We start from the raw sequence: 57671 nt of genomic DNA on the forward strand, positions 1-57671 counted from the left end.
TTGCCTCCGGCTCGGGGTTAGCACCACCTCTTCCCCCAGGGGACTTCCACCCCCAAGCAATCGCCCATGCTGGGCGCACAACTCGAAGGGCCCGGTCCGTAGACCGGGCCCTTCGTTCCCCCCAGGACTTCTCAAGCTCCCCCCTCAGAAGTCCCGATGCCACGTATGACTCGCGTTCCCCGCAAAGGGTTGCACGGGAATCCGCTTCTTTTTCCGGCAGCCCGACACGTCAGTCCAACGCGTGCCGCACGTAGCGTTCGGCGGTCTCCGCGAGGACCTCCGCGCCGTCGCGGGCCCACAGGTCCTCGTTGAAGATCTCCACCTCGACGGGCCCCTCGTGCCCCGCCGCGTCGGCGAGTTCGCGGAACCCGCGCAGGTCCACGCAGCCGTCCCCGAGCTGGCCCCGTCCGAGCAGCACGCCCTCGGGCAGCGGGGTGATCCAGTCGGCGAGCTGGAAGGCCGCGATGCGGCCCCCCGCACCGGCCCGCGCGATCTGCTCGGGCGCCCGGTCGTCCCACCACAGGTGGTAGGTGTCCACGACGACGCCCACCTCGTCGGCGGGGAAGCGCTCCGCGAGGTCGAGGGCCTGGGCCAGGGTCGAGACGACGCAGCGGTCCGAGGCGAACATCGGGTGCAGCGGTTCGACGGCCAGCCGTACGCCCCGTTCCCGCGCGTACGGGCCCAGTTCGGCAAGCGCCTCCGCGACCCGCTCCCGCGCGCCCGCCAGGTCCCGGCTCCCCTCCGGCAGCCCTCCGGAGACGAGCACCAGCGTCCCGGTCCCCAGCGTGGCCGCCTCGTCCAGCGCGGCGCGGTTGTCGTCCAGGGCGCGGCGGCGCCCGTCCGGGTCGCTCTCGGTGAAGAAACCGCCCCGGCACAGCGAGGTCACTTCCAGCCCGGCGTCCCGCACGAGGCGCGCGGCCTTCTCGACGCCGTACTCCTGGACGGGTTCGCGCCACAGACCGACGCCCGTGATGCCCAGCCTGCCGCACTCCTCGGCGAGTTCGGGCAGGGAGAGCTGTTTGACGGTCCGCTGGTTGATGGAGAAGCGCGCGAGCGCTCCCTCGGGGAACCGGGCAGCGCCGACGGCTCCGGGGTCGCTGGTCACTGGGTCACTCCGTGGACGGCGAGAAGGTGCTGGACGCGGGTGCGCGCGAGGTCGGGGTCGGGGAAGAGGCCGAGCCCGTCGGCCAGTTCGTACGCGCGCGCCAGGTGCGGCAGCGAACGCGCCGACTGGAGGCCGCCGACCATCACGAAGTGGTCCTGGTGCCCCGCGAGCCAGGCGAGGAGGACGACGCCCGTCTTGTAGTAGCGGGTGGGCTCCCCGAAGAGGTGCCGGGAGAGCGGAACCGTCGGCTCCAGCAGCTCGGCGAACCCCTTCGCGTCCCCCGTGTCCAGCGTCCGCACCGCCTCGGCCGCCAGCGGCCCGAGCGGGTCGAAGATACCCAGCAGGGCGTGGCTGAAGCCGCGTTCGTCGCCCGCGATCAGCTCGGGATAGTGGAAGTCGTCGCCGGTGTAGCAGCGCACCCCGTCGGGCAGCCGCCTGCGCAGTTCCACTTCGCGGCGCGCGTCGAGCAGGGAGACCTTCACGCCGTCCACCTTGTCGGGGTGCTCGGCGATGATCCGCAGGAAGGTGCCGGTGGCCTCGTCCAGGTCCGCGCTGCCCCAGTAGCCCGTCAGCGCCGGGTCGAACATGGGGCCCAGCCAGTGCAGGACGACGGGCTCGGCGGCCTGGCGCAGCAGGTGCCCGTACGTCTCCAGGTAGTCCTCCGGGCCCTTGGCGGCGGCTGCCAGGGCACGGGAGGCCATCAGGATCGCCTGGGCGCCGCTCTCCTCGACGAGCGCCAACTGCTCCTCGTAGGCGGCCCGTACGTCCGCGAGCCCGGCGTCCTGGCGCGTGAGCTGGTCCGTGCCGATGCCGCAGGCCACGCGTCCGCCCGTGGCGCTGGCCTCGGCCGCCGAGCGCCGGATCAGCTCGGCCGCGCCCGCCCAGTCCAGGCCCATGCCGCGCTGCGCCGTGTCCATGGCCTCGGCCACGCCGAGGCCGTGCGACCACAGGTGCCTGCGGAAGGCGAGGGTCGCGTCCCAGTCGACGGCGGCCGGGCCGCCCGGATGGGTGTCGGCGAAGGGGTCGGCGACGACGTGCGCCGCCGAGAAGACGGTGCGCGAGACGAGGGGCACGGCACCCCCCGGACCCGCGCCGGGGGCGCGCACGGCGGGCGCGGGCTCGGCGCGGGGCACGTAGTCGCGCAGTTCGCCGGAGGGGCCGGGGAGGCGGAGGGGCGCCGGGCTCACAGGGACAGCTCCGGGACGTCGAAGCGGCGGCCCTCAGTAGAGGAGCGCAGGCCCAGCTCGGCCAGCTGCACGCCGCGCGCGCCCGCCAGCAGGTCCCAGTCGTAGGGCGCCCCGGTGGCGACGTGCCGCAGGAACAGCTCCCACTGGGACTTGAAGCCGTTGTCGAACTCCTCGTTGTCGGGCACCTCCTGCCACTGGTCGCGGAAGGTCTCCGTGGCGGGCAGGTCCGGGTTCCACACGGGCTTCGGGGTGGCCGAGCGGTGCTGTACGCGGCAGCGGCGCAGCCCCGCGACGGCGGAGCCCTCGGTGCCGTCCACCTGGAACTCGACGAGTTCGTCGCGGTTGACGCGCACCGCCCACGAGGAGTTGATCTGGGCGACGATGCCGCCCTCCAGCTCGAAGATGCCGTACGCGGAGTCGTCGGCGGTGGCGTCGTAGGGCTTGCGCCGCTCGTCCCAGCGCTGCGGGATGTGGGTGGCGGCGTGCGCCTGCACGGTGCGTACGCGGCCGAACAGCCCGTGCAGCACGTACTCCCAGTGCGGGAACATGTCCACGACGATGCCGCCGCCGTCCTCGGCGCGGTAGTTCCAGGAAGGGCGCTGCGCCTCCTGCCAGTCGCCCTCGAAGACCCAGTAGCCGAACTCGCCGCGCACGGACAGGATGCGGCCGAAGAAGCCGCCGTCGATGAGCCGCTTGAGCTTCAGCAGGCCCGGCAGGAACAGCTTGTCCTGGACGACGCCGTGCTTGACGCCCGCCGCCTGCGCCGACCTGGCCAGCTCCAGCGCGCCGTCCAGCCCGGTGGCCGTGGGCTTCTCGGTGTAGAGGTGCTTGCCCGCCGCGATGGCCTTCTTGAGGGCCTCTTCGCGCGCGGAGGTCACCTGGGAGTCGAAGTAGACGTCGATGCTCTCGTCGGCGAGCACGGCGTCGAGGTCGGTGGTCCAGGAGTCGAGGCCGTGCCGCTCGGCGATGGCCTTGAGCGCCTGCTCACGGCGGCCGACGAGGACGGGCTCCGGCCACAGCACGCTCCCGTCGCCGAGGTCGATCCCGCCCTCCTCACGGATGGCGAGTATCGAGCGGACCAGGTGCTGGCGGTATCCCATGCGTCCGGTCACACCGTTCATGGCGATGCGCACTGTCTTGCGTGTCACGTGGGCTCTTCTCCTTCGGTCCGCTCGCCCGCCTGGCGACTCTGCCGTAGGGCCGTAGAAAGCGCTTTCTACCTGTTCACGCTAGCCCGCTCGCGTGGGCTTCCACAAGAGGGCCGCTCAGCGCGCCCTGCCGGTGTACGCGAGGCGCACGCCCGGTGGGGCCGCGGCGGGCCCGGTCATCGGCGTGCCGCCCCGTGCCGCGTGCCGTCGACACGCAGCTCGACCGCCGTCAGCGCGACGGCCAGGGGGCCGGGCACCAGGAAGAGGAGCGGCGGCATCGCCCAGGCGCAGACCACGGCCGTGGCCAGGGCGAGCAGGACCAGGGCGCTGCCCGGCAGGTCGCCAGCGGCCCGTACGGCGCCCGTACGCAGCGCGCTCCGCCAGCCGTGCGCCGACGTGGGCGCCGCGCACGCGCGCAGCCCCGCCACCGCGGCGACGGCGCCCACGACGGCCAGGAACAGCCCGAACAGCCCCGCGCCCGGCAGCCCGGCGGCGGCCAGCACCGCGTCGGCCACGAAGAGCGCGGCCAGCGCGAGCAGCACCCCTCCGGCCGCCAGATCGCCGCGCCATGCGCGTGCCCGCAGCGCGGCGGCGTAGCGGCCCGCGGTGCACGGCTCCTCGTGGAGACGGCGGCGCCGCAGCAGCGCGCACGCCGTGGACAGCGCGGCCGGGACGGTCACCAGGGGGAGGCAGGCGACGGCCGTGGCGAGGCCGAGGCTCAGCACGTCGGCGAACAGCTCGAAGCGCGGCCCGAACAGCTCCCCGCGCTCCCGTCGCGCGGCGGGAGCGGGCGCGTTCACGGCCTCCCCGGTGTTCATCGCTTTCATGGCTTTCATGACGGCGGCCTCCCTCAGCCCTTGACGCCGGAGTTCGCCATGCCCTCGACCAGGAGCCGCTGGAAGGCGAGGAAGAAGAGCACGATGGGCAGCAGCGCGAAGACCGACATCGCGAACATCGGCCCGTAGGCGGACTGGCTGGAGGTGTCCACGAAGGTGCGCAGGGCCAGGGTGAGCGTGTACTTGTCCGGCTCGAAGAGGTAGATGAGCTGGGTGAAGAAGTCGTTCCAGGTCCAGATGAAGGTGAAGATCGCCGTGGTGATCAGCGCGGGCCTGGTGAGCGGCAGGATGACGCTGGCGAACGTACGGAAAGGACCGCAGCCGTCGATCTTCGCGGCCTCCTCCAGCTCGCGCGGCAGCCCGCGCATGAACTGCACGATGAGGAAGACGAAGAAGGCGTCCGTCGCGAGGAACTTCGGCAGCACCATCGGCCAGAAGCTGTTCACCATGCCGAGCTGGTTGAAGACGATGTACTGCGGGATGAGCACCGCGTGGTGCGGCAGCATGATCGTCGCGATCATGAACGCGAACAGCGGCCCCCGCAGCCTGAACCGCAGCCGCGCGAAGGCGTAGGCGGCGAGCGAGCAGCTGAGGACGTTTCCGAGCACGGCGCCGACAGAGATGGTCAGCGAGTTGCCGAAGAGCTGGAGCAGGCTGACGCCCTCGATGCCCTCGGCGGCCGTCCCGTAGTTCTCCGTCGCCAGCCGCGAGGGCAGCAGCGCCAGGCTGGCCAGCACCTCGTCCGCGGGCTTGAAGGACGTCGCGACGAGCCAGGCCAGCGGGTACAGCATCACCACGAGGACGGCGAGGCAGCCCGCGTGCAGCGCGAACCGCGCCCAGTTGAAGGGCTTGCGGCGCGCCTGTGCGGGCGGCCCGGCAGGAGGCGCGGCGGGTGGCCCGGCGGGGGCGTGCGCGGTGGCCGGGGAGCCGGTGGCGGACATCAGCGGTCCTCCTCGTTCGCGTAGAAGACCCAGGAGCGGGAGGTGCGGAAGAGCACCGCGGTCACGACGGCGATGGCGAGCAGCAGCACCCAGGCCATGGCGGAGGCGTAGCCCATGTGGGAGGCGGTGAAGCCGCGGTCGTAGAGGTAGAGCGTGTAGAACAGCGTGGAGTCCGCCGGGCCGCCACGGCCGCCGCTGACCGCGTAGGCGGGGGTGAAGACCTGGAACGCCTGGATGGTCTGGAGCACCAGGTTGAAGAACAGGACCGGCGAGAGCATCGGCAGCGTGATGGAGGCGAACTGCCGCCACCTGCTCGCCCCGTCCACGGCCGCCGCCTCGTACAGCTCCCCCGGTATCTGCTGGAGCCCGGCGAGGAAGATGACCATGGGCGCGCCGAACTGCCAGACCGTCAGCAGCGCGACGCTCAGCAGCGCCCAGCCCGGCTGGTTGACCCAGCCGCCGGTGTGGATGCCCACGGCGCCCAGCAGGTTGTCGACGGTGCCGCCGTCGTTGAAGAGCGCCCGCCAGACCAGCGCGATGCTCATGGAGGCACCGAGCAGCGAGGGTGCGTAGAAAGCGGAACGGTAGAAGCCCTTGCCCCGCTTCATCGATTTCAGCGCCACCGCCACGGCCAGCGCCAGGGCGAGCTGGAGCGGCACGGCCACCAGGACGTACAGCAGCGTGTTGCCGACGGACCGCAGCAGCCTCGGGTCCTCGGTGAACATCTGCGTGTAGTTGCGCAGGCCGATCCAGGAGGGCGGGTCGAAAAGGTTGTAGTCCGTGAAGGAGAGATAGAGCGAGACCGCCATGGGCAGCAGCGTCAGCACGCCCGCGCCCAGCACCCACGGCGAGAGGAACACCCAGGCGGCGCCCTCGCGTTCGCGCTTCGGACGGCGTGCCCTTCCCCGTGCGTCCCCGCCGCCCGGCCGGCGCGTGGCCGGGCCGCCACGCTCCCCCGTCCCCCGGGTCGCGGTCCCCTTGCCGACGCCCGTGCCTGTACCCGTACTCGAACCCGTACCCGTACCCGTACCCGTACCCGTACCCGTACTCGCGCCCGACGCTGTCGTCATCACGGCCTCAGCTCCGCTCGTGCCTCGGTCAGGTAGTCCTCGGCGACCTCGCGCGGGCTCGCCTTCTCGAAGGCGACGTGGTCGTAGTCGCGCTGGAAGGTCGACTGGAGCCCGTTGTCGCCGCGCGGCGGCGCTGCGGGCGGGTCCTGGAGCCTGCCCTCCAGGGACTCCTGGAGCCCGGCGACCTGCTTCTGGAACCCGGTGACCTCGGGCAGCACACGCTTGCGCTGGACGCTGTTGACGGGGGTGCCGCGGTCGACGCCGAGGATGTCGGCCGCCTCGTCGGAATTCAGCAGGAAGTCGAGGAAGCGGGCCGCCTCGCGCGGGTGCGCGCTGTTCGCGGCGATGCCCAGCAGCATGGACGGCTTGTAGTACTGACCCGGCGTGCCGTCCTCTCCGGAGGGCATCGGGGCCAGCGCGAGCCGGTCCCCGTACATGGCCTCGTAACCGGCCGACGGCGCGTCCCAGTTGAACTCGGCCACCGCCTTGTCCCGGCCCATCGGGGAGTCCTCGACCGAGCCCGCCATCTGCGTGGTGTCCCTCGCCGCGCTGACGAGGCCCTCCTTGCGGAGCTTCGAGGTGAACTCCCAGAAGCGGACCAGGTCGGACGCGGTGAACGCGGTCTGCCCGTCCTCCCCGTAGAGCCGCTTTCCCTGGCCGCGCAGCCAGACCTCGAACCAGTCCTCCATGGAGCCCGGGTCCGTCATGGGCCGCTCGTGACCGGCCGCCTTCAGCTTGCGCAGCGACGCCGCCCAGTCGTCCCACGTCCAGCCCGCCTTCGGCGGCTTCAGCCCGGCCTTCCGCCACGCCTCCTTGTCGTACGCCATGGCCTGGGTACCTATGCCCATGGGGAGCGCGTACTGGCGCCCGTCGACCTGTCCGGTCTTCAGCAGCCCCTTGTCCATGTCCCCCGTGGGCAGTTCGGCGCGCTGCCCGGCGAGGTCGAGCATCACGTCCGAGCCCGCGTACTGGCTGATCTGGCGGTAGTCGAGCTGGATGAGGTCGGGCACGTCGCTGCCCGCCGCCTGGGTGGCGAGCTTCTGCTTGTACGACTCGTACGTGGAGTACGACGTCTGGATGTCGATGCCGGGGTGGGCGCGTTCGAAGGCGGCGACGGCCTTGTTGGTGCGTTCGGCCCGGTCCGCGTTGCCCCACCAGGTGAAGCGGAGCGTGACCTTTCCGTCCGCCGCAGCCGAGTCCGCCGCGGAACCGCCACTGCATCCGGCGAGCGTGGCACACAGCGCGAGCGCCACGGCCGCCGCGCAGGACGCCCTTGTCCTGGGTCGGGGCATGAGGGGGCCTTTCGGGGATCGGAGCCTTCGGGAATCGGGGGTCTACGGGGGGCGAGGGGCTACGGGTCCGGGGTGGGGAGGGGGCGCCCGGTACCGAGGTTCGGCCCGCTACGGAGAGGGCCGGGCGCCCTGGCGCTGTGCGGCTACTCGCCGTAGTACGGAAGCGTCGTGCCCGGCAGTTCGTACTCGTCGCGCCTGCCGCACATGCCGTACCCGCCACGCCGCGTGGGCCCGGCCGCGCGCACCGTTCCGGCGGCGAGGTGGGCGGCGTCGCCCCGCGCGAGAGCGGTCAACTGCTCCCCCGTGCGTTCGGCCGCCGCCAGGGCGCCCGCACGCCAGCGCTCGCGCCACTCCTCGGCCTTGGGCGCCACGAGGCGCGCCGCGGCCCTGTGGAAGGCGCGCAGCGGCCCGTCGTCGCCGTCCGCGAGCGCCTCGCGCAGCCGCAGATAGCCCTCGACGGCCAGATCGCGCCGCTTGCGCGCGGCGGCCTCCGCCTCCGGGCCCTCCTTGGCGGGCAGCGCGGCGGCCCGCGCGTAGGCGTCCGGGTCCGCCAGCACGTCGGGCGGGAAGGTGAAGACCGCGTCACCGGCCTCCGGCAGCCCGCCGTTCTGCATCAGGACCGTCACCCGCAGATCAGAGCCTTCGACCATCCGGTGCACGGTCCCCGGCGTGAACCAGGCCAGCGCGCCCGGCTCCAGCGGGGTCTCGGTGAACCCCTCCTCCACCGTGAGCGTCTGCACGGCGCCCCGGCCGCCGGTGACGACGTACGCCTCCGTACAGGCCAGATGCAGATGCGGGCTTCCCCCGCACACCCCGTCGGCCGCCTCCCACGGGTAGGCGCTGATGTGCGACAGGCCGATCCCGCCCGGCAGCGGTGCTTCCATCACGAGCGGACCCCCTCACCAGGCGAGCGACGCGAGGTGCCGCTCGATCCGGGCGCTGTCCCAGGCTCCGTCGGCGACCACCACCCGATAGCGGTACGCGAACGTCTCCCCCGGCTCCAGCGGGAACTCCTCGAAGAAGGCCCACGAGAAGGCGACGGACGGGATCGGCTCGGAGCGTACGAACCAGTGCGAGGCGTGGTGCGCCCCGGCGTTCTCCGGCGCGTGCGCGAAGGCGAGCGTGGAGTGCGCGTCCACGTCGTCGTGCTCGCCGACGACCGCGATCCACGGGTAGGCGGAGGCGGGCTTGCCCATGGTCTCCTGGTCGGTGCTGGGGCCCTCGGGCGTCAGCACCCGGGCCCCGGTGAAGTCGCGCGGGCCGCGCCACTGGAGCCCGGTGTAGCCCGCCATCTCCCGCCCCGCGGTGGTGGGCGAGCCGAAGTGGAGCGTCTCGTCCCGGATGTTGGTGAGACGGATCGACCAGTCGATCGCGTACGCGCCCGCCTCCGCGTCCGCCGAGTGCACCGCGACCGTACGGCTCTCGCGCGCCCACTCCTGGCCACCGTGCTCGACCCAGGTGAGCGACTCGGTGAAGTCCAGCCGGTCCCTCGTCGCCTCGAAGGACGTGAAGCCGTCGTGGCGCATGGAACCGACCCGCTCATGGATCGGCAGATACCCCTGGCCATGGATGTAGGAGTTGCCGCCCCAGAAGTTCTGCTCCGACACATGGCTCGCGGTCATCTGGAGGCCCTTGTGCCAACGGTGGTCGTTGGGCCGGTAGCCGCTGACCGTACGGCCCGCGAGCGTACGCAGCGGGTGCACGTACGGCTTGCGCGCCTCGAAGGCCACGGGGTCGGGGGCGTAGACGTAGGCGAACACCTCGGTACCGTCCACGGCGACGACGACGCGCTCGCCGTGTGTGTGGGTGACGGTGAGCGGCGCGGCGGGTTCCGAGGGGGTGGAGGCGGCTGAGGCCGCTGAGGGTGCGGAGGGTGCGGAGGTCTCGGTGATGCTCTCGGTCATGCTGTGGTCACTGCTCCTTCGGTGCGGTGGGGGCCCAGTCGGGGTGACCGCCGTGCATGGCGTCGTAGTAGGGATCGCCGGGACCGATCTCGCCCGCGAGGACGGGGCGGCCCGTGAACGCCGACTTGTAGAGCGCGGCGAGGAATTCAAGGGTCCGGTACGCCTCGCCGCCGCTGCCCGGAGGCCGTTCGCCCTTCTCCATGGCGTCGAGGAACCCGGCGAGCTGTGCGGCGTGCGAGCTGGGCAGATCGGCGGTCGGGGCCAGCCAGTGCGCGGTACGCGCCTCGTCCTCCAGGAGGTGGGGCGCGGGGGTGTAGGACCAGTCGTCGTTGGCGTGCCCGTAGAGGTGCGTCAGCTCGACGGTCGCGTCCGCGCAGTCGATCCGGATGCGGCTGACCTCGTCGGGGCTGAGCACGCTGTTGACGACCGTCGCCATGGCGCCGTCGGCGAAGCGCACGAGGGCGGTCGAGACGTCCTCGCTCTCGATGTCGTGGACGAGCCTGCCCGCCATGGCCCGGATCTCGGTCCAGTCGCCCAGCAGGTGCAGCAGCAGGTCCATCTGGTGGATGCCGTGCCCCATCGTCGGACCGCCGCCCTCGGTGTCCCAACGGCCGCGCCAGGGCACGGAGTAGTACGCGGTGTCGCGGTACCAAGTCGTCTGGCAGTGCGCGACCAGTGGCTTCCCCAGCGCCCTGGTACGCAGCAGCTCGCGGGCGTGTACGGCGCCGGAACCGTAGCGGTGCTGGAAGACGACGGAGGCGTACGGTCCGCCTCCGCCCGTCGCCCCTTCTGACGCCTTCTCCGCCGACGCGATGCGTGCGTACTCGGCGAGGGAGAGGCACAGCGGCTTCTCGCACAGGACCCAGGCCCCGGCGCGGAGCGCGGCCTCGGCCTGCTCGGCGTGCAGGGAGGGCGGGGTGCCGATCAGGACCAGGTCGGGACGTTCGGCCGCGAGCATCTCCGCCAGCCCGCCGTAGCCGGTGACGCCCTCGTCCGCCGCCAGCTCGCGGAACGCGGCGAGTCTCGTCGGGTCGACGTCGACGGCGGCCACGAGCCTTACGCGGTCGGCGTGTTCACGCAGGGCGGGCAGATGACTTCCGGTGACAATCCCGCCGGTGCCGACGACAGCGGCACGGAAGGGGGTCTTCTCCACGGGCATACAGCGAAAGCTCCTCGCCATAGAAAGCGCTTGCCGTCGGGGGGACACTAAGCCTGCCCCTCATGACAGGACAAGACCCCTGCACCACCCGGAACCGATCGGCACGGGGGCGGTTCGGGGGCGGTTCGGGGCGGTGGAGCGGGGGCACGGGGGCGGTGCGCGCAAGGTGTGTACGGGCAGCGCACGCGGGGTGAGAACATGACCTCGCCGACCCCGCACGCGGTTGCCGGAACCCGGGCCACCGGCCCGGACGCCCGGCAACGGGACGTACGGACGCGCGTACGTCCCCTCGTCCGCCCCGCACCCAGGGGCGCGCATCCCGGCCCCTGGGCCCGGCTCCGGGACCCGCGTCCGGGCGGACCGGCACGGGCCCGAGGGGGCAGGCGGCAGGATGACGTGACTTACGGAGGACTCATGGCAGTGACCCTGGCCGACGTCGCGGCCCGCGCGGGGGTCTCGGCGGCCACCGTCTCGCGCGTGCTCAGCGGCAACTATCCCGTCGCGGGCGCGACCCGCAGCCGGGTGCTGCGCGCGGTCGAGGACCTCCAGTACGTCGTCAACGGGCCTGCGAGCGCCCTCGCCGCAGCCACCTCCGACCTCGTGGGCGTCCTGGTCAACGACATCGCCGACCCGTTCTTCGGCATCATCGCCAGCGCGGTGCAGAGCGAGATGGGCGACGGCGGTACGGGCGGGGGCGTGGGCGGCCAGAAGCTCGCCGTCGTCTGCAACACAGGCGGCTCCCCCGAACGCGAACTCACCTACCTCACCCTCCTCCAGCGCCAGCGCGCCGCCGCCGTCGTGCTGAGCGGCGGCGCCGTCGAGGACGAGGAGCACGGCGAAGCGCTCGCCACCCGGCTGCGACGGCTCGCCGCGAGCGGCACCCGCGTCGTCCTGTGCGGCAGGCCGCCGCTGTCGGAGAGCCCGGGGGCGGGGACCCCGGACGCGGAGGCCGACGCCGAGACCGAGGGTCAGGGCGAGGTGAACGGGACCGGCGGGACGGCCGGCCGGGGCGCGTACGAAGCGCGCCCGAACGGCAACGGCGCCGCCGAGGGGCACGGCATCGTCACCCTCGCCTTCGACAACCGGGGTGGCGCCCGCCGCCTCACCGAGCACCTGCTCGCTCTCGGGCACCGCCGCATCGGCTACGTCGCGGGCCCCGCCGAGCGCACCACCACCCGCCACCGCCTGGGGGGACACCGGCTCGCGCTCCAGGAGCGGTTCCCCGAACTGCTGGACGAGGCGGAGCTGCTGACCGTCCACGGCGGCGAGTACAACCGCGCCTCCGGCTACGACGGCGCCCTCGAACTCCTGCGCCGCGCCCCCGGCATGACAGCCGTACTGGCCGCCAACGACACCGTCGCCCTCGGCATCTGCGCGGCCCTGCGCGACCAGGGGCTGCGCATCCCCGAGGACATCTCCGTCGCGGGCTTCGACGACCTCCCCTTCAGCGCGGACGCGGCCCCGGCACTGACCACGGTCCGCCTTCCCCTCCACGAAGCGGGCGCACGCGCCGGACGACTCGCCCTGGGCCGCGAGACCCCGCCCCCGGGCGGCATGGCGACGGTCCGCGCCGAACTGATGGTCCGCGCCTCCACGGCACCCCCACGCCAGGGGGCGGCTGACAGATGACGGCTATCAGACATCAGATCTTGTCAGCCACCCGCGCCCCGCCACCCCTCCCCCACCCTCCCCGTTGCGCCGGATGTGCGACAACAGTGCCGTCACACGGCACGGTTGCGGCACGGACCTTGTCGTACGGGTCCGCTGTCTGATCCTCTGAGCCCATGCGACTCGCTTTCTCCACGCTCGGTGTCCCCGGCCTCCCCATCCGCGAGGTGGCCCGGCTCGCCGCAGACAACGGGTTCCACGGTGTCGAGCTGCGCGCGCACCCGGAGGAACCCGTGCACCCCGGTCTGGGGCTGGCCGAACGGGTCGACGTGGTGGAGGAGTTCAAGGCGGCCGGGGTGGAGATCCTGGCGGTGGCGGGGTACGCGCGCGTCGCGGCACCCGGCGAGGACGACCCCGTACTGGCCGAAGTGCGCTCCCTCCTGGAGCTGGCCCGCGACCTCGGTGCCCCCTTCGTCCGCGTCTTCCCCGGTGGCGGGGACTCCGGCGCGGAGGAGGCCGACGCCACGGCAGCGCGCCGGCTCGCCAAGGCCGCGCCGCTCGCCGCGGACCTGGGGGTGCGCGTACTGCTGGAGACGCACGACTCGCACGGTACGGGCGCTGACGCGGCGCGCGTGGTCGGCGCCGTGGGCCACGCCTCGGCCGGAGTGCTCTGGGACGTCATGCACACCTGGCGGGGCGGCGAGGCCCCGCAGGACACCCACCGGGTACTGGCGCCGTACCTCGGCTACGTACAGGTGAAGGACATCCCCTCGGCCGAGGACACCACTCCCCTGCCGCCCGGACAAGGCGTGCTCCCGCTGGGCGAGGTCGTCGAGCTGCTGACCCGCGCCGCCGACGAGGAGGCGGACAGCCCTCGCGAGACGGACGCCGGAGCACCGGCCGCCGACGCCGGAACCGGAACCGACCCCGTCGCGGGACTCGGCGAAGCCCAGAACCAGGGCCAGGAGCAGGAGCGCGGGCCGCGCGGCGCGGACGCGGGCGGGGGCTGGCTGTGCTGGGAGTACGAGAAGCGCTGGTACCCGCAGGTCCCGGAGCTGCCGGAACTGCTGCCCGGCGTGCGCGACCACCTGATGCGCCTGCTCTCCGCCTCGGCCTGACGCTCCGGCCGTTCCCCGCCCGACGGACCCGACGGGAACCCCCGCGCGGTGCCGTCCGTCTCATCGGAGTACCGCCGGGGCATCCCCGCGGTGCGGTGTCGGCACGCTGCTGGCTGCGTCGCTGACCGCCTCTCCAGCCGCCCGCGCCCGGCGGTGCACCGTCACCGGTGCACCCCCTTCAACGCGCCGGTGACGGCTCCCCTCGCAAAGCCGGAGGGCCGTGCCCGCCGCCGCTCAGCCAGACGCGGTGGCGGGCACAGCCCGGATTCACGAATGCGGCGCTGAGCCCTACGGGCGCAGCATCCGGTCCTGCTTCGCGGGCCGGTCCAGCTCGGAGTCGTAGCGCGTGAGCCGCTTCGGCGTGGCCCCCGGCTCGACGTCCACGCCCGCCCACTTCATCAGCGCGCGGGTGGCGGCGGCCCGGTCGTCCTCGCCGAGCTTGGCGATGTTCGCGCCGTGGTTCTGGCCCGGCGCGACGTAGACGTGCGCGTCCTTGGTCCCCTTGCCGACGCGGAAGGGCTCGGCGCTCCACGGGTCGTTCTCACCGTTGACGAAGAGCATCTGCGAGGAACGGGTGCGCACCCACTTGTCGATGTCCTTCATCGCCTTGTGGTCGAAGCGCATCGGGATGTCCCTGGGGACGTAGGTGCGGGGCACGTTGATGCCCGGGTACTTGCGCAGGTCGTCGAGGAGGGGCTCCTCGTAGTCGGGGGAGCCGAGCTGGGTGCCCGCCTGGTAGTAGTACGGCGTGTACGGCAGCATGCCCTGGTCGGTTCCGGCCGACCAGCCGCCGATCTCGTCGGCCCAGTCGTACAGCTCGTCCGTGGGCGCGTCGGGGGAGGGCACGGTCTCGCACTCGGCGCCGTCGAGGTGATACTGCCAGTAGCCCCACACGAGGTCCTGCGCGACCAGCTCGAACGCGCGGTCCGCGTCGCCCGCCAGCTCGAAGGTGTAGCCCTCGTCCTTGGCCCACTTGGCGATGCGGGAGACGAACTCGTCGCGCCGCTCGAAGATCTCGCGCTGCACCGCGTTGAGCCGGTCGCGGCAGGCGTCGGAGCCGACGTTCTCGAAGAAGTCGTAGTAGGCGGAGTCCTCGTCGTTCTCGACGTCGTTGGGCGCGACGTAGGCGACGGTGCCGTCCATGTCCTTCGGGTAGAAGCGGCGGTAGTACGTCGCCGTCATGCCGCCCTTGCTGCCGCCGGTCGAGATCCAGTTCTCGCCGTAGATGCGGTTCAGGGCCTTGAAGATGCGGTGCTGGTCGCTGGCCGCCTGCCAGATGTCGAGCTTCGACCAGTCGGCAGGGTCGGGCCTGGACGGGGTGAAGAAGCGGTACTCCATCGACACCTGGTTGCCGTCCGTCATCTGCGTGGGTTCGCTGCGACGGGGTTCGGTGTTGAGGCCGTAGCCGCTGGTGAAGAAGACGGTGGGACGGTCCTCGCCCTTGTGCAGGAGGGATATCCGCTGGTTGAACGTCCCCTTGGAGGGGTGCCGGTGGTCGACCGGCTGCTTGTAGTTGAGGATGAAGAAGCGGTAGCCGTCGACCGGCTTCTCCTCTATGAGGCTCATCCCGGGTATCGCGAGGATCCGGTCCTTGATGTCGGTCCTGGCCGCGGTGGCGGCCCCCGCCGACGTGGCGCCGACACCGACGGTGCCTATGAGCACCACGAGCGACAACAACCATCTGAGCGTTTTGCGCATGCGCCCTCCCCTGTGGACAGCAAAGGTCGCGGTGAACCTATCGGTGCGGCTGCCGTCCCGCCAGACCCGACCGCTGCCCCGGCCTCCCCTTTCGCGCCTTCTCACGCGCGTGCACGGGGGTTCGCGGCCTCGCGGCACGGGCCTACGCTGGCTTCCCATGACCGACCTACCGTCACCGCCCCTGGTCACCGGCCCCCGCGACATGGCGCTGCTCGCCTTCGAGCGCCTGCCCGAGTCGCACCGCTTCGACGGGGACGACGCGCCCCTGGGCTACGTCCTGATCGTGCTCCGTCACGAAGGGCACACCCTCATGACGTACCAGCGCAAGCGCGCCTGCTGGGAGCTGCCAGGCGGCGGCATCGAACCCGGCGAAAGGGCCCGGGCCGCCGCCGTACGCGAACTGCGGGAGGAGACGGGGCAGACGGTGCCCGAGGACGCCCTGCGCTTCGTCGGCTACGCGAAGACGGCGCTGGGGCCCACGCGGCACGTGCTGCGCGGCGCGGTCTACGCCGCCCAGGCCCGCTCCCGCGCCCCGTTCACGGCCAACGACGAGGTCTCCGCGATCCACTGGCGCGCGGACGGCAGTCCGCTGCCCGAGGGGCTCGTGCAGACGGTGGACGAGTACGTGGTCGGGCTCTGCGAGGAGGGGTAACAGATGACGGCTGACGGCTGACGGCTGACGGATATCAACTAACAGATTTCAGATAACGACATCTGTCACCTCGCCCCGCCCCCTCAGCTCACTCCCTCACCGTCACCTCCGCGATGCCCGCGGGCTTCTTCGCGTCCTTCGAGGTGACCGAGACCCTGACGTACCGGAAGGGCTGCTCGCCCTTGTCCTCGCCCTCCGGGCGCCAGTGGTCGCCGTCGGCCGAGACCTCGACCGTGTGGCTCTCCGGTGCCGTCCTGGACCACCGTGTCTTGACGCCCCCGTCGCCGTCCACGTCCACGGGCCTGCCCAGGTCGACCGTGAGCGCCCCCTTCTTGCCGTCGGGGGTCCAGGCGGTGGCATGGCTGCCGTCGACCGCGGCACCCGCGTACATGCCGGGCTGTTCCGAGGACGCCTCGGCCTTGTGGCAGCGGGCCAGGTTCTCCGTCGGCTTCAGGTCGGGGCGCCGGGTCTTGAGCGTCAGCGGCGCGCCCTGGCTGACGACCTGGTCGCCCTGCGGGGTGTCCACCGTGAAGGGCTCGCCTTCGGTCAGCCGCACCGAGGTCTGGTGGGCGCCGAGCGCGACGTCGTACGTGCGGCCCTGCCAGCGCAGCCCCCGCAGTGTGACGCCCTCCTTGAGCTGGGGCGGCAGCATCGGGTCGAGGCGCAGCTTGTCCTCGCGCATCCGCTGCCCCGTCAGGCCGTTGGTGAACACCTGGAGGAAGCCGCCCTTCCCGGTGAGGAAGTCCTGCGCGGGCGACCCGGAGAGCGGGTCCTCCGCGCCCGCCTTGTCGCCGCGCGCCTCAGAGAAGACGGAGAACGGGCCGCGCATGAACGGCCGTACGGACCGCTCCAGATAGGTGTAGGCGGAGCAGCCGGGCTCGTCCGTGTCGGCGGCGTCGATGGCGTGTACGGAGTCCGTCATGGCGGGCCCGTCCGGGTCGGTGCGCTCGGCGTAGTAGTCGAGCGTCCTGGCGGCGGTGGCCTTGGACATGGGCCACTCCAGGGGGTAGCGCAGCAGCACGGTGTCGGCCTGCTTGATGAGGGTCCCCTTGTAGCCGTCGTACTGCTGGAAGACGCCCTTCTCCTTGTCGTAGGGGATGCGCAGCTTGTCGGCGACGGCCGCCCACTTGCCGGGGACGGGCTCGCCCAGCAGCCGCGCCGCGCGGATGGTGTGGCGCAGGGTGGTGGCGGCGCCCGCGTTGGTGAAGACGGCGTCGTCGACGCCGTTGCTGTACTCGTCGGGGCCCGCGACGTTCTTGACGGAGTAGCTGCCGTCGCCGTTCCTGGTGGCGCGGTCCGCCCAGAACTCGGCGATGCCCTTGAGGACGGGCCAGCCGCGTTCGCGCAGCCATGTGGTGTCGCGGGTGGCGAGGTAGTACTGCCAGGTGGCCAGGGCGATGTCGCTCTGGAGGTGGTTCTGGGTGCGGCAGTGCGGCGGGTCCCAGCTGTGGCATTCCTTCCACAGGTCGCCGTGGCTGCCGGTGTTCCAGCCGTAGAAGAGGCCGGAGTGGCCGAGCCTGCGCGCGTTGGCGCGGGCGCCCTCGCGGGTGCGGTAGCGGTAGTCGACGACCGACTTGGCCAGTTCGGGGCGGGTGGCCAGCAGCCCCGGGTACATCCACGTCTCGGCGTCCCAGAAGACGAGGCCCGCGTAGTTGTCGCTGCTCAGCCCCGTGGGGGCGATGCTGTCGTCGGCGCCCTCGCGGGTGCTGGCGAGGAGCCCGTACTGCGTGGAGCGGAGCCACTTCTGCATCTCGGGGCGGCCGTTGACCTCGACGTCGCTGCGCCACAGCTCGCGCCAGGAGGCCGCGTGCGCCGCGTACATGCGGTCCCAGCCCCGGTCCGCGGCCTCGCGCGAGGCGGTGAGGGCGCTCTTCTCGGGCGAGCCGGAGGTGAGTGCGGTGTCGACGCCGACGTACTTGGTGAACTCGTAGGTGTGGCCCCGTCGCGCGGTGAAGGAGACGTGCTGCTTCGCGGTCAGCTTCTTCGCGTCGTCCGCCCTTTGTTCACTCCTTGTACGCACCTCAGGTCCGGGCCGCAGGGTGGAGGCGACCGCTCCGTCGGTCTTCGTGCCGTCGGTGCGGAAGGTGACGTCCATCGTGCCGCCGTCGTCCGCCGCATGGGCGCCGCCCGCCGTACGCGCGCCGTCAGCCGTGCGGTCGCCGCCGCCCGTCTGGGAGACGCGGCGCGCGCCGCGCCCGTCGAGGACGTCGGTCACGCGGGCCTCGCCGCTCCAGTGCGGGGTCATCCGCAGCCTGACGGCGCCCGCGTGCGCGTGGTCGCGGTCGGCGAGGACGTCGTAGGTGAGGTCGGTGGCGCGGCCGTCGGACGCGGTCCAGGTCAGCGAGGTGCGGACGACGCCCTCACGCATCCTGAGCGACTGGGTGTAGCGGGTGATACGCCCCTTCGGGGTGCCGGAGGAGAACGTCTCGCCCGCTTCGCCGCCGGTGGCGACGTTCAGCCCGGTCCAGGTGGGGAGCGCCGCGAGGGCCTGCCGGTTCTCGGCGGTCTCCTTGTTGTGCGCGTAGAGCCCGGCGACGAAGGAGCCGTCGTAGCGCGGGGTGAACAGGGGCCAGCCGGTCTTCTCGCCGGTGGCGGCGTAGCCGGAGCCGTGGGGGGCGACGCGCTGGCCGAGATAGCCGTTGCCCACGTAGGCGTGGTAGCTGTCCTCGGCGTCGATCCGGTGCGAGGAGAGCGTCCAGCCGCCGGGGGACGAAGCCGGGAACGCGGCGGGGGTGCGGACTTCTTGTGGGGGGTGGCTCGGCTGGGCCGCCGACGACGCCTGGGGCACGGCGGCCACGAGGGCGCAGGCGAGCGTCGGGGCCACGAGACGTGCGGGTCGAGGCATGGGAGGAACCTAAAGTTGTGAACATGACGAGTCAATAGATCTCGCCATGCGTACAACCCTTGAAAGATCAACGGTTCGGGTGAGGGTGGCCCCCTCACCCGAACCCGCCGTCACGCCCTCACGCCATCACGCCATCACGCCGCCGCCGGCTGCGTCTCCCCCGTGAACGTCCGCCACAGCCGCGCGTAGTGCCCGTCGCGCGCCACCAGTTCGTCGTGGGTGCCGTCCTCCACGACCCGGCCGTGGTCCAGGACGACGACGCGGTCGGCCCGTGCCGCCGTCGTCAGCCGGTGGGCGACGACCAGGGTGGTGCGGGTGCCGGAGAGCCGGTCGGTGGCCTGGTTGACCAGGGATTCGGTGGCCAGGTCCAGCGCCGCCGTGGCCTCGTCCAGCAGCAGCACGTCCGGGTCGACCAGCTCGGCGCGGGCGAGCGCGATGAGCTGCCGCTGCCCGGCCGAGAGGTTCCGGCCGCGCTCGGCGACGGGGTGCAGATAGCCGTCCGAGAGTGAGGCGATCATGTCGTGCGCCCCCACGGCGCGCGCCGCCGCCTCGACCCGTGCGTCGGTGGCGTCGGGCAGCCCGTAGGCGATGGCGTCGCGCACCGTCCCGGGGAAGAGGTACGGCTCCTGCGGCACGACGCCCAGCCGCTGGCGGTAGCCCGTCAGGTCCAGGGTGCGCAGGTCCTCGCCGTCGGCCAGTACCGCGCCCTCGGTGGGGTCGTAGAAGCGGGCCACGAGCTTGACGAGGGTGGACTTGCCCGCGCCGGTCTCGCCGACGAAGGCGACGGTCTGGCCCGCCGGGACGGTCAGGTCGATGCCCGAGAGCGCCTCCTCCTCGTGGGCGCCGCCCTCGGCCGTCGTGTAGCGGAAGTGCACGTCCCTGAAGGCGATCTCGCCGCGCAGCGTGCCCACCTCGCGCGGGTGCTCGGGCGCCGGGGTGCTGGTCCGCTCGCACAGCAGCTCCTGGATGCGGCCGAGCGAGACCGACGCCTGCTGGTAGCCGTCGAAGACCTGGGAGAGCTGCTGCACCGGGGCGAAGAACAGCTCGATGTAGAGGAGGTAGGCGACCAGCGCGCCCGCCGTCAGCGTGCCGTTCTCGATCCGGCCCGAGCCGACGATGAGCACGGCGGCTGTGGCGAGGGAGGCCAGCAACTGGACGAACGGGAAGTAGACGGATATCAGCCACTGGCCGCGCACCCGGGCCTGCCGGTACCCGTCGCTGCGCCGCGTGAAGCGGTCGGCGCCCCGGTCCTCGCCGCGGAACGCCTGGACCATGCGCAGCCCGGCGACCGACTCCTGGAGGTCCGCGTTGACGACGCTGACCCGCTCCCGCGCCAGCTCGTACGCCTTCACGCTCTTGCGCCGGAAGAAGACGGTGCCGACGACCAGCAGCGGCAGGGTCGCGAAGACGACCAGGGCGAGCTGGACATCGATGACCAGGAGCGCGACGAGTATGCCGAGGAAGGTGAACACGGAGACGACGGCGGTGACGAGACCGGTCTGGAGGAAGGTGGACAGCGCGTCCACATCGGTCGTCATACGGGTCATGACGGCGCCGGTCAGGTGCCGCTCGTAGTAGTCGAGGCCGAGGCGCTGGAGCTGCGCGAAGATCTTCACCCGGAGCGCGTAGAGCACCCGCTCGCCCGTGCGTCCCGTCAGCCGCATGGAGCCGTACTGCGCGCCCCACTGGGCCAGGACCACGGCGAGCGCGAGCCCGGCCGCCGTCCACACGGCGCCCAGCGCTGCCTTCTGCACGCCGTCGTCGATGCCGTGCCGGATCAGCACGGGCAGCAGCAGCCCGAACCCGGCGTCGAGCGCGGCGAAGACCAGGGCGACCGCCAGGGCCGCGCTGAAGCCGCGCAGCAGGCGCCTGAGCCCGTAGGACTCCTCCTCCCGCTCGGCCTGGTCCTCGTCGATGCCGGGGGTGTCGTTCGCGGGCGGCAGTGCCGCGACCTTGGCGAGGAGTTCCGGGCTGCCCGGCATGTCGGCCATCTGCGAGGCGAAGCCGCCCGGGCGGCCCGCGGTCGCCGCGGACGAGGCGGCTCCGGTGGGGGTTCCGGTTCCCTTCTCGCCGTCCTTCCCACCCGTCTCGTCGGGGCGTACCCACAGTTCGGGCGTGACGCCGCCGACCGCCTCGTGCGCGTCGTGGCCCGCGGCGCCCGCGGGGTCGCGGTCGGTCTCGCCCAGTTCGTCGGGGTCGGTCAGCAGCCGCCGGTAGAGGGCGCAGCGCGCGGTCAGCTCCTCGTGGGTGCCCGTGTCCACCAGGCGCCCGCCGTCCAGGACGGCGATGCGGTCGGCCAGCGCGAGCGTCGACTGCCGGTGCGCGATCAGCAGCGTCGTACGGCCCGCCATGACGCCGCGCAGCGCCTCGTGGATCTCGTGCTCGACCCGCGCGTCGACGGCCGAGGTGGCGTCGTCCAGGAGCAGCAGCCGGGGGTCGGTGAGGATGGCGCGGGCGAGCGCGATGCGCTGCCGCTGGCCGCCGGAGAGGGTCAGGCCCTGCTCGCCGACGGTCGTGTCGTAGCCGTAGGGCAGCTCGGATATGAAGCCGTCGGCCTGGGCTGCGCGCGCGGCCGTGCGTATCTGCTCGTCGGTGGCGTCGGGGACGCCGTAGGCGATGTTCTCGCGGATGGACTCGGAGAACAGGAAGCTGTTCTCGGGGACGAGGCCGATGGCGGAGCGCAGCGAGTGCAGCGTCAGATCGCGCACGTCGTGCCCGCCGACGCGGACCGCGCCGCCCGTCACGTCGTAGTAGCGGGGCAGCAGCAGGGACACCGTCGACTTGCCGCTGCCGCTGGTGCCGACGACGGCCACGGTCTCGCCCGGTTCGACGCGCAGGCCGAAGCCGTCGAGCACGGGGCGGTCCTGGTCGTAGCCGAAGGTGACGTTCTCGAACTCGACGGACGCCTCCGCTTCCTCGGGCAGCTCACGCGCGTCCGGCGCCTCCGCCATCTGCGGCTCGGTGTCGATGAGGTCGTAGACGCGCTCGACGCCCGCCCTGGCCTGCTGCCCGACGGTGAGCATCATCGCGAGCATGCGCACGGGGCCGACCAACTGGGCGAGGTAGGTGGAGAAGGCGACGAAGGTGCCCAGGGTGATCTGTCCGCGCGTGGCCATCCAGCCGCCCAGCGCCAGCATCGCGACCTGCCCGAGGGAGGGGATGGACTGGAGCGCGGGCGTGTAGCGGGAGTTGAGCTTGACGGTGCGCAGCCGGGCGGCGAAGAGCGTGCGGCCGATGTCGCGCAGCTTCCGCTTCTCCTGCGCCTCCTGGCCGAACCCCTTGACCACGCGCACCCCGGTGACCGACCCGTCGACTACGGAGGCGACGGCTCCGGCCTGCTGCTGCGCGTACCAGGTGGCCGGGAAGAGGCGGGCGCGGCTGAGGTTCGCGATCCACCACAGGAGGGGGAAGACGGCGAGCGAGACGAGGGTGAGCAGCGGGGAGAGGCTGACCATGACGACGAGCGCGATGGCGAAGAGCAGCACGTTGCCGAGCATCATCGGCACCATGAAGAGCAGGCTCTGGACGAGCTGGAGGTCGCTGGTGCCGCGCCCCACGACCTGCCCCGTGGACAGCTCGTCCTGGCTGCGGCCGTCGAGCCGGATGATCGAGCGGTACATGTCGGTACGCAGGTCGTGCTGGACGTCCAGGGCGAGGCGGCCTCCGTAGAAGCGCCGCGCGTAGGTCAGCACGTAGACGACGACGGCCGCGGCGACCAGCAGGCCGATCCACAGCCACATGCCGCCCTGGCCGCCGACCACGACGTCGTCGATGATCACCTTGGTGAGCAGCGGTACGAGCGCCATGATGCCCATGCCCGCGAGCGAGGTGCCGAAGGCGAGCAGCACGTTGCGCTTGTACTGCCAGCAGTACGCGGCCAGCCGACGGGCCCATCCGGTGCCCTTGCCGACTCCGGTTCCGATTCCGGTTCCGGCTCCCGTGCCGGTTCCTGTTCCGGTTCCGTTCTTGGTGATGCCGCCCGCCTTGGTGGTCCCGCTCTTCGTGTCCGTCCCCGTCACACCGCGTCCTCTCCGTCGCCTCAGTCGCCGCACTGCCGGATGCTGCAACGCCCTGGCGTGCGGATTTCATCCCGCCGCAACACGGCGCAACACTTCTCGGCGCGACAAAAGGGAGGCCCGGCGGCGGGGGTGCGCGCAAGGGGGCAAGGGGAGTGAGGGGAGTGAGGAGGCGCGTTCAGGCGCTCACGGGGCGTGGGGGAGCCGCGGGAGCCGCAGCGTCAGCGCGTAGAGGCGCGTGAGCTGTGTGGCGGACGCGTTGTCGTCGCTGACCAGCAGTACGCGCAACCACCCGCCGTGCGCGTACCCGTGCGCATGTCCGTGCCCGTGCCCCGTGACGGCCAGGCCCTCGATGTTGTCGAGGAGGGGGTTGGACTGCGGCGACGGGTTGGGCGCGCCCAGGTCGGGGCAGTCGCCCAGGTCCGCGAGGAGGGTCTTGCCGACGAGACCGGTCCCGTCCTGGCCCGTCAGCTCGCCGACGCGGGTGACGTCGTCCGCGCCGCGCGGGTCGGCGAGGTAGAGGCGGACGGTGTTGCCCGCACCCTGCTCGTAGCCGCGCTCCAGCACGAGGAGGCGGCCGTCCCCGGTGGCGGCGATCTCGGCCACCCCGAGCTTCTCGTCCACGGGGTAGCCCCACTGGCGCGCGGCCCGGAACCCGCCGTCACGCGCGCGGTCCCAGCTCTGCATCCGTACGAGGGGGCGCCCCGACGCGTCCTTGCCGTCCCCCGCCAGCTGGCCCTCCAGGGCAGCGGTCAGGGTGCGGCCGTGGCGCAGCGCGGTCAGCCCCTCGAAGGTCTGGTTCGCCCGGGCGCGCCCGGCCGGTGCGACCCGGAGCGCCTCGGGTACGGGCAGACGGCCCAGGAGGGTCCCAGCCCTGTCGTACCTGCGTACCGAGGGCTCCGTCTCCGAGGTGACCAGGCGGTCGCCGTCGCGCTCGACGACCAGGCCCTCCGAGTCCAGGGGCTCGCCCCGCTCGTCGGCGAGGGGCACGGCGCGGGTGGTGCGCGCCGTGCGCGTGCCGCCGGTGGTGTGCACGTCGAGGGAGAACAGGACGGAGCGGTCCGACAGCGCGGCGATCCGCCCGTCCACGTCCCGTGCCAGCGCGGAGAGCCCCGCCACGGGGGTGCCCTGGTACTCCGTCTTGTCGAGCGCGTCCGAGTACCCGGCGACGCTCGCACGCGGCGAACACGCCCCGCCGCCGTCGCCACCGTCGCCGTCGCCGTACGTCCGGGGGCTCGCGGCGGCGTGCGCGGCCGGGCCGACGGAGGTGAGGGCGGTGAGAGTGGCGAGCACGGCGGTGGCGAGGGCGAGCACGGTACGCGGACGCACGGTCACGGAGGTCCCCTTACGGATCGGTCGCGGCGGGCGGTCACGCCGACCGCGGGTACCGGCCGGGGACGAGCACGAGCAGCGTCGGACAGGCACGGTAACGGGACTCGGACGGCAGGTCACCGGGTACCGACGGCCGGGCGACATCTCGCGCGCGGCCTTCGCGTCCGGAGCGAGTGGGGCGGCCCCGTCGACGCTCGCCGGACCGGCGGTGGCCCTGGGAAGCGGGCGGCTCCCCAGGACCACCGCGGCCGTGGCGGCGTCGCTGGATGCGTACAGGCGGGCACCCCCCACGAGGCCGGCACTGTCGCCGTCATGCAACGCCCCCATCCCGCGGGACTGCGCTACGAAGTCTGTCGAGAACTTCCACGAGATGCACATCGACCGAACAGAATCAGTAACGTTGCGTGTTAAATAAGACTCGCACAGTAACCAGCGAGGATGGCCGAGTCGCTTCGCGCAACCCCCGCCCACCAGCGCCCTTGTCTCCACGGCAACGGAACGGCGCCGATACGGCGCGCGATCGGACGCGCACAGGCCGTTTCGAACACGGCCGGAAACAACCCGGTCACCCCCCGAACACCTCGCCGGTCACGCCCGTACCGCCCGGCCGGAAGGGCGGCCTCCGGCCTCGCTCAGCCCGCGCCCCCTCCCCGCCCCTCCGCTATCTGACGGCTCATGAGCGTCGTCAGCTCGTACGCCGTGTGCGAGGCGGCGACCGCCGTCATCTCGGCGTGGTCGTAGGGGGGCGCGACCTCGACCAGGTCAGCGGAGACGAGATGGCACCCGGCGAGCCCGCGCAGGATCTCGAGCAGTTCCCTTGACGTGAGGCCGCCCGCCTCCGGGGTGCCGGTTCCCGGGGCGTGGGCCGGGTCCAGGACGTCGATGTCGATGGAGACGTAGAGCGGCCGGTTCCCGATGCGCTGCCGCAGCTGGTCGGCGACCTCGTCCACGCCCCGGCGCATCACGTCGGCCGAGGTGACGATGCCGAAGCCCATCCTGGCGTCCTCGTCCAGGTCCTTCTTGCCGTACAGCGGCCCGCGCGTGCCCACGTGCGAGACGGCCGAGGTGTCGAGCAGCCCCTCCTCGAAGGCGCGCCTGAACGGGGTGCCGTGGGTGTAGGCGGCGCCGAAATAGGTGTCCCAGGTGTCCAGGTGGGCGTCGAAGTGAAGAAGTGCCACGGGACCGTGTTTGCGGGCGACCGAGCGCAGAAGCGGGAGGGCGATCGTGTGGTCGCCGCCGAGGGTCATCAGCCGGGCGCCGCTGTCCAGGATGCCGTCGGCGGCCTCCTGTACGGTCTCGACGGCCTCGTCGATGTTGAAGGGGTTGGCCGCGATGTCGCCCGCGTCCGCCACCTGGGCGAGCGCGAAGGGGGAGGCGTCCTGCGCGGGGTTGTAGGGGCGCAGCAGGCGGGACGCCTCGCGGATCGCGTTGCCGCCGAACCGGGCTCCGGGCCGGTAGGAGACCCCCGTGTCGAAGGGGACGCCGACGACGGCGACATCGGCACGCCCTCCCACCTCGTCCAGGCGGGGCAGCCGCGCGAAGGTGGCGGGGCCCGCGTAGCGCGGGATGCGCGAGGAGTCGACCGGGCCGCGGGGCTCGGGCGACGGCTGATGCTGGGGCTCGGGCGTCGGGGTACTCATGCTGTGAGCGTAAGGGGCTGCTTCTCGCACGCCTTTGGACAGTTCAGAGAGGTGCGGGAGCACTTTTTGCCTCAGTGTCGAGCGGTTGAGCCGTCGCGTCCGCCCGTTCCCGCCCGCCCCGCGCCCGTCGCCGATCACTCCTGACCGCCCCTGATCGCTGGTACGGCCGTCACGTGGCGCGCCCTCGGGTGACAATGACCGCATGCCCATATTCGCCACAGGCGCAGCCCCCACTCGCTCCGAGCTGATCGACCACCTCGTCCGCACCCGTATCGCGGGGGATGTCGCCACGCCTCGTGAGAACAACCTCTCGCACTACAGGAAGCTGGCCAACGGCGACCGGCACTACTGGCTCGGCCTCGAACTCGGCGACCGGTGGGCCGATGAGCAGGATGTGCTCGCGGTGATGGCGGAGCGCTGCGGCGTCGTCGACGACCCCGACTTCCGTACGGGTCAGGACACCATCGACCCCGAGCTGACCGTGGGCGCCCTGGACCGCGCCGCGGCCGAGCTGCGCAAGGCGGCGGAGGGCGGGCAGCGGGTGCTGTTCGCGACGGGGCACCCCGGCGCGCTGCTGGACATGCACGGCGCGCTGGCGTCCGCGCTGCACTCCGCCGGGTGCGACATCGTGCGGGTCCCGCTGGGGACGTACGCGGACGACGGTGTGATCGTCCAGTTCGGCGGCGTCGCGGCGTACGAGCGCGGCGCGTCCCTGTGGCACACCCACTCCCCCAAGCCGATGCGGGAGGTCCTGGACGGGCTGGTGCGCACGGAGCAGCCGCTGCCCGACCTGGTCGTGGCCGACCACGGCTGGGCGGGCTGTGCGGCGCAGCGCGGCATCCCCGCCGTGGGCTTCGCCGACTGCAACGACCCCGCCCTCTTCCTGGGCGAAGCGGAGGACACCCTCTCGGTCGCGGTCCCGCTGGACGACCACGTCGTGGACCCGCGTTTCTACGAGCCGATGACCGCGTACCTCCTGGAGGCGGCGGGACTGTCGGGTTTCAACGGCGACGTCACCGCATAGCACCCCGTTCCGCCTGCCCTGCTCCCCTCACTCCCCGCTCCCGTTCGTGCCCGTGCCGGGCCGTCGCTGTCCCGGCCCCGGGGTGGGGTCGAGGAAGACGCGGCGCACGGCGGGGAAGCGTGCCCGCAGCCGGGCCTCCGCGTCCTCGCAGGCCCACTCGATCTCCGCGGCCGTGGCGTAGTCGGCGAAGTCCACCTTGGCGGCGACGAGCACCTCGCGCGGCCCCTGCACGACGGTGACCAGTTCCAGTACCCGTTCCACGTCGGGCAGCGCGAGCAGTTCCACGCGCACCACGTCCCGCATCCGGGAGGGCAGCGCGCGCCCGATCAGCAGGGAGGCGTTGCTGCGCCCGAGCGAGAAGGCGACGTAGACCAGCAGCAGCCCGATGAGCAGCGAGGCGACGCCGTCCCACACGGACGAGCCGCTGAGCTGTCCCCCGAGCAGTCCGCCCGCGGCCAGGGCGAGCCCGGCGAGCGCCGCGGAGTCCTCCATGACGACGGCCTTCACGGCGGTGTCGGGCGTGTGCCGCAGGTAGGTGAGCGGCGGCATTCCGAGGCGCGCCGCCTCGTCCTTGAGCTGACCCGTGCCCCTCAGCAGCGAATAGCCCTCCAGCAGGAAGGCGACGGCGAGAATGACGTACGAGAGCGTCGGGTCGCCGAGCTTCTCGCCATGGCTGAGGGTGCGGATGCCGTCGTGGACCGCGAAGACGGCGCCGCCCACGAACGTGGCGACGGAGGCGAGCATCGCCCAGATGTAACGCTCGTTGCCGTGGCCGAGCGGGTACTCCTCGTCGGCGGGTTTCTCCGCCCGCTTCAGGGAGGTGAGCAGGAGGAGTTCGGTGACGGTGTCGGCCACGGAGTGGGCGGCCTCGGAGAGCATCGCGCTGGAGCCGCTGAGGATGCCGCCGATCGCCTTGGCGACGGCGATGCCGAGGTTGGCGAGGCCCGCGACGACGACGGTGACCGTGCTCTCGCTCTCCGCCGCCCCCACGTCAGCGTCCGGGCCGCTGCCCGCATCATTGCCCATAGTCGCGCAGTATGCCCGATTTGCGAGCCGCGCCTAGTCGCGCGGCACCCGCACCACGCCCTCCTGGATGACGGACACCGCGAGCCGCCCGTCGCGGGTGAAGATGCGCCCCTTGCCGAGACCCCTGCCGCCCTGGGCCGTCGGGCTCTCCTGGTCGTAGAGCAGCCACTCGTCCGCGCGGAAGGGGCGGTGGAACCACATGGCGTGGTCCAGGCTCGCGCCCACCACGTCGCCGACCGCCCAGCCGCCGCGCCCGTGTGCCAGGAGCACCGAGTCGAGCAGGGTCATGTCCGAGACGTAGGTGGCGAGGCAGATGTGCAGGGTGGGGTCGTCCAGTTCACCGTCGAGCTTGCCGTTGGTGCGGAACCAGACCTGGGAGCGCGGGCGGCGCGGCCGTCCGACGCTGCCGAACGGCGGCTCCTCCACGTAGCGCAGGTCCACGGCGGCCCGCGCCTTCATCAGACGGCGGGGGACGTCCTCGTCGCGGAAGAGGTGCGCGTAGCGGGGCAGCATCTCCTCCGCCGTGGGGAGCGTCTCCGGGTCGGGCGCCTCGGGCATCGGCTCCTGGTGTTCCAGGCCCTCCTCGTGCGCCTGGAGGGAGGCGGAGAGGTGGAAGATGGGCTGCCCGTGCTGGACGGCGACGACGCGGCGCGTGGTGAAGGAGCGCCCGTCGCGGATGCGGTCGACCGTGTAGACGATGGGCGCGCCCGGGTCGCCCGTCCGCAGGAAGTACGCGTGCAGGGAGTGCGGAAGGCGCCCCTCCGGCACGGTGCGGCAGGCGGCGACGAGCGCCTGCGCGGCGACCTGTCCCCCGAAGACGCGGGGGACGACAGCGGCGCGGCTGCCGCCCCGGAAGATGTCCTGCTCGACCCGCTCCAGATCGAGCAGGTCGAGCAGGGACGCGAGTTCGTTGCTCATGCGGCTGATTGTGCCCGCAGGTGGCTACCAGCGGTTACGTCGAAGATCACAGTCCCACCAGGGATCACAGTCCCGCCCGGGATCACAGCCCCATCGACTTGGCGACGATGGAGCGCATGACCTCGCTCGTGCCTCCGTAGATGCGCGAGACGCGGGTGTCGGCGTACATGTTGGCGATCGGGTACTCCAGCATGTAGCCGTAGCCGCCGTGCAACTGGAGGCACTTGTCGATCACCTTGGCGGCGAGTTCGGTGGTGAACAGCTTCGCGGAGGCGGCGTCGGCGGGGGTCAGCTCGTCCGCGTCGAGCGCCTCCAGGGCGCGGTCGACGACGGCCTGCATGGCATCGACGTCGGCCTTGCAGTCCGCCAGGACGAACTTGGTGTTCTGGAAGGAGGCGACCTCCTTGCCGAAGACCGTGCGCTCCTTGACGTAGTCGTGCGCGAAGCGGACGGCGGCGGCGGACTGCGCGTAGGCGCCGATGGCGATGCCGAGGCGCTCCTGCGGGAGGTTCTGGCCGAGGTACGAGAACGCCTTGCCCTCCTCGCCGAGCAGGTCCTCCACGGGCACCTTGACGTCGGTGAAGGAGAGTTCGGCGGTGTCGGAGGCGCGCAGGCCGAGCTTGTCGAGCTTGCGGCCGACCGCGTAGCCCTCGCTCCTGGTGTCCACGACGAGGATGGAGATCCCGCCGCGGCGGTCGTCCGGGCTGGGCGGCGCGGTACGGGCGCAGACCAGCACGCGGTCGGCCTGTACGCCGCCGGTGATGAAGGTCTTGGCGCCGTTCAGCACGTAGTGCGTGCCGTCATCGGAGAGCTTGGCCGTGGTCTTCATGCCGGCGAGGTCGGAACCGGTGCCGGGCTCGGTCATCGCGATGGCGGTCATCATCTCGCCGGAGACGAAGTGCGGCAGCCAGCGCTTCTTCTGCTCCTCGTTGCCGTACTTGAGGATGTACGGGAGGCAGAGCGCGGTGTGCACGCTGGAGCCGCCGAAGCTGACCCCGGCGCGGGCGCACTCCTCGGTGATGACGGCGTTGAACTTGAAGCTCGTCTCGCCTGCGCCGCCGTACTCCTCGGGGACCTCGATGCCGAATATGCCCAGCTCGCCGAGCTTCTTGTAGAGGTCGCGCGGGACGTAGCCCTGCTCCTGCCACTCCTGGTAGTAGGGCACGACCTCGGACTCGATGAAGTCGCGAATGGTCTGCCGGAACGCCTCGTGGTCCTCGTTGAACACCGTGCGACGCATGCACGCCTCCTCTGGTCCCGCTTGCCCCGTGTGCCGCTCGTCCCGCCGCGGTGGGCGCCCATGGGGCCTGCCACGGCAGGACACTCAGACATGGCTAAGCGCTTGCTCAGTACCGTCCGGCATCAAGCTACCCAGCGGTCACGTCGACTGTCCAGAGGCGGCGGCCACACGGGCACCACGGCGGCTCCGCGTGACGCGGTGCGACGCCGGACGCGCGGCGAGCGCTACGGGGTGACGGAACGGCCGGGCGCCGCAGCGGCCAGGGCGCCGCGCGCGAGGCGGTGCAGCAGCGCCGCGGTGGTCGCGCGGTCCGGGAGGGCTGAAGGGCCGCTCAGATGCGGGGTGGAGTTGAGCAGCCCGAAGACCGTGTGGACGGAGACCCGCGCCTCCAGCTCCGTCAGCGCCGGATACACGTTCCGCACGGCCGAGACCCACAGCTCCACGTACTGCCGCTGGAGCTTGCGCACCTGCTTGCGGTCGCTGTCGCGCAGCCGGTCCAGCTCGCGGTCGTGGAGCGTGATGAGGGAGCGGTCGTCCAGTGCGAAGTCGATGTGCCCGTCGATCAGCGCGTCCAGGGTGGCCTCGGGGGCCAGACCGGCGGCGGCCGACTCCTCGACGCGCATCCGGCCGCCCTCGTGCAGCCGCCGGCTGATGCCGACGAGCAGTTCGGCCAGCATGGCGTCCTTGCCCGCGAAGTGGCGATAGAGCCCGGGGCCGCTGATGCCGACCGCGGCCCCTATCTCATCGACCCCGACCCCGTGGAAACCGCGCTCGGCGAAGAGGCGCGCCGCCTCCCGCAGGATCTGCTCGCGGCGGGTCGGCGCTTCGGACCCCGTCTTCGTGCTCATGAATTCATTCTAGACACGGGTGTTAGTGAGCGTTAACCTGATGGAGGAGTTAACGAGCATTAACCGGCCGCCGGGTCCGGGCATGCCCGCGTGCGCCCGGGTCCGGGGCGGGCAGGGCACCGCGGACAGGGCGGCAGCGCGGCGGAGTGGGCACGGGTGCGGGGCGAGGCGCGGAGCAAGGGAGCTCAGTGACATGAACGATCTGACGGGATCGACGACCACGGGAACAGCGGGCCCTGCCCGTGCTCCCGCTCCGACGGCCGCCGCGCCCTCGCCCTCGGCGTCGGCACCGGTGCTGGGCAGCTCCGCCGATCCGTCGTCCGACGCGTTCGCGGCCAACGTGGCGGCGCACCGTGAGCTGGCGGCGCGGCTGCGCGAGAAGCTGGCCACGGCACGGCAGGGCGGCGGGGAGCGGGCGCGGGCACGTCACACCGCGCGCGGCAAGCTCCTGCCCCGGGACAGGGTGGACGCACTGCTCGATCCCGGCTCCCCCTTCCTGGAGCTGTCGCCCCTCGCGGCCGACGGCATGTACGGGGACTCGGCGCCCGCCGCCGGGGTGATCGCGGGCATCGGGCGGGTGTCGGGCCGCGAGGTGGTCGTGGTCGCGAACGACGCCACCGTCAAGGGCGGCACGTATTACCCGATGACGGTGAAGAAGCACCTGCGCGCCCAGGAGATCGCGCTGGAGAACCGGCTGCCGTGCGTCTATCTGGTCGATTCGGGCGGCGCCTTCCTGCCGATGCAGGACGAGGTCTTCCCTGACCGCGAGCACTTCGGCCGGATCTTCTACAACCAGGCGCGGATGTCGGGCGCCGGTGTCCCCCAGATCGCGGCGGTGCTGGGCTCCTGCACGGCGGGCGGCGCCTATGTGCCCGCCATGAGCGACGAGGCGGTGATCGTCCGCGAGCAGGGCACGATCTTCCTGGGCGGGCCGCCGCTGGTGAAGGCCGCGACGGGCGAGGTCGTCACCGCCGAGGAGCTGGGCGGCGGCGAGGTGCACAGCCGCACCTCCGGTGTGACCGACCACCTCGCCGAGGACGACGCGCACGCGCTGCGCATCGTGCGGGACATCGTGCACACCCTCCCGGACCGCGGCCCGCTCCCCTGGCCGGTGCGCCCCGTCGAGGAACCGGCCGTCGATCCGGCGGGGCTGTACGGCGCGGTGCCCGTCGATTCCCGCACTCCGTACGACGTGCGCGAGGTGATCGCGCGCGTGGTGGACGGCTCCCGCTTCCAGGAGTTCAAGGCGGAGTACGGCACGACGCTGGTCACCGGCTTCGCCCGGATCCACGGCCACCCTGTGGGCATCGTGGCGAACAACGGCATCCTGTTCTCCGAGTCGGCCCAGAAGGGCGCGCACTTCGTCGAGCTGTGCGATCAGCGCGGCATCCCGCTGCTCTTCCTCCAGAACATCTCGGGCTTCATGGTCGGCAGGGACTATGAGGCGGGCGGCATCGCCAAGCACGGCGCCAAGATGGTCACCGCCGTGGCCTGCACGCGCGTGCCGAAGCTGACGGTCGTCATCGGCGGTTCCTACGGCGCGGGGAACTATTCGATGTGCGGCCGGGCCTATGACCCCCGCTTCCTGTGGATGTGGCCCAACGCCAAGATCTCCGTGATGGGCGGCGAGCAGGCGGCGGCCGTCCTCGCGACGGTGAAGCGCGATCAGCTGGAGGCGCGCGGCGAGGAGTGGAGCGCGGAGGACGAGGAGGCGTTCCGGGCCCCCGTCCGCGCCCAGTACGAGGAACAGGGCAACGCCTATTACGCGACGGCGCGGCTCTGGGACGACGGCGTGATCGATCCCCTGGAGACCAGAACGGTGCTGGGCCTCGCGCTAACGGCCTGCGCGAACTCCCCCCTGCCGGAGACCGATCCGTCAGGACCCCGCTTCGGCGTCTTCCGGATGTGACCGGATGCGCGGCCGGGTGCGGGACGTGACAGGCAGGGCGAGCGGGACGGATACGACATGACGGCGAACGCGGCAGACACCGCACATGTGACGGACAGGGCGCAGGTGACGGACGTGGCGGACATGAGGACGAGGGCGTGAGGGGGACAGTGGCGATGTTCGACACCGTGCTGGTGGCCAACAGGGGCGAGATCGCGGTGCGCGTGATCCGTACCCTGCGCGCGATGGGCATCCGCTCGGCCGCGGTCTTCAGCGACGCGGACGCCGGGGCACGGCATGTGCGGGAGGCGGACACCGCCGTGCGCATCGGGCCCGCTCCCGCGGCTTCGAGCTATCTCTCGGCCGAGCGGCTGCTGGCGGCGGCCCGCCGCACGGGGGCACAGGCCGTCCACCCCGGTTACGGCTTCCTCGCGGAGAACGCCGCCTTCGCCCGCGCCTGCGAAGACGCCGGGCTGGCCTTCATCGGCCCGCCCGCCGCCGCCATCGAGGTGATGGGCGACAAGATCCGCGCCAAGGAGACCGTCCAGGCTGCGGGGGTCCCGGTGGTGCCGGGCTCCTCGGGGAGCGGACTGTCCGACGGCGAACTGGCCGAGGCGGCACGCGGGATCGGCATGCCCGTGCTGCTGAAGCCCTCGGCGGGCGGCGGCGGCAAGGGCATGCGGCTGGTGCGGGACGCGTCCGCGCTGGAGGAGGAGATCGCGGCGGCCCGGCGCGAGGCACGGGGCGCGTTCGGCGACGACACCCTGCTCGTGGAGCGCTGGATCGACCACCCCCGGCACATCGAGATCCAGGTGCTGGCCGACGGGCAGGGCGGGGTGATCCACCTCGGGGAGCGCGAGTGTTCGCTCCAGCGCCGTCACCAGAAGATCATCGAGGAGGCGCCCAGCCCGCTGCTGGACGAGACCACCCGCGCGTCGATGGGCCGGGCCGCCGTGGAGGCGGCCCGGTCGTGCGGGTATCTCGGCGCGGGCACCGTCGAGTTCATCGTCCCGGCCGACGATCCGGGCTCGTACTTCTTCATGGAGATGAACACCCGCCTCCAGGTCGAGCACCCCGTCACGGAGATGGTCACCGGGCTGGATCTGGTCGAGTGGCAGTTGAGGGTGGCCGCGGGCGAGTCGCTGCCGTTCGGGCAGGAGGGCGTCACCCTCACAGGGCACGCCGTGGAGGCCCGGGTCTGCGCGGAGACGGCACGCGTGACCGGCGAGGGCGGGCATGTGGACTTCCTCCCCTCGGCGGGCACCGTGCTGCTGCTCCGCGAGGCCGGGGGCGAGGGGGTGCGCACGGACTCGGGGCTCGTGGAGGGCGCGGAGGTCGGCACCACGTACGACCCGATGCTCGCCAAGGTCGTCGCCCACGCCCAGGACCGGCCCACGGCGCTGCGCAGGCTGCGGGCAGCGCTCGCAGAGACGGCGGTGCTGGGCGTCGAGACCAACACCGGTTTCCTGCGCCGTCTGCTGGCACACCCCGAGGTGACCGCGGGCACCATGGACACCGGCCTGGTGGACCGTGACGCGCACACCCTGGTGCGTACGGACGTGCCCGCCGCGGCCTATGCGGCGGCGGCCCTGTTGCGCCAGGCCGCGCTGGAGCCCGCCCCGCCCGGGGACGCGGGATGGACCGACCCCTTCTCCGTGCCCACCGGCTGGCGCCTGGGCGGGGAGGCAGCGTGGACGCCCCACGCGCTGCGGGCTCCGGGCCACGATCCGGTGACCGTCCATGTCCGCGGCCGGGCCGACGACGCGTGGGTCGGCATGGACGGTGCCGAGCCCGTGCCCGCGCGGCTGCTGCCGCCCGAGCGGGGCAGGGTGGGCCTGGAGTGGGACGGCGTCACCCACTTCTTCGACCACGCCCCCAGCGGCGCAGGCCGCTGGCTCGGCCGGGACGGCGACGGCTGGCACCTCCAGGACCACGATCCCGTCGCGGCCTCCCTCGGCGGCGCGGCGGGAGCGCACGGCGCCGACGCGCTCACCGCGCCCATGCCCGGCACCGTCACCCTGGTCAAGGCGTCGGTGGGCGAGGAGGTCACCTCGGGGCAGAGCCTCCTGGTGGTCGAGGCGATGAAGATGGAGCACGTCATCACCGCGCCCTACGACGGAACCGTCACCGAGCTGGACGTCACGGCGGGCAGCACCGTCGCCATGGACCAGGTGCTCGCGGTCGTGGAGCCCCGCGACGCCACCGGGCCCGACGGCACACCCTCCGGCGCCGCACCCCCCAGCACCGCACACCCCGGGAGCGCACGTCCCGGCACGCCGTCGCACCGTGAGGAGGCGGGAGCATGATCGAGGGGCTGCCCATGCGCGTCCCCGTGGAGGGGCTGCCCGAACGGGTGGAGATCTATGAGGTCGGGCCGCGGGACGGGTTGCAGAACGAGAAGGGGACCGTCCCCGTCGAGGTGAAGGCCGAGTTCATCCACAGGCTGCACGGCGCGGGGCTCACCACCGTCGAGGCCACGAGCTTCGTCCACCCCAAGTGGGTCCCCCAACTGGCCGACGCGGAGCAGTTGATGCCGCTCCTCCGCGATCTGCCGGACGGGCTGCGCCTGCCGGTGCTCGTGCCCAACGAACGCGGGCGCGAGCGGGCGGCCGCGCACGCCTGCCGGGACATCGCCGTCTTCGCCAGCGCCACCGAGTCCTTCGCCAAGGCCAATCTGAACCGCACCCTCGACGAATCCCTCGCGATGTTCGAGCCCGTGGTGTCCCGTGCCAAGGCGGACGGGCAGCGGGTGCGCGGCTATGTGTCGATGTGCTTCGGCGATCCCTGGGAGGGCCCCGTCCCCCTCGCCCAAGTGGTCCGCGTCTGCCGCGCGCTCCTCGCCCAGGGCTGCGACGAGCTGAGCCTCGGCGACACCATCGGCGTGGCCACTCCGGGCCATGTCACGGCGCTGCTGTCCGCGCTGAACGAGGCCGGGGTGCCCACGGAGCGGCTCTCCGTCCACTTCCACGACACCTACGGGCAGGCCCTCGCCAACACCCTCGCCGCCCTCCAGCACGGGGTGACCACGGTGGACGCCTCGGCGGGCGGCCTGGGCGGCTGCCCCTACGCCAAGAGCGCCACGGGCAACCTCGCGACCGAGGACCTCGTGTGGATGCTGACGGGGCTCGGCATCGAGACCGGTGTCGATCTCGGCCGTCTCACCGCCACCAGCGCGTGGATGGCCGACAAGCTGGGCCGCCCCAGCCCTTCGCGCACGGTCCGCGCCCTCACAGGCCCCGGCACGGACACCGGTACCGGCACAGCCGCCGTGGCCGGCACCGGCACGGTCACCACCCCGCAGACCTCTCCTCCCGACTCCCACAAGGAGCAGTGAGCACCATGTCCCTGGACCACCGCCTCTCCCCCGAGCACGAGGAACTGCGTCGCACCGTGGAGCAGTTCGCGCACGACGTCGTGGCCCCGAAGATCGGGGAGTTCTACGAGCACCACGAGTTCCCGTACGAGATCGTCCGGCAGATGGGGGAGATGGGCCTGTTCGGGCTGCCGTTCCCCGAGGAGTACGGCGGCATGGGCGGCGACTACCTCGCCCTCTGTCTCGCCCTGGAGGAGCTGGCCCGGGTCGATTCGTCGGTGGCGATCACCCTGGAGGCCGGGGTCTCCCTCGGCGCCATGCCGATCCACCGCTTCGGCACGGAGGAGCAGAAGCGCGAGTGGCTCCCCCGCCTGTGTTCCGGCGAGCTGCTCGGCGCCTTCGGCCTGACCGAGCCGGAGTGCGGTTCGGACGCGGGCGGGACCCGTACCACCGCTGTCCTGGACGAGCAGACGGGCGAGTGGGTGATCAACGGCAGCAAGTCCTTCATCACCAACTCCGGCACGGACATCACGGGCCTGGTCACCGTCACCGCGGTGACGGGCCGCAAGGAGGACGGCGCACCCCGGATCTCCTCGATCATCGTCCCCTCGGGCACCCCCGGATTCACCGTCGCCCCGGCGTACTCCAAGGTCGGCTGGAACGCCTCGGACACCCATGAGCTGTCCTTCTCTGACGTGCGGGTCCCCGCGGCGAATCTGCTCGGCGAGGAGGGCCGGGGCTACGCGCAGTTCCTCCGCACCCTCGACGAGGGCCGTATCGCCATCGCCGCCCTGGCCACGGGCCTGGCACAGGGCTGCGTGGACGAGTCGGTCTCCTACGCCCGCACCCGGCACGCCTTCGGGAAGCCCATCGGCGCCAACCAGGCCATCCAGTTCAAGCTGGCCGACATGGAGATGCGCGCCCACACCTCGCGCATCGCCTGGCGGGACGCGGCGTCGCGGCTGCTCGCGGGCGAACCGTTCAAGAAGGAGGCGGCACTGGCCAAGCTGTATTCGTCCGAGTCCGCGGTGACCAACGCACGCGAGGCCACCCAGATCCACGGCGGATACGGCTTCATGAACGAGTATCCGGTGGCCCGCATGTGGCGGGACTCGAAGATCCTGGAGATCGGGGAGGGCACGAGCGAGGTGCAGCGCATGCTGGTCGCCCGGGAGTTGGGCGTCGGATAATCGCCGCATGGCGGAAATCACCCAGCGCGCGGGGGCATGGACCTTCGACGGGGACACCGTCCGCATCGTGCCGGGAGCGGAGCGGCACGTGCACCAGTTGCGCAGGTCGCTGGGGGAAGTAGCGGTGCCCCTCACGGCCGTGGCGGGAGTGGCCTACGAGCCCGGCCGCAAGGGCGGCCGGCTCCGGCTGCGTCTCCGCGACGGCGCCGACCCGCTCTCCCAGGTCGCGGGCGGCAGACTGCCGGACGCCTCGGACCCGTACCAACTGGCGGTGGAGAAGGACCGCACGGGCGTCGCGGAGTACTTCGTGGACGAGGTCCGCAACGCCCTGCTGCTGGAGCGCGTCCCGGACACGCCCTGCGACCGCTATCTGCTGCCGGGCCCGTCCGTGCCGCTCACCGCGAACGGCACGGACGGCACCGCCAGCTTCGACGGGGAACGCGTCCAGATCGAATGGAACTGGATGGCGGAGGAGAGCAAGGCGCACAACGGACGCCGCGTCTTCACCCTCCAGGAGCTGGAGGGCGTCGAGTGGACCCCCGCGATCGGCTGGGAGAGCGGCAGCCTCCGCTTCCGGCCCAAGGGAAAGCACCCCGTGCTCAAGCCCCAGCTCGACCCCAACTGCCTGATGCTGTGGGGCGTCCGGCAGAACCGCGAGACCGGCGGCTCGGTACTCCTGGCCGCGGCCGTCGTCGCCCGCCTCCCGCACCCCCAGGGCCGCGGCCCGCACGGCGGCCACGGTCCCGGTCACGGGCCGGGCCCCGGACATGGGCACGGGCATGGGCAGGGATACGGGCCGGGGTACGGGCGCGGCCCGCACGCCCATGCCACGCACCCCTCCCCCGGCGCCGCCCCGGACAGCGGCAGCGGCACCCCCGCCCTCACGGGCAGCCGCGCACCGGACGACGCGTATGGACAGCACCGGGAACAGGACGCCTCGGGTCACGACGTACTGCTGCGCCGGCTGCGTGAGCTGGGCGAGCTGCACAAGGGCGGCGTCCTGACCGACGAGGAGTTCGCCGCGGCGAAGAAGTCCGTCCTCGACCAGTTCTGACCCCGCCCCCCTCCACACCGGGTCCCCGCAACGGGACCCGCCTCCTCAACGGTCAGCGGTAGCGGGCCACGGCACCTGCGGCGAGCGCCAGTAGTCGATGCCCAGCCGCTCCCAGCGCGGCGCCTGCTGCGCCAGCCGCTCCTTGTACGGGTCCCAGCCGTGCGTCGAGGCGGGCGACCAGCCAAGTTCCGCGATGCCCGGCAGCCGGGGGAAGGCCATGAACTCGACCTCGTCGCTCGTGTCCAGCGTCTCCGACCACAGCGGCGCCTCGACCCCGAGCACCGCCTCGCCCGGCGCGCCCTTCACATAGCCGCCCGGATCCCAGTCGTAGGACTGCCGGACCTCGACATAGCCCGCCCAGCTCAGCCCGTACGGGGTGTCCTTGTCGTACTTCATGTCGAGGTAGGAGCGGTTGGCGGGCGAGAGGATCAGCCGGGTGCCGTTCTTCGCGGCCTGCGCGACCTCCGCCTCCTCCCCTGTCGTCCCCCAGTACTGCGCCACGGCGCCCTCGTCGGGCCCAGCGCCCGTCAACTGGTGCCAGCCGACGACCGTCTTGCCGTACTTGGCGACGATCTTCTGCGCCCTGTCCATGAACGCCACGTAGTCCTCGTGGCTGGTGGAGTGGGCCTCGTCGCCGCCGATGTGCAGATATGGGCCCGGCGTCAGCGCGGCGATCTCGCGCACCACGTCGTCCACGAAGTCGTAGGTGATCTCCTTCGGCACGCACAGCGAGCTGAAGCCGACCTCGGTACCGGTGTAGAGCGGAGGCGCTATGCCGTCGCAGTTCAGCTCCGCGTAGGAGGCGAGGGCGGCGTTCGTGTGGCCCGGCAGGTCGATCTCGGGCACGACGGTCAGATGCCGGGAAGCGGCGTAGCGCAGGATCTCGCGGTAGTCGTCCTTGGTGTAGTAGCCGCCGGGGCCGCCGCCGACCTCGGTGCTGCCGCCGTACGTCGCCAGCCGCGGCCAGGAGTCGATGGCGATGCGCCAGCCCTGGTCGTCGGACAGGTGCAGATGCAGCGTGTTGATCTTGTAGAGCGCGAGCTGGTCGATGTAACGCTTGACCTTGTCCACGGAGAAGAAGTGCCGGGACACGTCCAGCATGGCGCTGCGGTACGCGTAGCGGGGCCGGTCGGTGACGGTGCCGCCCGCCACCTGCCACGGGCCCGGTCGCTCACTGCGCGACTCGACTTCGGCGGGCAGCAACTGGCGCAGCGTCTGCACCCCGTGGAACAGCCCGGCGCCGGTCGGCGCGCTGATCACGGCCGCCTTACGGGACACCTCCAGCCGGTACCCCTCCTCCCCGAGCCCGCCCCCGGCGTCGCCCTCGTCATCCCCCTCGTCCGTGAGCCGGAGCTGGATGCCGTCGCGGCCCGGCTCGGTGGTGACGGGCAGCGCGTAGCCGGTGGAGGGGCGCAGCAGCGCGGCCAGCGCCCGCGCGGCCTCGCGGGCCTCACGGGCCTCGCCACCCGAGCCGCCCGAGCCGCCCGAGCCGCCCGTCACCCGGATGGGGGTCCGCTCGCCGAGGGTGAAGGGCGCCCCGCCCTCCCGTACGGACTCCGGAGCGGGGATCACCTGGTCCAGCGGCCGTGGCGGACCGTCCGCTCCGGCGCCCACCGAAGGCGAGGCGACGGCCACGGCCGCCGATCCCGGCAGCGCGGCGGCGAGGAGGGTGAGGCACAGCAGCAGCGGTCTGAGTCGTCTCACGAGCGGTCCCTTCGACGGTACGAGGGCTACGTGACAAGAGGGGCCCCGAGGAGGGGGCGCGTGTGCGGAGTGCGACCGAGCGATCACTCACTCGTACCGCGCACCCCTCCAAGGGTCAAGGTGCAGACCATCCCCCGGCCCACTTGGCGGACTCGGACGACATAAACACGCCACGCCTGCCCGATATCGGGCAGATTTCTTGCGTAAGGCGCGGGAAGCCCGCAGTATCGACGAATGCTCGAAGCCCGGACGCCGGTCCATGACGACCTCATCGACCACCTGGCCCGCACCACACCGCTCCAGCGCGGCGAAGCGGCCCGGGTCGTGCTCGACGTCCTGGCGTACTTCGACGAGACGACGGAAGAGTTCGTCCGCAGACGTCACCGTGAGATGCAGTCCGGTGGGCTGACCAACGCGGACATCTTCGAGCGGATCGCGGCCGAGCTGCCGCACCGCGCGGTCGCACCACCGGACCTCACACTCCGGCAGTTGCGCCGCATCGTCTACGGCTGACGCGACGGCGGCACGGCACAGCAGCACCGGCACCGGCATCGGCACCGGCACCGGCACCGGCGACACGCGAGCAAGCAGCACAGGTACAAGCAGTACAGGGCGAGGGAGAGGCGACAGCCAGCATGTGCGGAATCGTGGGATACATCGGCAAGCGCGAGGCGGCACCCCTGCTGCTGGAAGGACTCCAGAGGCTGGAGTACCGCGGCTACGACTCCGCCGGTATCGCCATCCACAGCAGCGGTACGGGCAAGAGCGCGGGCCTCAAGACGGCCAAGACCAAGGGCCGGGTCCGCGACCTGGAGGACCGCCTCCCCAAGCGCTTCGCCGGCACCACAGGCATCGCCCACACCCGCTGGGCCACCCACGGCGCCCCGAACGACGAGAACGCGCACCCGCACCTCGACGCGGCCGAGAAGGTCGCCGTCGTCCACAACGGCATCATCGACAACGCCTCCGAGCTGCGCGCCAAGCTCACCGCCGACGGCGTCGTCTTCCTCTCCGAGACGGACACCGAGGTGCTGTCCCACCTGATCGCCCGCGCCCAGGCCGAGACGCTGGAGGCGCGGATCCAGGAGGCGCTGCGGCACGTCGAGGGCACCTACGGCATCGCCGTGCTGCACGCCGACTTCCCCGACCGGATCGTCGTGGCGCGCAACGGCTCCCCCGTCGTCCTGGGCATCGGCGAGCACGAGATGTTCGTGGCGTCCGACGTCGCCGCGCTCGTCTCGCACACGCGCCAGGTCGTCACCCTCGACGACGGCGAGATGGCCACCATCAAGGCCGACGACTACCGCACCTACACGACCGAGGGCTCGCGCACCTCCACCTCGCCCGAGACCGTGGAGTGGGCGGCCGAGTCGTACGACATGGGCGGCCACGACACGTACATGCACAAGGAGATCGCCGAGCAGGCCGACGCCGTGGACCGCGTGCTGCGCGGCCGTATCGACGACCGCTTCGCGACCGTCCACCTCGGCGGCCTCAACCTCGACGCGCGCGAGGCCCGCACCATGCGCCGCGTGAAGATCCTGGGCTGCGGCTCCGCGTACCACGCGGGCATGATCGGCGCCCAGTTGATCGAGGAGCTGGCGCGCATCCCCGCCGACGCCGAGCCCGCGAGCGAGTTCCGCTACCGCAACGCGGTCGTGGACCCCGACACCCTCTACATCGCGGTCAGCCAGTCGGGCGAGACCTACGACACCCTCGCGGCCGTCCAGGAGCTGAAGCGCAAGGGCGCCCGCGTCCTCGGCGTCGTGAACGTCGTGGGCTCGGCCATCGCGCGCGAGACGGACGGCGGCGTGTACGTGCACGCGGGCCCTGAGGTCTGCGTCGTCTCCACCAAGTGCTTCACCAACACCGCCGTCGCCTTCGGCCTGCTCGCCCTCCATCTGGGCCGCATCCGCGACCTGTCGGTGGCGGACGGCAAGCGCATCATCGCGGGCCTGCGCAAGCTGCCCGACCAGATCGCCGAGGTCCTGCGCGCCGAGGGCGAGATCGAGAAGCTGGCCGCCGACTACGCGCAGGCCAAGAGCATGATGTTCGTCGGCCGCGTACGGGGCTACCCCGTGGCCCGCGAGGCGTCGCTGAAGCTCAAGGAGGTCTCGTACATCCACGCCGAGGCGTACCCGGCCTCCGAGCTGAAGCACGGTCCCCTCGCGCTCATCGAGCCCGCCGTGCCGACGGTCGCGATCCTCCCCGACGACGATCTGCTCGACAAGAACCGCGCCACCCTGGAGGAGATCAAGGCCCGCAGCGGCAGGATCCTCGCCGTCGCGCACCAGGAGCAGGAGAAGGCGGACCACACGATCGTGGTACCCCGCAACGAGGTCGAGCTGGACCCGATCCTGATGGGCATCCCCCTCCAGCTCCTCGCGTACCACACGGCGCTGGCCCTGGGCCGGGACATCGACAAGCCCCGCAACCTGGCGAAGTCCGTCACGGTGGAGTGACCCGGACGCCCCTGGCGCCCCCTGGCACCCCCAGTGAACGTACGGGCGGGGTCCCGCGCAGGCCACCAACTGCGCGGAACCCCGCCTCCCCTGTGCCGGCGTCGCCCATTACGCCGGCGGGTGGGCTGCCGTACGGGACCGTCACCTCCCGTGCGACAGCACGTCCTTCCGGTGTTTCCGGCCCTACCTTTATGCCCCTCACAAGCGCACAATCCACCTCTACGCATGGGTAGATTTATCGATTGTCCGGTCATGAATCTCCCGTAGGGAACCGGGAGTTGGCGCCGCCGCCCGGAGAAGCCGACGCGGATACGCAAACCGGGCAGCCGACATGCCCCACCCCCAGCCCCACGCCGCGACGCGACGCGACGCGACTACGGAATCACCACGACCGGACGCTGCGCCCGCCGCGCCAGCCTGCCCGCGACCGAGCCGAAGATCCGGCCGACGAGGCCGTGCGTGGAGCCGACCACGATGGCGTCCGCCTCGTACTCCTGGCCGACCTCTTCCAGCTCGTGGCAGATGTCGCCGCCCCGCTCGACGAGGATCCAGGGGACCTCGGAGAGGTGATCGGCGCAGGCCAGTTCCAGGCCCAGCACCTCGGTACGGTGGTCGGGAACGTCCACGAAGACGGGCGGCTCACAGCCAGCCCACACGGTGGTGGGCAGCCGGTTGGCCACATGGACGATGATCAGTCCGGAGCCGGAGCGGTTCGCCATGCCGATGGCGTAGGCGAGAGCGCGCTCGCTCGACATGGAGCCGTCGAAACCGACGACGACGCCGTGCTGGAAGGCCGGATCGCAGGAGTGGCGAGGTTCTTCCGCCGCCTCAGGCGTCACCGCGTGATCGGCGACCTGCTTACGGTCCGCTGGTTCGGGGATCTCGTGTCCAGCCATGATGTCTCGGCGAAGGGAGTCCTGTGTGCGGAGGAACGGCGGTTGACGTGTGCGCTCTCGTGAGTGGCTGAGGTGATGACGACCGGGAATAGCCTTTTCAAGTCCCTACCCCAAGGGTACGGCGGTACTCCCCCCTTGCCCAGGGCCCGGGGAGCTGCTGCCGGTCGAACGCTGACCCCGGAGCATGCCTCAGGGGCGGCCTTCGCGCAATGCCCCGCAGCGCCCCTTACAGTCCGCCCGGCCGGTTCTCCGCCGGTCCCCCGTCGGCTGTCCGTCGGCCCGCCGCCCTGTCCGAGATCTTTCGCCACCCGGGCCGCGCGGGCCTCCGCCACCACGGCGGCCGGGGGCGACCGGCCCCTCCAGCCCTGACGGGCGGGCCCGCACACCCCCGTGAGTACGCCCCGTATGCCGTAGTGACCGGCACGGAGGGCCCGCGTTAGGCACGGCGTGCCCGTACTCCCGCACGATTCCACCGCCCCACGCCCCGCCCCACGCCCGGCTCCACGCCCGGCTCCACGCTCCGCCACGCGCCCCGCCTCCCGTCGCACCCGCCGCCGCACCCCCTCCCGCCCCGGCCCGCGCACGCGCGCCTACGGGCACGCGTACGCGTACGAGCCACCCGAGGGCCGCCCGCACGCCGCGCGCTCCCGCGCCGACACGGCGTGGCCCGGCTCGCGGGATTCGGCCGATCCGGTGACGGAGATCGTCCGCTGGGGTGCGTTCAGCAGCGCGCTCGTCCTGGTCGTTCTGCTGGTGTGCGGCTCATCGCCGCTGGTCGCCTTCGGTACGTCCATCGGACTGGTCGGCATCACCGCCGCATGCCGGGCGCTCTTGCGCCAGTCGGAGCGCACGTACACGCGGCTGGCCGCCGAGCAAGCGGGCCCGCACCGGGGGCGGCACGGCCGCACGGGTGCGGGGGCACACCGCGGGGGTCGACAACCGACGCACATCTGACCAGAGTGCGTAGTTCACTCCGGCGCACGAAAGCGGCTGAGTGGTGCGCCCGTGGAGTGACCTGATCGCACGACTGATCCCCCTCGTTTTTCGGCCAACTTCCGGCCGAGTACAGCCGCTTGTCGCGGGCTCCCCCCAACAGCCCTTTCACCAGGGAGGAAAGGACCACCGGGCACGTGTGCGCCCTATGGCGACGGGGCAGGGACGGCATGCGCACTTCCCAGCGGCGGCGCCGAGTGGAACGCTTCGTGATCGAATGCTTCACGCCAAGTTGCCTTATCGACATAACGTCGGGTGCCGAACTGGTCCCGCCAACCTCATCCGACACAGTAGATTCGATCTTGGCTATCGCCGCGGGGGAGACGTGTAGACCGAGAGGACGCGACGATTGAGGGGGGCTTAGTTCCAATGAGCCAGGACTCCACGAACGGCCCGGCGACGACCCGCAAGCTGGCCGCGCGCCGCCGGCGCGAGATCGTGGCGGTGTTGCTCTTCAGCGGTGGTCCCATCTTCGAGAGCTCCATCCCGCTCTCCGTCTTCGGCATCGACCGCCAGGACGCGGGTGTCCCGCGCTACCGGCTGTTGGTGTGTGCGGGCGAGGACGGGCCGCTGCGTACCACCGGTGGGCTCCAGCTCAGCGCACCGTACGGGCTGGAGGCGCTCTCCCGCGCGGGCACCGTCGTGGTCCCCGCATGGCGCTCCATCACCCAGCCCCCGCCCACGGCGGCGCTGGACGCACTCCGCCGCGCGCACGAGGAGGGGGCGCGCATCATCGGTCTCTGCACCGGCGCTTTCGTGCTCGCCGCGGCCGGACTGCTGGACGGACGCCCCGCGACGACCCACTGGATGTACGCGCCGACACTCGCCAAGCGCTATCCCGCCGTCCATGTCGATCCCCGTGAACTGTTCGTGGACGACGGCGACATCCTCACCTCCGCGGGCACCGCCGCCGGGATCGACCTGTGCCTGCACGTGGTGCGCACCGATCACGGCGCCGAGGCGGCGGGCGCGCTGGCACGGCGCCTCGTGGTGCCCCCGCGCCGGGGCAACGGCGCGGAGACCGGCGGCCATCCACGGCATCTCGACCGCTCCTTACCAGAGGAAATCGGAGCCGATCCGCTCGCGGAGGTCGTCGCCTGGGCGCTGGAGCACCTGCACGAGCAGTTCGACGTGGAGACGCTCGCCGCACGTGCCTACATGTCCCGTCGGACCTTCGACCGGCGCTTCCGTTCCCTGACTGGGAGCGCTCCCCTCCAATGGCTGATCACCCAGCGGGTCCTCCAGGCCCAGCGGCTGCTGGAGACCTCCGACTATTCGGTGGACGAGGTCGCGGGCCGCTGCGGATTCCGCTCGCCCGTCGCGCTGCGCGGCCACTTCCGGCGCCAGCTCGGCTCCTCCCCCGCCGCCTACCGGGCCGCCTACCGCGCCCGGCGGCCGGACGCGGGCGCCGAGGACGTGCGGACGGAGTCGCTGGGCCACGAGCACCCCGGGCCTGTCCCGGGCCCCAGGCCGCCGGAACCGCTCCGCGAGCTGCGGGACCCGAGGGAGGTCAGGGAGGCACGGGAAGCCCGGGAGATGCGGGAGGGGCGCGACTTCCGTGAGCCCGGCCACGCCGCGCACGTGGGCCACACCGGCCAGCTCCGTGAACCGAGGGAGGCGCGAGAGGCCAGGGAGGCCAGGGAGGGACGCGGAGGCCGCATCGAACCGGGCAAACCGGATTCCGACGTCTACGCTCCACGGCTGCCGGGGCAGCGCGGGCGCAGCTCGGGCTGAGCGTCGGACGTAGGGTGAGGCGCATGAACGATCGCATGGTGTGGATCGACTGCGAGATGACGGGGCTCTCGCTGTCCGACGACGCGCTCATCGAGGTGGCGGCCCTGGTCACCGACTCGGAGCTGAACGTGCTCGGTGACGGTGTGGACATCGTCATCCGGCCCCCGGCCCGCTCCCTGGTGGCCATGCCCGAGGTGGTGCGCGAGATGCACACCGCCTCGGGCCTGCTCGACGAGCTGGACGAGGGCACGACGCTGGCCGACGCGCAGGAGCGCGTCCTCGCGTACATCCGCGAACACGTTCCGGAGCCGGGCAAAGCGCCGCTGTGCGGGAACTCCGTCGGCACCGACCGCGGCTTCCTCGCCCGTGACATGCCGGAGCTGGAGGGCTACCTCCACTACCGCATCGTCGATGTGTCCTCGGTCAAGGAACTGGCCCGCCGCTGGTTCCCGCGCGCCTACTTCAACAGCCCGGAGAAGAACGGCAACCACCGCGCGCTCGCGGACATCCGCGAGTCCATCGCCGAGCTGCGCTACTACCGCGAGGCGGTCTTCGTCCCCGCACCCGGACCGGACTCCGACGCGGCGAAGAAGATCGCGGCGAAGCACGTGCTCCCCCGCACATGAACCTGTGAGCGAGCACCCCCGCTGACCCTGTACACTCTTTCTCGGCCGGTCAGAAAAGCGCCGGTCATGGTGGATGTAGCTCAGATGGTAGAGCACCTGGTTGTGGTCCAGGATGTCGCGGGTTCAAGTCCCGTCATTCACCCTGAGAGGCAAGGCCCCCGGTCCGGGAACGGACCGGGGGCCTTCTTCGTACGCGGGGCCGGGGCCGGGGCAGGGGCGCCGGGGCCCGGCCAGTCGCACGGTCCAATCAGTCGGACGGGTCCGGCTGGTCGAACTCGGTCTCCAGGAGATCGAGTATCCGGCTCTCCTCCGGCCTCTCCGCCTCGTCCCCCGAGTTCGGGTCGGAGTCGGCCAGCAGGGCGTCGTCGTGGATGTCGGGCGTGGCGTCCGTCGGGTCGATGGTCATGGTTCCTCCGTGAGCGCGGGGCGTGCGGGCTCCTCGGCCCACGCTCAACGATCTACACCGTTCCCGGCCGCCCGGCACCCCGGGCGGTCCGTACGGGCCTCGCGGCACCCAGCGGCCATGACGTGCGTCACACCAGGCGGACGCCCTTCCTGGCCAGGTAGGCCACCGGGTCGACGTCGGAGCCGTAGCCGCGCTGCGCCCGTACCTCGAAGTGGAGGTGCGGGCCCGTGGTGCGTCCGCTGTTGCCGGAGCGGCCGATCCAGGTTCCGGCCCGCACCCGCTGGCCCCGCTGGACGGTGATCCGCGACAGGTGCGCGAAGAGCGTGTAGTGGCCGTCGTGCATACGGATCGTGACGGCCTTGCCGTAGGCGCCTGACCTTCCGGCGAAGACCACTGTGCCCGAGCCGACCGAGCGGACCGGGGTGCCCCTGGGGACCGCCAGGTCGATGCCGGTGTGGTGGCCCGCCGCCCACTTCCCCTTGATGCCGTACTTCTGCGAGACGCGGCCACCCGCCACGGGGCTCGCCCAGCCGCCCAGGTGGGTGAGCGCGTGAGCGTGCCCGGGGGCACGGGGGTGTGTCTGCGCCGCGACGGCCGTGTCAGCGGCCCCGGCGACGAGGAGGACGGCCGCCAGCGCGCCGCTCGCCAGTCCGGCCCGGCGACGGCGTGCCCCGGCCGCTGTTCCTGCCCCGTGTCGCGTTTCTGAGGTCATATCAGCCAAGCAAAGGGCAGGGAGCGCCGGCCCGCACCCGGGCACTGTCCGGAGGGGTGACCGGAACCGGAGGGGTGACCGGAACCGGAGGAGTGACCGGAAGCCCGACGGGCCCAAGAGCGCCGAGGGACACGGCTACTCGTCGGGGCACCACCACAGGAAGCAGCCGTCGTCCCCGTCGCCCGTGGGGGTGGGGCTCGGCTCGGGCGCGGGCGGCGGCGCGGTGGTGCCAGGACCGCTCGTACGGGTGGGCGCCGGTCCCTCCGCGCCGTCGCCGCCACCGCCCTCGGGAGCCCGGCCGTCACCGGTGGCCTCGGCGGGGTCCGCCGAGGCGCCGCCCGGGGCGCGCCCGTCCGGCGTGCCGGTGGCGTCGCCGGCATCGGCCGACGGCGACGCGGAAGCGGAAGCGGAACCAGACCTGTCCCCGTGCCCCGGCGAGGCGGACGTGCGCGCCGCAGAGGGCGGGGTGGCCGAGGGCGACGCGGCCGACGGGCCCTCGCCCACGGGGTGTTCGCCGGGGAGGACGTCGCCCACCTCGACCGCCGCGCCCGTGAGGGCGAGCCCCACGGCGAGGCCGAGCAGGACGCGCCGTCGCCGCTGTTTCGTACGGGACACGCGGTGCGCGGCGGGTCTGCGGCGACGGGACATCGCGTCACCGTACTTCCGTTCGCACGGGGCACCCCCTGGCGGGGTGCCGCCGCCCCACTTCCTTCACAGCATCCCGACGGTCCTCACGGCTGCCCCGGCCTCACCGGTGGTTCAAAGTCCCGAAGCCACCGGTTCGTCCCCGGAGCCCCGCCTCTCAGGACGAACCCCGGCGGACCAGCTCCGTCGGGAGCACCAGCCGGGGCCCCGGTGTCCTGGCCCCGGCCCCGCCCGCCGGGAGCGGCGGGCGGTCCCTGCGCCCCCGCGCGCCCGGCTCCCTTGCCATCAGCTCCAGCAGGGTCCTGGCCATCGCGCGCCCCATCTCCTCGATGGGCTGGCGCACCGTCGTCAGCGGCGGGTCCATGTGGCGGGCGACGGCCGAGTCGTCGAAGCCGACGAGCGCCACGTCGCCCGGCACGGTCCTGCCCGCCTCGCGCAGGGCCAGCCTGGCACCGGCGGCCATCACGTCGGAGGCGCAGAAGACGGCGTCCACGCCGGGCTCGCGCTCCAGCAGCTCGCGCATCGCGCGGTGGCCGCCCTCCTCCGTGAAGTCGCCGTGCGCGGTGAGCCGTTCGCCGTCCTCGCGGCCCGCGGCGCGCATCGCCTCGCGGTAGCCCTCCAGGCGGCACTGCGCCACGTACATGTCGAGGGGCCCCGTGATGGTGGCGACGGCGCGCCTGCCGCGCCCTATGAGGTGCTCGACGGCCTGCTGCGCTCCGCCCTGGTTGTCGCAGTCGACGTAGGGCACGGTCTCCCCGCCGGAGCGGCGCCCGTTGAGCACGGCGGGCATCTCGATGCGCTCCAGCAGGTCGGGCAGCGGATCGTCGGCGTGCACGGAGATGAGGAGCACTCCGTCGACACGATGAGCGGTGACGTACTGCGCGAAGCGGTCGCGCTCGCGTCGGCTGCGTATGAGTGTCAGCAGCAACTGCATGTCCGTGTCGGCCAGTTCCGCGCTGACGCCGCGCAGGATGCCGGAGAAGTACGGCTCGGCGAAGAGCCGGGTCTCGGGTTCGGGGACGACGAGCGCGATGGCGTCGGCGCTCCCTGCGGCGAGGGCGCGCGCCGCGCGGTTGGGCACGTAGCCCAGCTCGGCGACGGCCGCCTGTACTGCGGCGCGGGTGCGGTCGCTGACGCGCGGCGAGCCGTTGATCACCCGGGACACGGTGCCCCGGCCGACCCCCGCGCGGGCGGCGACCTGCTCCAGCGTGGGCCTCGCACCTCCGGCGCGGCCCGTGCGGACTACGGCCATGCTGCCTCCCCCTCATGGACATGTTCCCCGTCGCGTCCCCCGCCGTGCGCGGCGCGGGTGCGGGCCCTGCCTGTCATGCTGCCCGCTCGCGCGGGGCGCGCGGGGCCGTGCCGTACGGGACGGCCCCGCGGGGGCGCGCGGGGCGCGGGCGCGGGATCCGTACCGAGGGGATCATTGAACTACACCCCGCCGTGAGCCAGTTGCTGCCACATGCCTTGACACCCCGCGAGGGCTCCGGGACTCTTCAACTCATCACGACTGGGAGCGCTCCCAACGTACTTCCCCTCTACACAACCCGTACGTTCGGGAGGACGCCAACATGCGCATCGACAGCCGTACCTCCCCGCGCCGCCACCTGCGCCGCCGCCTCGCCGCGTCCGTCCTCACGGCCGCGCTAGGGGCAGGTCTGCTGGGGGGCTGTGCGGAGGACAGCGAAGACCCCGGTGCCGAGGACAGCGGCGGCAAGGGCGGGACCGTGGTCTCGGTCGGCGTCTTCGGTGTCTTCGGTTACAAGCAGGCCGGGCTCTATGACGAGTACGAGAAGCTCAACCCCGGTGTGACCATCAAGGAGAACTCGACCGAGCGCAACGAGGACTATTACCCGGCGCTCCTGAACCACCTCACCGCGGGCAGCGGCCTCAGCGACATCCAGGCGGTCGAGGTCGACAACATCAACGAGCTGGCCACCCTCCAGGCGGACAAGTTCGTCGACCTCGGCAAGGCGCCCGGGGTGGAGAAGGGCGACTGGCTCGACTGGAAGTGGGACCAGGCCGCCACCGAGAGCGGCAGCACCATAGGGCTGGGCACGGACATCGGCCCCATGGGCATCTGCTACCGCAAGGACCTGTTCAAGAAGGCCGGGCTGCCCACGGACCGCGACGAGGTGGGCGAGCTGTGGGCGGGCGACTGGAGCAAGTACGTCGACACCGGCGAGGACTACATGAAGAACGCGCCCGAGGGCACCGCCTTCATGGACGGCGCCGCGGGCCTCTACAACGGTTCCGTCTCCAGTTACGCGAAGAAGAACTACACGGCCGGGGGCAAGCTGATCTACAAGGACAGCGAGGCCGTCAACGAGTCGTGGGACCTGGCCATGCGCGCCGTCGAGGGGAAGATGACGGGCAAGCTGAAGCAGTTCGACAAGGCGTGGGACCAGGCGTACGCCAACGGGACCTTCGCCAGCGTGATCTGCCCGCCCTGGATGCTCGGCTACATCAAGGAGAAGGCGGGCGACAAGGCCGAGGACAAGTGGGACGTGGCCCCCGCGCCCAAGCCGGCGAACTGGGGCGGCTCCTTCCTGACCGTCCCGGAGAAGGCCAAGAACAAGGAAGAGGCCATCAAGCTCGCCACCTGGCTGACCGCTCCCCAGCAGCAGGCGAAGCTCTTCCAGAAGCAGGCCAGCTTCCCCAGCTCGTCCACCGCGCTGGAGCTGCCCGAGGTGAAGGACGCCAAGCACGCCTACTTCGGTGACGCGCCCATCGGGAAGATCTTCTCGGACGCCGCCAGGGGCATCCCGACGGCCGTCCTCGGCCCGAAGGACGGGCTCATCAAGCAGACCTTCACCGACGTGGGCATCCTCCAGGTCGAGCAGCAGGGCAAGTCCCCCGAAGAGGGCTGGGACGCGGCTGTGAAGAAGATCGATGACGTCGTCGAGGACTGACCGCATCCCGGGAACGGGCCCGGACTCGGGTCCTGACCGCACGGACGGCTCCCCCGGCCCGCGCACGACGCGGGCACGGGGGGCCGGACGGGCGCGGCGGGACGGGCCGGGGGGCGGCGGGACGCGCGCGGGCGGCACGGGGCGCTCGCGCGCGGCGGAACGCCGCAGCCGCCGCTACCGGCGGGACGCGAAGTGGAGCCCCTACGCCTTCATCTCGCCGTTCTTCCTCTTCTTCGCCGCCTTCGGCCTCTTCCCGCTGCTCTACACGGGCTGGGCCTCGCTCCACAAGGTCTCGCTGCACAGCCCCACCGACATGGAGTGGGCCGGGCTGCACAACTACTCCCGGCTGCTGGAGGACGAGTTCTTCTGGAACGCGCTGCGCAACACGTTCACCATCGGGGTCATCTCGACGGTGCCGCAGTTGCTGATGGCGCTGGGCCTGGCGCACCTCCTCAACTACCGGCTGCGCGGCAGCATGTTCTACCGCGTCGCGATGCTCACCCCGTACGCGACGTCCGTCGCCGCCGCGACCCTCGTCTTCACGCTGCTCTTCGGGCGGGACTACGGGATGATCAACTGGGCGTTCGGGCTCGTCGGCATCGACAACATCGACTGGGAGAACGGCACCTGGACCTCCCAGCTCGCGGTCTCCACCATCGTCATCTGGCGCTGGACGGGCTACAACGCGCTCATCTACCTCGCCGCCATGCAGTCGGTGCCGGACGACCTGTACGAGTCGGCGGCCCTCGACGGTGCCTCGCGCTGGCAGCAGTTCCTGCACGTCACGGTGCCGTCGCTGCGGCCGACGATCCTGTTCACCGTCGTCGTCTCGACCATCGGCGCCACTCAGCTCTTCGGTGAGCCGCTGCTGTTCGGCGGCTCGCAGTCGGGCGGGGGCTCGCACCAGTACCAGACGCTGGGCCTCTACCTGTACGAGCAGGGCTGGTTCAACTTCCACCTCGGCCGGGCGTCCGCCATCGCCTGGACGATGTTCCTGATCCTGATCGTGATCGGCCTGGTCAACTGGCTGATCGCCCGACGGCTCCAGAAGAGCCACGGAGGGGGTCCGTCATGACGACGCGGAGTGCGCTCGCCGTACGGGCCGAACGCGGCGACGAGGAGCCGGCGGACGGGCGCGGCGGGGCCGGTCGCGGACGGGGCACCCGCGGACGCGGCAGCGGTCGCGGGCGCGGAGGACGGGCACGGCGCGTGCGGCGGGCCGGCGCGGCCGGTTCCGCCGGGCGGCACCTGCACGGGGGCAGGCTGACCTACGCCGTGCTCGTCCTCTTCACCCTCGGCTCCCTCTTCCCGCTGGTGTGGACGGCGATCGCCGCGTCCCGCAACAACCAGCGGCTGGCCGAGACCCCGCCGCCCTTCTGGTTCGGCGGCAACCTCCTGAAGAACCTGGGCACCGCCTGGTCCGACGCGAACATGGGCAAGGCGCTGGTCAACACGGTGATCGTCGCGGGGGCCGTGTCGGTCAGCACCGTGCTGTTCGCCACGCTCGCCGGGTTCGCCTTCGCCAAGCTCCGCTTCCGCGCGAAGAACACCCTGCTCCTGCTGGTGATCGGCACGATGATGGTGCCGCCGCAGCTCAGCGTCGTGCCGCTGTTCATGGCCATCGCCGAGCTGGAGTGGACCAACCAGCTCCAGGCCGTGATCCTGCCGACGATGGTGAGCGCCTTCGGGGTGTTCTTCATGCGGCAGTACCTGGTGAGCGCGCTGCCCACCGAGCTGGTCGAGGCCGCCAGGGTGGACGGGGCGCACAGCCTGCGCGTGGTGTGGCACGTCGTCTTCCCCGTCGCCCGCCCGGCGATGGCGGTCCTGGGGATGCTCACCTTCGTGATGGCCTGGAACGAGTTCTTCTGGCCGATCATCGCGCTCACCCAGGAGAACCCGACCGTGCAGGTCGCCCTCACCGGGCTCGGCCAGGGTTACATCCCCGACGAGTCCGTGATCATGGCCGGTGCCCTGCTGGGCACGCTGCCGCTGCTGATCGCCTTCGGCCTGTTCGGCAAGCAGATCGTGGGCGGCATCATGCAGGGCGCCGTCAAGGGATGAGGCCAGGGGCGGCCCGGTCCTCGTCCCCGGCCCGGGCCGCCCCGCTTCCCCGCCCGCACCCCGCCCGGCCCCGTACGCCCGGCTCCACCCGCACCCCGTACGCACCGCCCGTACGCACTCTCCGTATCCGCACCCGTACCTCCAACCCTCGTACGCTCGCGAATGGGAGCGCTTCCATGACATTGACCTCCGAGGTGTCCACCTCCTCCGTACAGTTCCCCACCGACTTCCTGTGGGGCGCGTCCACGGCCGCCTACCAGGTCGAGGGCGCCACAGGGGAGGACGGCAGGACCCCCTCGATCTGGGACACGTTCGCGCACACCCCGGGAAAGGTGCTCGGCGGTGACACGGGCGACGTGGCCTGCGACCACTACCACCGCTTCCGGGACGACGTGGAGCTGATGTCCCGGCTCGGCCTCGGCGCCTACCGCTTCTCCGTCTCCTGGTCCCGCGTCCAGCCCATGGGCCGGGGCCCTGCCGTGCAGCGCGGACTGGACTTCTACCGCTCGCTGGTCGACGCGCTGCTGGCGAAGGGCATCACCCCCGTGCTCACCCTCTACCACTGGGACCTCCCCCAGGAACTGGAGGACCTCGGCGGCTGGCCGCACCGCGACACGGCCCACCGCTTCGCGGACTACGCGCGGCTGGTCGCCGACGCGCTCGGCGACCGCGTCGAGCTGTGGACCACCCTCAACGAGCCCTGGTGCAGCGCCTTCCTGGGCTACGGCTCCGGCGTCCACGCCCCGGGCCGCACCGACCACGTCGCCGCACTGCGCGCGGCCCACCACCTCAACCTCGGCCACGGCCTCGCGGCCCAGGCCCTGCGCGCCGCGCTGCCGGCGCGCGCCCAGCTCATGGTGAGCCTCAACCCCGCCGTCGTACGGGCCCGCACGGACTCGCCGGAGGACAGGGACGCGGCCCGTCGCGTCGACGCGCTGGCCACCCGCGTCTTCACCGGGCCCATGCTGCGCGGCGCCTACGACGACGACCTGTTCGCTGACACGGCGCGGCTGACCGACTGGTCCTTCGTACGGGACGGGGACACGGCGACGGCCGGGCAGCCCCTCGACGGGCTCTGCCTCAACTACTACACGCCGTCCCTCGTCTCCGCCGCGCCGCTCGACGGCACCGTCGAGCGCCACGACGGGCACGGGGACAGCGCGCACTCGCCGTGGCCGGCGGCGGAGGGGGTGGCGTTCCACCAGCCGCCCGGGGCCAGGACGGAGATGGGCTGGAGCATCGACCCGTCGGGGCTGACCGACCTGCTGCTGCGCTTCCACGACGAGGTCCCAGGACTGCCCCTCTACGTCACCGAGAACGGCGCCGCCTACGAAGACGTACCGGACGCGGAGGGCCGCGTGCACGACCCGGAGCGTGTGGCGTACGTGCACGGCCATCTGGCCGCCGTCCACCGGGCGCTGGCCGGGGGCGCGGATGTGCGGGGCTACTTCCTGTGGTCCCTGCTGGACAACTTCGAGTGGGCCTACGGGTACAGCAAGCGCTTCGGCGCCGTACGGGTCGACTTCGGGACGCAGCGGCGCGTGCCGAAGACCTCCGCACGCTGGTACGCGGAGGTGGCCAGAACGGGCGCGCTGCCCGACGTCGCGGAGGTCCCCGAGGTGGCTGACGCGGCCGACGTGACCGGGGTGGCCGACGTGACCGGTGCGGCGGAGGCGGAGGCGGCGCCGGACGAGCGGTAGCGGACAGAGGGGGCGGGGCGCAGCGGGTGGGGGGAGTGGTGCTTCCGCTGCGCCCCGCTCCGTGCCGGGGTCCTGGGGGCGACCCCGGGTGGGGGGTGGTGGTTCCGGTTCCGGTCTACGGGGTGTTCAGCCGTCGCTCAGCCGGTGAACGCCTTCGTGAAGTCGAAGTCGCCCTGCTCGATGCTCGAACACGTCGGGTCCGCCTGGTCCTTGGGGCCGCCGGGGCACGCCTTGTCGCGGGTGCCCGACCACATGGACAGCCAGCCCATGCCCTTCTCGTCGGCGAACTTCCGCACCTCGGTGGCGTCCTCGGGCTTGAAGACCTCCACGACCACGTCGTTGACGCCGATCATCGGCGTGATGGCCACGGTCTTCCACGCCTCGGCGTCGTCCTCGATGCCGAGCGACTCCTTGACCTGCTTCTGGGTGGCGGTCGCCGCCTGGGTCGCGTACTCGCCCATGTCGCCGTCGTAGGACGGGCCGTAGTCCATCGCCATGATGTTGACGGCGGAGACCTTCACCCCGTTCGCCTTGGCGTCCTCCAGGAGGGCGACCCCGTCCTGGGTGAGGCCCTCCGGCATGACGGGGAGGGTGAAGGAGACGTCCAGGTCCTCGTGGGACTTCTGGAGCGCGGCGATGGCCTTGGCACGCTTGGTGTTGGCGGCGGTGTCGGGGAGGGCGCCGCCCTCGATGTCGAAGTCGGCCTTCTTCAGGTCGTAGGTGTCCACGACCTTCGCGTACGCCTTCTCCAGCTCCTCCGCCGAGCCGCAGGCCAGGCCGAGTTCGGAGCCGTTGGCGCCGCCGAAGGAGACCCGTACGTCGCCGCCCTTGGCGCGCAGCTCGTCGATCTGCTGGGCCACCGGGTTGTCGCCGAGGTCCTGGGTGCCGCCCCACTTGGGGGTGCAACCGCCGTCGGCGGCGGTGACGAAGGCGAGGTTGTACTCCTTGACGCCGGTCGCCTCGGCGCTCTTGAGCAGGTCGTACGAGGGCTGGAGCGAGGTGTCGACGTAGGGCGCGAAACCGGTTCCGGCCGCCGCCTCCGTGCCCTCTCCGGCCGTGGTCGTACCCGCCGTCGCGTTGGCGGCGAGCACGAAGCCCCCGCCCGCCACGATGGCCGCTGCCGCGGCTGCCCCGGTCAACTTCACTCTGCGGCTGGTACGGCGGCGGTGTCCGGCGTTGTTCGTCATCGTGGTGCTGCCTCGCTCATGTGGGGGGACATGGGAACGAGCAGCACGCTAGCTCCGCCGAATCGGACATTTGCCCGGTACGGGACGGCGGTCGCGGACCTTATGACGCCCTTAAGGCAGCGAAAAGGACGCGCTCAGCCTCGGAGGGCCGCGCGACACGGGGCGGGTGTTTCCGGCTACGTCTCACGGGCACCGACGGGCCCGGGGCGGGCGTCGGCCGGGACCGGGGCGGACGCGCGGCGGCGCGCGCCGGACACGTCAGCCGGGCGTCAGCCGGACGCAGGCCGGGCACGGGGCGAGCGTGGGGCGACGGGTCCCGGACCGCTGCCCCGCCCGGCCCAGGCCCGGTTCAAGCCCGGACCAGGCCCGGTTCAGACCCGGCGTCGTCCCGGCAGGAGGGGTCCCAGGAGGTGCCCGTGCCGTCGGCGGGAGGTCCTGCGGTGAGCCCGTACGGCACCGAAGCGGCCCCCGCCGTGCAGCGCCAACCACACCCGTACCTCGGTACCGCCCAGCACCGAGCGTCCCAGCCGCACATCGCCGCCCGTCGACTCCGCGACCCGGCGCACGATGTCGAGGCCGAGCCCCGTCGAACCGGGGCCGCCGTCGCCGTGGCCCCGGCGCAGGGCCGCGGCCGGGTCGGCGATGCCGCGGCCCGCGTCCGAGACCAGGATGATCACGGCGTCCTCCGCGCTGTGCACGTCGACCGAGAACGCCGTGCCCTCGGGCGTGTGCCGGAAGACGTTGCCGAGCATCGCATCGAGCGCGGCGGCCAGCTCGGCGCGCGCGACCGGCACCCGCACCGGGCGCTCCACCCCGGCGAGCCGCACCTCGCGGCCCTCGTCCTCGGCCAGCGCCGACCAGAAGCCCATCCGCTCCCTGATCACCTCGGCCGCGTCGCTCCCCGAGGTGACGCCCGCGCCGGTGGACTGTGCGCGCTGCTCCCGCGCGGTACGGATGATCTGGTCCACCTCGCCCTCCAGTTGCGCGACGGCCGAGCGCGTCTGCTCGGCCGCGTCGCCCTCGCCCAGGGAGGCGGCGTTCAGCCGCAGCACGGTCAGCGGGGTGCGCAGCCGGTGCGAGAGGTCTGCGGCCAGTTCGCGCTCGTTGGCGAGGAGCTGGACGACCTGGTCGGCCATGGAGTTGAACGCGACGGCCGCCGAGCGCAGCTCCGTCGGCCCCTCCTCGGGCACCCGCACCCCCAGCTTGCCCTCGCCCAGGTCGTGCGCGGCACCGGCCAGCCGCTCGGCGGGGCCGACCATGCGGGTGCCGAGCCGGTCGGCGACCGCGACCGAGCCGACGACGAGCGCGAGCCCGACGCCCGCGAGGACCACCCACGCCGTGGTGACGCCGTTGCCGACCTCGTCGTCCGGTACAAAGACCTCGACCACGGCCACCTTTCCGCTGGCCACGGCGGTGGGCTGGAGCAGCGCGAAGCCGCCGGGCACGGAGACGCTGGACGCACGGCCCAGCCGCTGCGCCGTCGCCAGGTCGTCCTCCGAAGCGCGCCGCTCGCCGACGACCACGGGCGCACGTCCCTTGGCACCGGCCGTGCCCGGCACACCGGGCACGTGCACCGCCAGC

The 57671-nt window shown here is 72.2% G+C and carries 45 protein-coding genes and 1 tRNA gene (1 of these 46 running past the window's edge); 19 read left to right on the forward strand and 27 right to left on the reverse strand.

Going from position 1 to position 57671, the window contains the following annotated elements; all coding sequences use genetic code 11:
- Positions 1-229: 229 nt before the first annotated feature.
- The 10 genes from ACYVOO_RS30930 to ACYVOO_RS30975 all read right to left on the reverse strand — a co-directional run bounded on the left by ACYVOO_RS30930 (position 230) and on the right by ACYVOO_RS30975 (position 10642).
- Positions 230-1105 carry a sugar phosphate isomerase/epimerase family protein gene (locus ACYVOO_RS30930; RefSeq protein ID WP_461019026.1) on the reverse strand — a complete coding sequence of 292 codons (876 nt, stop codon included), beginning with the start codon at positions 1103-1105 and terminating at the stop codon, positions 230-232.
- The gene (locus ACYVOO_RS30935; protein ID WP_461019027.1) at positions 1102-2292 is read right to left on the reverse strand and encodes a dihydrodipicolinate synthase family protein; all 1191 of its coding nucleotides are present in this window, start codon (positions 2290-2292) and stop codon (positions 1102-1104) included. Before ACYVOO_RS30935 ends, ACYVOO_RS30930 begins: the two co-directional genes overlap by 4 nt.
- Complete coding sequence (locus tag ACYVOO_RS30940) at positions 2289-3440, reverse strand: Gfo/Idh/MocA family protein (RefSeq protein WP_461019028.1); 1152 nt, start codon at positions 3438-3440, stop codon at positions 2289-2291. Before ACYVOO_RS30940 ends, ACYVOO_RS30935 begins: the two co-directional genes overlap by 4 nt.
- A gap of 176 nt (positions 3441-3616) precedes the next feature.
- Positions 3617-4276, reverse strand: coding sequence for a hypothetical protein (locus ACYVOO_RS30945; protein WP_461019029.1), 660 nt, complete (start codon positions 4274-4276; stop codon positions 3617-3619).
- Between the two features lie 14 nt (positions 4277-4290).
- Positions 4291-5217 (reverse strand): carbohydrate ABC transporter permease, encoded by a 927-nt coding sequence (locus ACYVOO_RS30950; RefSeq protein ID WP_461019030.1) that lies wholly within the window; start codon positions 5215-5217, stop codon positions 4291-4293.
- Entirely contained in the window at positions 5217-6287 is a 1071-nt protein-coding gene (locus ACYVOO_RS30955; protein ID WP_461019031.1) for a carbohydrate ABC transporter permease, read from the reverse strand. The genes ACYVOO_RS30950 and ACYVOO_RS30955 overlap by 1 nt, the downstream gene beginning before the upstream one ends.
- Positions 6287-7579: an ABC transporter substrate-binding protein gene (locus ACYVOO_RS30960; RefSeq protein WP_461019032.1), complete on the reverse strand. Its 1293-nt coding sequence runs from the start codon at positions 7577-7579 to the stop codon at positions 6287-6289. Before ACYVOO_RS30960 ends, ACYVOO_RS30955 begins: the two co-directional genes overlap by 1 nt.
- Positions 7580-7722: 143 nt before the next feature.
- Positions 7723-8463, reverse strand: coding sequence for a cupin (locus ACYVOO_RS30965; protein WP_461019090.1), 741 nt, complete (start codon positions 8461-8463; stop codon positions 7723-7725).
- 15 nt (positions 8464-8478) lie between these two features.
- A complete protein-coding gene (locus ACYVOO_RS30970) occupies positions 8479-9483 on the reverse strand; it encodes a DUF6807 domain-containing protein (protein WP_461019033.1) in 1005 nt (334 codons plus the stop codon).
- A gap of 7 nt (positions 9484-9490) precedes the next feature.
- Positions 9491-10642: a Gfo/Idh/MocA family protein gene (locus tag ACYVOO_RS30975; protein WP_461019034.1), complete on the reverse strand. Its 1152-nt coding sequence runs from the start codon at positions 10640-10642 to the stop codon at positions 9491-9493.
- Positions 10643-11056: 414 nt separating this feature from the next.
- On the opposite strand from ACYVOO_RS30975, the gene ACYVOO_RS30980 reads away from it, so the two are divergent.
- Both ACYVOO_RS30980 and ACYVOO_RS30985 read left to right on the forward strand, forming a co-directional pair.
- Positions 11057-12271, forward strand: a complete 1215-nt coding sequence (locus ACYVOO_RS30980; protein WP_461019035.1) for a LacI family DNA-binding transcriptional regulator — start codon at positions 11057-11059, stop codon at positions 12269-12271.
- A gap of 155 nt (positions 12272-12426) precedes the next feature.
- Entirely contained in the window at positions 12427-13368 is a 942-nt protein-coding gene (locus tag ACYVOO_RS30985; protein WP_461019036.1) for a sugar phosphate isomerase/epimerase family protein, read from the forward strand.
- Between the two features lie 288 nt (positions 13369-13656).
- On the opposite strand, the gene ACYVOO_RS30990 is transcribed toward ACYVOO_RS30985, so the two are convergent.
- The gene (locus ACYVOO_RS30990; RefSeq protein WP_461019037.1) at positions 13657-15066 is read right to left on the reverse strand and encodes a S28 family serine protease; all 1410 of its coding nucleotides are present in this window, start codon (positions 15064-15066) and stop codon (positions 13657-13659) included.
- 157 nt (positions 15067-15223) lie between these two features.
- Here ACYVOO_RS30990 and ACYVOO_RS30995 point away from each other — a divergent pair, with 157 nt between their 5' ends.
- Positions 15224-15718, forward strand: coding sequence for an NUDIX hydrolase (locus tag ACYVOO_RS30995; RefSeq protein WP_461019038.1), 495 nt, complete (start codon positions 15224-15226; stop codon positions 15716-15718).
- An 88-nt stretch (positions 15719-15806) separates the two neighbouring features.
- Here ACYVOO_RS30995 and ACYVOO_RS31000 read toward each other — a convergent pair whose 3' ends face one another.
- The 4 genes from ACYVOO_RS31000 to speB form a co-directional block, all read right to left on the reverse strand.
- Positions 15807-18563: a glycosyl hydrolase family 95 catalytic domain-containing protein gene (locus ACYVOO_RS31000; RefSeq protein ID WP_461019039.1), complete on the reverse strand. Its 2757-nt coding sequence runs from the start codon at positions 18561-18563 to the stop codon at positions 15807-15809.
- A gap of 134 nt (positions 18564-18697) precedes the next feature.
- Positions 18698-22486: an ABC transporter ATP-binding protein gene (locus ACYVOO_RS31005; protein ID WP_461019091.1), complete on the reverse strand. Its 3789-nt coding sequence runs from the start codon at positions 22484-22486 to the stop codon at positions 18698-18700.
- A gap of 279 nt (positions 22487-22765) precedes the next feature.
- Positions 22766-23908, reverse strand: coding sequence for an esterase-like activity of phytase family protein (locus ACYVOO_RS31010; protein WP_461019092.1), 1143 nt, complete (start codon positions 23906-23908; stop codon positions 22766-22768).
- Between the two features lie 635 nt (positions 23909-24543).
- Complete coding sequence (gene speB / locus ACYVOO_RS31015) at positions 24544-25551, reverse strand: agmatinase (RefSeq protein WP_461019040.1); 1008 nt, start codon at positions 25549-25551, stop codon at positions 24544-24546.
- 202 nt (positions 25552-25753) lie between these two features.
- On the opposite strand from speB, the gene ACYVOO_RS31020 reads away from it, so the two are divergent.
- Complete coding sequence (locus ACYVOO_RS31020) at positions 25754-26575, forward strand: phosphatase (RefSeq protein ID WP_461019041.1); 822 nt, start codon at positions 25754-25756, stop codon at positions 26573-26575.
- Positions 26576-26602: 27 nt separating this feature from the next.
- On the opposite strand, the gene ACYVOO_RS31025 is transcribed toward ACYVOO_RS31020, so the two are convergent.
- From ACYVOO_RS31025 to ACYVOO_RS31040, 4 genes are all read right to left on the reverse strand, one after another.
- Entirely contained in the window at positions 26603-27601 is a 999-nt protein-coding gene (locus ACYVOO_RS31025; RefSeq protein ID WP_461019042.1) for a cation diffusion facilitator family transporter, read from the reverse strand.
- A gap of 33 nt (positions 27602-27634) precedes the next feature.
- Positions 27635-28519, reverse strand: coding sequence for an acyl-CoA thioesterase II (tesB, locus tag ACYVOO_RS31030; RefSeq protein ID WP_453345610.1), 885 nt, complete (start codon positions 28517-28519; stop codon positions 27635-27637).
- A gap of 82 nt (positions 28520-28601) precedes the next feature.
- Positions 28602-29759, reverse strand: a complete 1158-nt coding sequence (locus ACYVOO_RS31035; protein WP_461019043.1) for an acyl-CoA dehydrogenase family protein — start codon at positions 29757-29759, stop codon at positions 28602-28604.
- A 224-nt stretch (positions 29760-29983) separates the two neighbouring features.
- Positions 29984-30607 (reverse strand): SACE_7040 family transcriptional regulator, encoded by a 624-nt coding sequence (locus ACYVOO_RS31040; protein WP_453345612.1) that lies wholly within the window; start codon positions 30605-30607, stop codon positions 29984-29986.
- A gap of 292 nt (positions 30608-30899) precedes the next feature.
- On the opposite strand from ACYVOO_RS31040, the gene ACYVOO_RS31045 reads away from it, so the two are divergent.
- The 5 genes from ACYVOO_RS31045 (at position 30900) to ACYVOO_RS31065 (ending at position 38052) form a co-directional block, all read left to right on the forward strand.
- Positions 30900-32516, forward strand: a complete 1617-nt coding sequence (locus tag ACYVOO_RS31045) for a carboxyl transferase domain-containing protein (RefSeq protein WP_461019093.1) — start codon at positions 30900-30902, stop codon at positions 32514-32516.
- 155 nt (positions 32517-32671) lie between these two features.
- Positions 32672-34801 carry an acetyl/propionyl/methylcrotonyl-CoA carboxylase subunit alpha gene (locus ACYVOO_RS31050; protein ID WP_461019094.1) on the forward strand — a complete coding sequence of 710 codons (2130 nt, stop codon included), beginning with the start codon at positions 32672-32674 and terminating at the stop codon, positions 34799-34801.
- Positions 34798-35829 (forward strand): hydroxymethylglutaryl-CoA lyase, encoded by a 1032-nt coding sequence (locus ACYVOO_RS31055; protein ID WP_461019044.1) that lies wholly within the window; start codon positions 34798-34800, stop codon positions 35827-35829. Before ACYVOO_RS31050 ends, ACYVOO_RS31055 begins: the two co-directional genes overlap by 4 nt.
- Before the next feature lie 5 nt (positions 35830-35834).
- Entirely contained in the window at positions 35835-36998 is a 1164-nt protein-coding gene (locus tag ACYVOO_RS31060) for an acyl-CoA dehydrogenase family protein (RefSeq protein ID WP_461019095.1), read from the forward strand.
- 7 nt (positions 36999-37005) lie between these two features.
- Positions 37006-38052: a DUF4429 domain-containing protein gene (locus tag ACYVOO_RS31065; protein WP_461019045.1), complete on the forward strand. Its 1047-nt coding sequence runs from the start codon at positions 37006-37008 to the stop codon at positions 38050-38052.
- Positions 38053-38097: 45 nt separating this feature from the next.
- Here the strand turns inward: ACYVOO_RS31065 and ACYVOO_RS31070 are convergent, their stop codons facing one another.
- Positions 38098-39756: a family 20 glycosylhydrolase gene (locus ACYVOO_RS31070; RefSeq protein ID WP_461019046.1), complete on the reverse strand. Its 1659-nt coding sequence runs from the start codon at positions 39754-39756 to the stop codon at positions 38098-38100.
- A gap of 234 nt (positions 39757-39990) precedes the next feature.
- On the opposite strand from ACYVOO_RS31070, the gene ACYVOO_RS31075 reads away from it, so the two are divergent.
- Together ACYVOO_RS31075 and glmS are read left to right on the forward strand one after the other, a co-directional pair.
- Complete coding sequence (locus ACYVOO_RS31075; protein WP_453345616.1) at positions 39991-40269, forward strand: hypothetical protein; 279 nt, start codon at positions 39991-39993, stop codon at positions 40267-40269.
- Between the two features lie 122 nt (positions 40270-40391).
- A complete protein-coding gene (gene glmS, locus ACYVOO_RS31080; protein WP_461019047.1) occupies positions 40392-42218 on the forward strand; it encodes a glutamine--fructose-6-phosphate transaminase (isomerizing) in 1827 nt (608 codons plus the stop codon).
- A 374-nt stretch (positions 42219-42592) separates the two neighbouring features.
- Here glmS and ACYVOO_RS31085 read toward each other — a convergent pair whose 3' ends face one another.
- Positions 42593-43114: a universal stress protein gene (locus ACYVOO_RS31085; protein WP_453345618.1), complete on the reverse strand. Its 522-nt coding sequence runs from the start codon at positions 43112-43114 to the stop codon at positions 42593-42595.
- A 693-nt stretch (positions 43115-43807) separates the two neighbouring features.
- On the opposite strand from ACYVOO_RS31085, the gene ACYVOO_RS31090 reads away from it, so the two are divergent.
- From ACYVOO_RS31090 to ACYVOO_RS31105, 4 genes are all read left to right on the forward strand, one after another.
- Positions 43808-44068 (forward strand): hypothetical protein, encoded by a 261-nt coding sequence (locus ACYVOO_RS31090; RefSeq protein WP_453345619.1) that lies wholly within the window; start codon positions 43808-43810, stop codon positions 44066-44068.
- Positions 44069-44476: 408 nt separating this feature from the next.
- Positions 44477-45841 carry a helix-turn-helix domain-containing protein gene (locus ACYVOO_RS31095; RefSeq protein ID WP_461019048.1) on the forward strand — a complete coding sequence of 455 codons (1365 nt, stop codon included), beginning with the start codon at positions 44477-44479 and terminating at the stop codon, positions 45839-45841.
- Between the two features lie 23 nt (positions 45842-45864).
- A complete protein-coding gene (gene orn, locus ACYVOO_RS31100; protein ID WP_461019049.1) occupies positions 45865-46467 on the forward strand; it encodes an oligoribonuclease in 603 nt (200 codons plus the stop codon).
- A 69-nt stretch (positions 46468-46536) separates the two neighbouring features.
- Positions 46537-46609, forward strand: a tRNA-His gene (locus tag ACYVOO_RS31105).
- A 105-nt stretch (positions 46610-46714) separates the two neighbouring features.
- Here ACYVOO_RS31105 and ACYVOO_RS31110 read toward each other — a convergent pair.
- From ACYVOO_RS31110 to ACYVOO_RS31125, 4 genes are all read right to left on the reverse strand, one after another.
- Complete coding sequence (locus ACYVOO_RS31110; protein WP_453345622.1) at positions 46715-46873, reverse strand: hypothetical protein; 159 nt, start codon at positions 46871-46873, stop codon at positions 46715-46717.
- 127 nt (positions 46874-47000) lie between these two features.
- On the reverse strand, positions 47001-47585 hold the full coding sequence (locus ACYVOO_RS31115; RefSeq protein WP_461019050.1) for a murein hydrolase activator EnvC family protein: 585 nt from the start codon (positions 47583-47585) through the stop codon (positions 47001-47003).
- A gap of 135 nt (positions 47586-47720) precedes the next feature.
- On the reverse strand, positions 47721-48233 hold the full coding sequence (locus tag ACYVOO_RS31120) for a hypothetical protein (RefSeq protein ID WP_461019051.1): 513 nt from the start codon (positions 48231-48233) through the stop codon (positions 47721-47723).
- 154 nt (positions 48234-48387) lie between these two features.
- Entirely contained in the window at positions 48388-49482 is a 1095-nt protein-coding gene (locus tag ACYVOO_RS31125; protein ID WP_461019052.1) for a LacI family DNA-binding transcriptional regulator, read from the reverse strand.
- Positions 49483-49801: 319 nt separating this feature from the next.
- Here ACYVOO_RS31125 and ACYVOO_RS31130 point away from each other — a divergent pair, with 319 nt between their 5' ends.
- The 4 genes from ACYVOO_RS31130 to ACYVOO_RS31145 all read left to right on the forward strand — a co-directional run bounded on the left by ACYVOO_RS31130 (position 49802) and on the right by ACYVOO_RS31145 (position 54903).
- Complete coding sequence (locus ACYVOO_RS31130; RefSeq protein WP_461019053.1) at positions 49802-51142, forward strand: ABC transporter substrate-binding protein; 1341 nt, start codon at positions 49802-49804, stop codon at positions 51140-51142.
- Positions 51123-52217, forward strand: coding sequence for a carbohydrate ABC transporter permease (locus tag ACYVOO_RS31135; protein ID WP_461019054.1), 1095 nt, complete (start codon positions 51123-51125; stop codon positions 52215-52217). Before ACYVOO_RS31130 ends, ACYVOO_RS31135 begins: the two co-directional genes overlap by 20 nt.
- On the forward strand, positions 52214-53203 hold the full coding sequence (locus ACYVOO_RS31140) for a carbohydrate ABC transporter permease (protein ID WP_461019055.1): 990 nt from the start codon (positions 52214-52216) through the stop codon (positions 53201-53203). Before ACYVOO_RS31135 ends, ACYVOO_RS31140 begins: the two co-directional genes overlap by 4 nt.
- 176 nt (positions 53204-53379) lie before the next feature.
- Positions 53380-54903 carry a GH1 family beta-glucosidase gene (locus tag ACYVOO_RS31145; RefSeq protein ID WP_461019056.1) on the forward strand — a complete coding sequence of 508 codons (1524 nt, stop codon included), beginning with the start codon at positions 53380-53382 and terminating at the stop codon, positions 54901-54903.
- Between the two features lie 137 nt (positions 54904-55040).
- Here the strand turns inward: ACYVOO_RS31145 and ACYVOO_RS31150 are convergent, their stop codons facing one another.
- Together ACYVOO_RS31150 and ACYVOO_RS31155 are read right to left on the reverse strand one after the other, a co-directional pair.
- A complete protein-coding gene (locus ACYVOO_RS31150; RefSeq protein WP_461019057.1) occupies positions 55041-56048 on the reverse strand; it encodes a chitinase in 1008 nt (335 codons plus the stop codon).
- A 413-nt stretch (positions 56049-56461) separates the two neighbouring features.
- Positions 56462-57671, reverse strand: partial view of a HAMP domain-containing sensor histidine kinase gene (locus ACYVOO_RS31155; protein ID WP_461019058.1) — the 3' portion only. Its footprint extends 221 nt past the window's final position; only the last 1210 of its 1431 coding nucleotides appear in the window; the start codon falls outside the window, past its right edge — the gene reads right to left on this strand; the stop codon is at positions 56462-56464.

This window comes from Streptomyces daliensis, from assembly GCF_054782395.1.

Bases quoted from the DNA above. Each gene is read 5' to 3' on its own strand.
- ACYVOO_RS30945 (WP_461019029.1), bottom strand. From the start codon at position 4,276: ATGAAAGCCATGAAAGCGATGAACACCGGGGAGGCCGTGAACGCGCCC.
- ACYVOO_RS30950 (WP_461019030.1), bottom strand. From the start codon at position 5,217: ATGTCCGCCACCGGCTCCCCGGCCACCGCGCACGCCCCCGCCGGGCCA.
- ACYVOO_RS30955 (WP_461019031.1), bottom strand. From the start codon at position 6,287: ATGACGACAGCGTCGGGCGCGAGTACGGGTACGGGTACGGGTACGGGT.
- ACYVOO_RS30960 (WP_461019032.1), bottom strand. From the start codon at position 7,579: ATGCCCCGACCCAGGACAAGGGCGTCCTGCGCGGCGGCCGTGGCGCTC.
- ACYVOO_RS30965 (WP_461019090.1), bottom strand. From the start codon at position 8,463: ATGGAAGCACCGCTGCCGGGCGGGATCGGCCTGTCGCACATCAGCGCC.
- ACYVOO_RS30970 (WP_461019033.1), bottom strand. From the start codon at position 9,483: ATGACCGAGAGCATCACCGAGACCTCCGCACCCTCCGCACCCTCAGCG.
- ACYVOO_RS30975 (WP_461019034.1), bottom strand. From the start codon at position 10,642: ATGCCCGTGGAGAAGACCCCCTTCCGTGCCGCTGTCGTCGGCACCGGC.
- ACYVOO_RS30980 (WP_461019035.1), top strand. From the start codon at position 11,057: ATGGCAGTGACCCTGGCCGACGTCGCGGCCCGCGCGGGGGTCTCGGCG.
- ACYVOO_RS30985 (WP_461019036.1), top strand. From the start codon at position 12,427: ATGCGACTCGCTTTCTCCACGCTCGGTGTCCCCGGCCTCCCCATCCGC.
- ACYVOO_RS30990 (WP_461019037.1), bottom strand. From the start codon at position 15,066: ATGCGCAAAACGCTCAGATGGTTGTTGTCGCTCGTGGTGCTCATAGGC.
- ACYVOO_RS30995 (WP_461019038.1), top strand. From the start codon at position 15,224: ATGACCGACCTACCGTCACCGCCCCTGGTCACCGGCCCCCGCGACATG.
- ACYVOO_RS31000 (WP_461019039.1), bottom strand. From the start codon at position 18,563: ATGCCTCGACCCGCACGTCTCGTGGCCCCGACGCTCGCCTGCGCCCTC.
- speB (WP_461019040.1), bottom strand. From the start codon at position 25,551: ATGAGTACCCCGACGCCCGAGCCCCAGCATCAGCCGTCGCCCGAGCCC.
- ACYVOO_RS31020 (WP_461019041.1), top strand. From the start codon at position 25,754: ATGCCCATATTCGCCACAGGCGCAGCCCCCACTCGCTCCGAGCTGATC.
- ACYVOO_RS31025 (WP_461019042.1), bottom strand. From the start codon at position 27,601: ATGGGCAATGATGCGGGCAGCGGCCCGGACGCTGACGTGGGGGCGGCG.
- tesB (WP_453345610.1), bottom strand. From the start codon at position 28,519: ATGAGCAACGAACTCGCGTCCCTGCTCGACCTGCTCGATCTGGAGCGG.
- ACYVOO_RS31035 (WP_461019043.1), bottom strand. From the start codon at position 29,759: ATGCGTCGCACGGTGTTCAACGAGGACCACGAGGCGTTCCGGCAGACC.
- ACYVOO_RS31040 (WP_453345612.1), bottom strand. From the start codon at position 30,607: ATGAGCACGAAGACGGGGTCCGAAGCGCCGACCCGCCGCGAGCAGATC.
- ACYVOO_RS31050 (WP_461019094.1), top strand. From the start codon at position 32,672: ATGTTCGACACCGTGCTGGTGGCCAACAGGGGCGAGATCGCGGTGCGC.
- ACYVOO_RS31055 (WP_461019044.1), top strand. From the start codon at position 34,798: ATGATCGAGGGGCTGCCCATGCGCGTCCCCGTGGAGGGGCTGCCCGAA.
- ACYVOO_RS31060 (WP_461019095.1), top strand. From the start codon at position 35,835: ATGTCCCTGGACCACCGCCTCTCCCCCGAGCACGAGGAACTGCGTCGC.
- ACYVOO_RS31065 (WP_461019045.1), top strand. From the start codon at position 37,006: ATGGCGGAAATCACCCAGCGCGCGGGGGCATGGACCTTCGACGGGGAC.
- ACYVOO_RS31075 (WP_453345616.1), top strand. From the start codon at position 39,991: ATGCTCGAAGCCCGGACGCCGGTCCATGACGACCTCATCGACCACCTG.
- glmS (WP_461019047.1), top strand. From the start codon at position 40,392: ATGTGCGGAATCGTGGGATACATCGGCAAGCGCGAGGCGGCACCCCTG.
- ACYVOO_RS31085 (WP_453345618.1), bottom strand. From the start codon at position 43,114: ATGGCTGGACACGAGATCCCCGAACCAGCGGACCGTAAGCAGGTCGCC.
- ACYVOO_RS31095 (WP_461019048.1), top strand. From the start codon at position 44,477: ATGAGCCAGGACTCCACGAACGGCCCGGCGACGACCCGCAAGCTGGCC.
- orn (WP_461019049.1), top strand. From the start codon at position 45,865: ATGAACGATCGCATGGTGTGGATCGACTGCGAGATGACGGGGCTCTCG.
- ACYVOO_RS31110 (WP_453345622.1), bottom strand. From the start codon at position 46,873: ATGACCATCGACCCGACGGACGCCACGCCCGACATCCACGACGACGCC.
- ACYVOO_RS31115 (WP_461019050.1), bottom strand. From the start codon at position 47,585: ATGACCTCAGAAACGCGACACGGGGCAGGAACAGCGGCCGGGGCACGC.
- ACYVOO_RS31120 (WP_461019051.1), bottom strand. From the start codon at position 48,233: ATGTCCCGTCGCCGCAGACCCGCCGCGCACCGCGTGTCCCGTACGAAA.
- ACYVOO_RS31125 (WP_461019052.1), bottom strand. From the start codon at position 49,482: ATGGCCGTAGTCCGCACGGGCCGCGCCGGAGGTGCGAGGCCCACGCTG.
- ACYVOO_RS31130 (WP_461019053.1), top strand. From the start codon at position 49,802: ATGCGCATCGACAGCCGTACCTCCCCGCGCCGCCACCTGCGCCGCCGC.
- ACYVOO_RS31135 (WP_461019054.1), top strand. From the start codon at position 51,123: ATGACGTCGTCGAGGACTGACCGCATCCCGGGAACGGGCCCGGACTCG.
- ACYVOO_RS31140 (WP_461019055.1), top strand. From the start codon at position 52,214: ATGACGACGCGGAGTGCGCTCGCCGTACGGGCCGAACGCGGCGACGAG.
- ACYVOO_RS31145 (WP_461019056.1), top strand. From the start codon at position 53,380: ATGACATTGACCTCCGAGGTGTCCACCTCCTCCGTACAGTTCCCCACC.